Annotated in this window: 52 protein-coding genes and 1 tRNA gene (1 of these 53 running past the window's edge); 13 read left to right on the forward strand and 40 right to left on the reverse strand. The window is 72.0% G+C overall.

From position 1 onward, the window contains the following. Positions 1 to 639: 639 nt before the first annotated feature. A tRNA-Pro gene (locus ADK86_RS24675) sits at positions 640 to 713 on the reverse strand. A 178-nt stretch (positions 714 to 891) separates the two neighbouring features. Between ADK86_RS24675 and ADK86_RS41315 the strand changes: the two genes are divergently transcribed. Then, the gene (locus tag ADK86_RS41315; RefSeq protein WP_003986124.1) at positions 892 to 1185 is read left to right on the forward strand and encodes a YiaA/YiaB family inner membrane protein; all 294 of its coding nucleotides are present in this window, start codon (positions 892 to 894) and stop codon (positions 1183 to 1185) included. Here the strand turns inward: ADK86_RS41315 and soxR are convergent. Beyond that, positions 1166 to 1663: a redox-sensitive transcriptional activator SoxR gene (gene soxR / locus ADK86_RS24685; RefSeq protein WP_053698551.1), complete on the reverse strand. Its 498-nt coding sequence runs from the start codon at positions 1661 to 1663 to the stop codon at positions 1166 to 1168. The two genes, ADK86_RS41315 and soxR, sit on opposite strands and share 20 nt — an antisense overlap. 54 nt (positions 1664 to 1717) lie before the next feature. On the opposite strand from soxR, the gene ADK86_RS24690 reads away from it, so the two are divergent. Then, a complete protein-coding gene (locus tag ADK86_RS24690; protein WP_053698552.1) occupies positions 1718 to 2503 on the forward strand; it encodes a transketolase in 786 nt (261 codons plus the stop codon). Between the two features lie 65 nt (positions 2504 to 2568). Further along, positions 2569 to 3471, forward strand: coding sequence for a transketolase family protein (locus tag ADK86_RS24695; RefSeq protein ID WP_053698553.1), 903 nt, complete (start codon positions 2569 to 2571; stop codon positions 3469 to 3471). Between the two features lie 38 nt (positions 3472 to 3509). Here ADK86_RS24695 and ADK86_RS24700 read toward each other — a convergent pair whose 3' ends face one another. Then, positions 3510 to 4433, reverse strand: coding sequence for an alpha/beta fold hydrolase (locus ADK86_RS24700; RefSeq protein ID WP_053698554.1), 924 nt, complete (start codon positions 4431 to 4433; stop codon positions 3510 to 3512). A 259-nt stretch (positions 4434 to 4692) separates the two neighbouring features. On the opposite strand from ADK86_RS24700, the gene ADK86_RS24705 reads away from it, so the two are divergent. Next, positions 4693 to 7929 (forward strand): amidohydrolase family protein, encoded by a 3237-nt coding sequence (locus ADK86_RS24705; protein ID WP_053698555.1) that lies wholly within the window; start codon positions 4693 to 4695, stop codon positions 7927 to 7929. Positions 7930 to 7947: 18 nt separating this feature from the next. Here the strand turns inward: ADK86_RS24705 and ADK86_RS24710 are convergent, their stop codons facing one another. Continuing rightward, positions 7948 to 9147: a Gfo/Idh/MocA family protein gene (locus tag ADK86_RS24710; protein WP_053698556.1), complete on the reverse strand. Its 1200-nt coding sequence runs from the start codon at positions 9145 to 9147 to the stop codon at positions 7948 to 7950. A gap of 384 nt (positions 9148 to 9531) precedes the next feature. On the opposite strand from ADK86_RS24710, the gene ADK86_RS24715 reads away from it, so the two are divergent. Beyond that, positions 9532 to 10794 carry an acyl-CoA dehydrogenase family protein gene (locus tag ADK86_RS24715; RefSeq protein ID WP_053698557.1) on the forward strand — a complete coding sequence of 421 codons (1263 nt, stop codon included), beginning with the start codon at positions 9532 to 9534 and terminating at the stop codon, positions 10792 to 10794. 100 nt (positions 10795 to 10894) lie between these two features. Here the strand turns inward: ADK86_RS24715 and ADK86_RS24720 are convergent, their stop codons facing one another. The 6 genes from ADK86_RS24720 to ADK86_RS24745 form a co-directional block, all read right to left on the reverse strand. After that, entirely contained in the window at positions 10895 to 11509 is a 615-nt protein-coding gene (locus ADK86_RS24720; RefSeq protein WP_053698558.1) for a GAF domain-containing protein, read from the reverse strand. Continuing rightward, positions 11506 to 12162: a GTP-binding protein gene (locus ADK86_RS24725; protein WP_053698559.1), complete on the reverse strand. Its 657-nt coding sequence runs from the start codon at positions 12160 to 12162 to the stop codon at positions 11506 to 11508. The genes ADK86_RS24720 and ADK86_RS24725 overlap by 4 nt, the downstream gene beginning before the upstream one ends. Continuing rightward, entirely contained in the window at positions 12140 to 12550 is a 411-nt protein-coding gene (locus ADK86_RS24730) for a DUF742 domain-containing protein (protein ID WP_030646628.1), read from the reverse strand. Before ADK86_RS24730 ends, ADK86_RS24725 begins: the two co-directional genes overlap by 23 nt. Positions 12551 to 12552: 2 nt before the next feature. After that, a complete protein-coding gene (locus ADK86_RS24735; protein WP_030374731.1) occupies positions 12553 to 12999 on the reverse strand; it encodes a roadblock/LC7 domain-containing protein in 447 nt (148 codons plus the stop codon). Next, on the reverse strand, positions 12989 to 15007 hold the full coding sequence (locus ADK86_RS24740; RefSeq protein WP_053698560.1) for a sensor histidine kinase: 2019 nt from the start codon (positions 15005 to 15007) through the stop codon (positions 12989 to 12991). Before ADK86_RS24740 ends, ADK86_RS24735 begins: the two co-directional genes overlap by 11 nt. Positions 15008 to 15270: 263 nt before the next feature. Continuing rightward, positions 15271 to 16137, reverse strand: a complete 867-nt coding sequence (locus ADK86_RS24745) for a class I SAM-dependent methyltransferase (protein ID WP_053698561.1) — start codon at positions 16135 to 16137, stop codon at positions 15271 to 15273. Between the two features lie 149 nt (positions 16138 to 16286). On the opposite strand from ADK86_RS24745, the gene ADK86_RS24750 reads away from it, so the two are divergent. Together ADK86_RS24750 and ADK86_RS24755 are read left to right on the forward strand one after the other, a co-directional pair. Further along, the gene (locus ADK86_RS24750) at positions 16287 to 16871 is read left to right on the forward strand and encodes a TetR/AcrR family transcriptional regulator (RefSeq protein WP_053698562.1); all 585 of its coding nucleotides are present in this window, start codon (positions 16287 to 16289) and stop codon (positions 16869 to 16871) included. A gap of 43 nt (positions 16872 to 16914) precedes the next feature. Further along, complete coding sequence (locus tag ADK86_RS24755) at positions 16915 to 17340, forward strand: VOC family protein (protein ID WP_053698563.1); 426 nt, start codon at positions 16915 to 16917, stop codon at positions 17338 to 17340. Positions 17341 to 17442: 102 nt separating this feature from the next. Here ADK86_RS24755 and epsC read toward each other — a convergent pair whose 3' ends face one another. The 8 genes from epsC to ADK86_RS24795 form a co-directional block, all read right to left on the reverse strand. Beyond that, entirely contained in the window at positions 17443 to 17991 is a 549-nt protein-coding gene (gene epsC / locus ADK86_RS24760) for a serine O-acetyltransferase EpsC (protein WP_053698584.1), read from the reverse strand. Positions 17992 to 18186: 195 nt separating this feature from the next. Beyond that, positions 18187 to 19212, reverse strand: coding sequence for a PLP-dependent cysteine synthase family protein (locus ADK86_RS24765; protein WP_053698564.1), 1026 nt, complete (start codon positions 19210 to 19212; stop codon positions 18187 to 18189). Positions 19213 to 19546: 334 nt separating this feature from the next. Then, entirely contained in the window at positions 19547 to 20587 is a 1041-nt protein-coding gene (locus ADK86_RS24770; RefSeq protein WP_053698565.1) for a ParB N-terminal domain-containing protein, read from the reverse strand. A gap of 253 nt (positions 20588 to 20840) precedes the next feature. Further along, positions 20841 to 22667 (reverse strand): asparagine synthase (glutamine-hydrolyzing), encoded by a 1827-nt coding sequence (gene asnB / locus ADK86_RS24775; protein WP_053698566.1) that lies wholly within the window; start codon positions 22665 to 22667, stop codon positions 20841 to 20843. 61 nt (positions 22668 to 22728) lie between these two features. Then, positions 22729 to 23973 (reverse strand): cytochrome P450, encoded by a 1245-nt coding sequence (locus tag ADK86_RS24780; protein WP_234346011.1) that lies wholly within the window; start codon positions 23971 to 23973, stop codon positions 22729 to 22731. Positions 23974 to 24058: 85 nt separating this feature from the next. Next, positions 24059 to 25294, reverse strand: coding sequence for a multidrug effflux MFS transporter (locus tag ADK86_RS24785; protein ID WP_053698568.1), 1236 nt, complete (start codon positions 25292 to 25294; stop codon positions 24059 to 24061). 421 nt (positions 25295 to 25715) lie between these two features. Next, on the reverse strand, positions 25716 to 26732 hold the full coding sequence (locus ADK86_RS24790) for a helix-turn-helix domain-containing protein (RefSeq protein WP_053698569.1): 1017 nt from the start codon (positions 26730 to 26732) through the stop codon (positions 25716 to 25718). Between the two features lie 98 nt (positions 26733 to 26830). Beyond that, the gene (locus tag ADK86_RS24795) at positions 26831 to 27709 is read right to left on the reverse strand and encodes a tachylectin-related carbohydrate-binding protein (protein WP_159393945.1); all 879 of its coding nucleotides are present in this window, start codon (positions 27707 to 27709) and stop codon (positions 26831 to 26833) included. 212 nt (positions 27710 to 27921) lie between these two features. Here ADK86_RS24795 and ADK86_RS24800 point away from each other — a divergent pair, with 212 nt between their 5' ends. Then, on the forward strand, positions 27922 to 28182 hold the full coding sequence (locus ADK86_RS24800) for a GlsB/YeaQ/YmgE family stress response membrane protein (protein ID WP_030600057.1): 261 nt from the start codon (positions 27922 to 27924) through the stop codon (positions 28180 to 28182). Positions 28183 to 28287: 105 nt separating this feature from the next. Beyond that, positions 28288 to 28824: an alpha/beta hydrolase gene (locus tag ADK86_RS24805; RefSeq protein ID WP_053698571.1), complete on the forward strand. Its 537-nt coding sequence runs from the start codon at positions 28288 to 28290 to the stop codon at positions 28822 to 28824. 37 nt (positions 28825 to 28861) lie between these two features. On the opposite strand, the gene ADK86_RS24810 is transcribed toward ADK86_RS24805, so the two are convergent. Next, positions 28862 to 30061 (reverse strand): MBL fold metallo-hydrolase, encoded by a 1200-nt coding sequence (locus ADK86_RS24810; RefSeq protein WP_078952241.1) that lies wholly within the window; start codon positions 30059 to 30061, stop codon positions 28862 to 28864. A gap of 271 nt (positions 30062 to 30332) precedes the next feature. On the opposite strand from ADK86_RS24810, the gene ADK86_RS24815 reads away from it, so the two are divergent. Then, positions 30333 to 31433 (forward strand): hypothetical protein, encoded by a 1101-nt coding sequence (locus tag ADK86_RS24815; RefSeq protein WP_053698572.1) that lies wholly within the window; start codon positions 30333 to 30335, stop codon positions 31431 to 31433. On the opposite strand, the gene ADK86_RS24820 is transcribed toward ADK86_RS24815, so the two are convergent. From ADK86_RS24820 to ADK86_RS24835, 4 genes are all read right to left on the reverse strand, one after another. Further along, positions 31402 to 32904, reverse strand: coding sequence for an NAD(P)/FAD-dependent oxidoreductase (locus ADK86_RS24820; protein ID WP_324611415.1), 1503 nt, complete (start codon positions 32902 to 32904; stop codon positions 31402 to 31404). The genes ADK86_RS24815 and ADK86_RS24820 overlap by 32 nt on opposite strands. 161 nt (positions 32905 to 33065) lie before the next feature. Next, on the reverse strand, positions 33066 to 33938 hold the full coding sequence (locus ADK86_RS24825) for an SAM-dependent methyltransferase (RefSeq protein ID WP_053698586.1): 873 nt from the start codon (positions 33936 to 33938) through the stop codon (positions 33066 to 33068). 23 nt (positions 33939 to 33961) lie between these two features. Then, positions 33962 to 34249, reverse strand: a complete 288-nt coding sequence (locus ADK86_RS24830) for a DUF397 domain-containing protein (protein ID WP_003981506.1) — start codon at positions 34247 to 34249, stop codon at positions 33962 to 33964. A gap of 3 nt (positions 34250 to 34252) precedes the next feature. Beyond that, the gene (locus tag ADK86_RS24835) at positions 34253 to 35119 is read right to left on the reverse strand and encodes a helix-turn-helix domain-containing protein (RefSeq protein WP_030600045.1); all 867 of its coding nucleotides are present in this window, start codon (positions 35117 to 35119) and stop codon (positions 34253 to 34255) included. Positions 35120 to 35251: 132 nt separating this feature from the next. Between ADK86_RS24835 and ADK86_RS24840 the strand changes: the two genes are divergently transcribed. Further along, positions 35252 to 35713, forward strand: coding sequence for an ATP-binding protein (locus tag ADK86_RS24840; protein WP_234346013.1), 462 nt, complete (start codon positions 35252 to 35254; stop codon positions 35711 to 35713). Positions 35714 to 35766: 53 nt separating this feature from the next. Here the strand turns inward: ADK86_RS24840 and ADK86_RS24845 are convergent, their stop codons facing one another. Next, positions 35767 to 36567 carry an SGNH/GDSL hydrolase family protein gene (locus tag ADK86_RS24845; RefSeq protein ID WP_031186967.1) on the reverse strand — a complete coding sequence of 267 codons (801 nt, stop codon included), beginning with the start codon at positions 36565 to 36567 and terminating at the stop codon, positions 35767 to 35769. A 338-nt stretch (positions 36568 to 36905) separates the two neighbouring features. On the opposite strand from ADK86_RS24845, the gene ADK86_RS24850 reads away from it, so the two are divergent. Then, positions 36906 to 37715, forward strand: a complete 810-nt coding sequence (locus ADK86_RS24850) for a tyrosine-protein phosphatase (RefSeq protein ID WP_030600038.1) — start codon at positions 36906 to 36908, stop codon at positions 37713 to 37715. Between the two features lie 168 nt (positions 37716 to 37883). Beyond that, a complete protein-coding gene (locus ADK86_RS24855) occupies positions 37884 to 38342 on the forward strand; it encodes a hypothetical protein (protein ID WP_053698574.1) in 459 nt (152 codons plus the stop codon). 24 nt (positions 38343 to 38366) lie between these two features. On the opposite strand, the gene ADK86_RS24860 is transcribed toward ADK86_RS24855, so the two are convergent. The 16 genes from ADK86_RS24860 to ADK86_RS24935 all read right to left on the reverse strand — a co-directional run. Next, positions 38367 to 39749 carry an aspartate aminotransferase family protein gene (locus ADK86_RS24860; protein WP_053698575.1) on the reverse strand — a complete coding sequence of 461 codons (1383 nt, stop codon included), beginning with the start codon at positions 39747 to 39749 and terminating at the stop codon, positions 38367 to 38369. Between the two features lie 13 nt (positions 39750 to 39762). Then, on the reverse strand, positions 39763 to 41643 hold the full coding sequence (gene dxs / locus ADK86_RS24865) for a 1-deoxy-D-xylulose-5-phosphate synthase (RefSeq protein ID WP_053698576.1): 1881 nt from the start codon (positions 41641 to 41643) through the stop codon (positions 39763 to 39765). A 58-nt stretch (positions 41644 to 41701) separates the two neighbouring features. Further along, positions 41702 to 42838, reverse strand: coding sequence for a flavodoxin-dependent (E)-4-hydroxy-3-methylbut-2-enyl-diphosphate synthase (gene ispG, locus ADK86_RS24870; protein WP_234346014.1), 1137 nt, complete (start codon positions 42836 to 42838; stop codon positions 41702 to 41704). 61 nt (positions 42839 to 42899) lie between these two features. Beyond that, a complete protein-coding gene (gene hpnH, locus ADK86_RS24875) occupies positions 42900 to 43922 on the reverse strand; it encodes an adenosyl-hopene transferase HpnH (protein WP_003981497.1) in 1023 nt (340 codons plus the stop codon). Positions 43923 to 43927: 5 nt separating this feature from the next. Next, a complete protein-coding gene (locus ADK86_RS24880) occupies positions 43928 to 44617 on the reverse strand; it encodes a 1-hydroxy-2-methyl-2-butenyl 4-diphosphate reductase (RefSeq protein WP_053698577.1) in 690 nt (229 codons plus the stop codon). Continuing rightward, positions 44617 to 46635, reverse strand: coding sequence for a squalene--hopene cyclase (gene shc, locus ADK86_RS24885; protein WP_053698578.1), 2019 nt, complete (start codon positions 46633 to 46635; stop codon positions 44617 to 44619). Before shc ends, ADK86_RS24880 begins: the two co-directional genes overlap by 1 nt. Before the next feature lie 123 nt (positions 46636 to 46758). After that, a complete protein-coding gene (locus tag ADK86_RS24890; protein ID WP_030604505.1) occupies positions 46759 to 47823 on the reverse strand; it encodes a polyprenyl synthetase family protein in 1065 nt (354 codons plus the stop codon). A gap of 59 nt (positions 47824 to 47882) precedes the next feature. Continuing rightward, positions 47883 to 49364 carry a hydroxysqualene dehydroxylase HpnE gene (hpnE, locus tag ADK86_RS24895; protein WP_053698579.1) on the reverse strand — a complete coding sequence of 494 codons (1482 nt, stop codon included), beginning with the start codon at positions 49362 to 49364 and terminating at the stop codon, positions 47883 to 47885. A gap of 133 nt (positions 49365 to 49497) precedes the next feature. Next, the gene (gene hpnD, locus ADK86_RS24900; RefSeq protein ID WP_050507178.1) at positions 49498 to 50475 is read right to left on the reverse strand and encodes a presqualene diphosphate synthase HpnD; all 978 of its coding nucleotides are present in this window, start codon (positions 50473 to 50475) and stop codon (positions 49498 to 49500) included. Continuing rightward, positions 50472 to 51416: a squalene synthase HpnC gene (hpnC, locus tag ADK86_RS24905; protein WP_234346015.1), complete on the reverse strand. Its 945-nt coding sequence runs from the start codon at positions 51414 to 51416 to the stop codon at positions 50472 to 50474. The genes hpnD and hpnC overlap by 4 nt, the downstream gene beginning before the upstream one ends. A 425-nt stretch (positions 51417 to 51841) precedes the next feature. Further along, the gene (locus tag ADK86_RS24910) at positions 51842 to 52639 is read right to left on the reverse strand and encodes an ABC transporter ATP-binding protein (protein ID WP_003981490.1); all 798 of its coding nucleotides are present in this window, start codon (positions 52637 to 52639) and stop codon (positions 51842 to 51844) included. Beyond that, positions 52632 to 53561, reverse strand: a complete 930-nt coding sequence (locus ADK86_RS24915) for an ABC transporter permease (RefSeq protein ID WP_053698580.1) — start codon at positions 53559 to 53561, stop codon at positions 52632 to 52634. Before ADK86_RS24915 ends, ADK86_RS24910 begins: the two co-directional genes overlap by 8 nt. Positions 53562 to 53640: 79 nt before the next feature. Then, positions 53641 to 54513 (reverse strand): glycosyltransferase family 2 protein, encoded by an 873-nt coding sequence (locus ADK86_RS24920; protein ID WP_053698581.1) that lies wholly within the window; start codon positions 54511 to 54513, stop codon positions 53641 to 53643. 14 nt (positions 54514 to 54527) lie between these two features. Then, positions 54528 to 55307, reverse strand: a complete 780-nt coding sequence (locus tag ADK86_RS24925) for a CDP-alcohol phosphatidyltransferase family protein (protein WP_078952243.1) — start codon at positions 55305 to 55307, stop codon at positions 54528 to 54530. After that, positions 55285 to 56346, reverse strand: a complete 1062-nt coding sequence (locus ADK86_RS24930) for an iron-containing alcohol dehydrogenase family protein (protein ID WP_003981486.1) — start codon at positions 56344 to 56346, stop codon at positions 55285 to 55287. Before ADK86_RS24930 ends, ADK86_RS24925 begins: the two co-directional genes overlap by 23 nt. Further along, a protein-coding gene (locus ADK86_RS24935) for a sugar phosphate nucleotidyltransferase (protein ID WP_030604478.1) crosses the window boundary here: on the reverse strand, positions 56334 to 56717 show its 3' portion. The gene runs 354 nt beyond the window's last position; the window shows 384 of its 738 coding nt (coding positions 355-738); its start codon lies off the right edge, out of view; the stop codon is at positions 56334 to 56336. Before ADK86_RS24935 ends, ADK86_RS24930 begins: the two co-directional genes overlap by 13 nt.

Consider the following 56717-nt stretch of genomic DNA (forward strand, 5'->3'; position numbering starts at 1 on the left):
CCCCGCACGCCCCCCATGGCATCCGCCCCCCGGCTTCGCTCCCCCGATCCCGGCCGCCCGCGCCCCGCACGCAGTTAGCACCGCCGAAACCGCAGCCCGCATCCTGTCACGCGAGGAATAACGCGCACCAGTCCACTTATGGACAGTGAAAACGGTGGAAACGGGGGGCTGTTCCCGAGGAATCGAAGAGGGGGCCGCGGGGCGTCGGCAACGCTCGAACGGCCGGTCGCCGACCCGGAAGTGATGCCCCATCACCTGGGAGAGCTGATAAATACGGCGAAAGGCTCAGCCATCGCAACGCCCAGGAAACGGCAAAGGCGCCCCCACCCCGGCACGCGGCCGGAGCGGGGCGCTGTGGTGTCAGCGACAGACCACCGTGCGTACCCTCTTAGGCACTGACCGTGGTTGCGCCGTGCGTGGATGCCTCACAAGGGCGGGTGCGCAGTGCGCGGGCGCGACGGCACACGTAGCGCGTCAGCGGCGCTTACGCGTGTCAGCTCGGGCGCGGAGGCGGCGGGCGGCAGCGGGAAGAAGCCGGGCAGGAACGCGGATGAGTACCTGCGCCGCCATGCTCCACGGCACACCGAAAACGCCCGCTGACCTGGACTTCCATCCAAGCCAACGGGCGCTTTCGCACCGTCGGGACGACAGGATTTGAACCTGCGACCCCTTGACCCCCAGTCAAGTGCGCTACCAAGCTGCGCCACGTCCCGGTGCCCGTCCGGTCCGGGTTTTGTCCCGGGCGGCCGTGCACGAGAACAATACCGCATGTCAGGGGGTGTCCACTGCCGGGTTCCGGCGGGGCGGCCGGCCGGGGGCCGTGGGCGGGGGCGGGCGGGGCTGAGTATGCGTACTCATGCGTCCCCGGGCGGGCGGCGGCACGCTACGCGCATGACCACTCCATCGATACAGCGGCCGACGACCACCGCCTTCTTCGTGCAGTCCGCGATCTCGTTCGGGCTCTCCCTGGTCGCCCTGATGGTGGGCATCGTCAAGCTGCCCGTGGGCGCCTGGGAGCGGGGCTTCCTCGGGCTGGGGCTGATCTTCGTGGTCTCGTCGGCGTTCACGCTGGCCAAGTGCGTACGGGACCGGCAGGAGGCCGAGGAGGTCACCAACCGGGTGGACAAGGCCCGGATCGACAAGCTGCTCGTCGAGCAGGACGTCTTCAAGCCCGGCCAGGTGTGACGCCGGGCGCGTCGACGCCGACCGTGTCGGGGCGCTCGCCCAGCAGGTAGCGGGCGCCCGCCCCGCTCTCCGCCGCCGCGTCGCCGGGGTTGTAGAGGCCGCATTTGCGCAGGCTCAGGCAGCCGCAGCCGATGCAGCCCGCCAACTTGCGCTTGAGCTCCTCAAGTTCGGCGATCTGCTGGTCGATGCGGCGGGTCCAGGTGCGGGCGACGCTGTTCCACTGGGCCGCGTTCGGGGCGCGGCCCTGCGGCAGCTTGGCCAGGGCGACGCCGGTCTCCTCCAGGGAGAGGCCGACCACCTGGGCCGCCCGGATGAAGGCGACGCGCCGCAGGGTGGCGCGGGTGAAGCGGCGCTGGCCGCCGCTGGTGCGTTCGGAGTGGATCAGGCCCAGTTCCTCGTAGTAGCGCAGCGCGGAGGCGGCCAGTCCGCTGCGGCCGGCGAGTTCCCCGATCGGGAGGCGGTCGTGGGGTGAAGTCATGCCGGCAGGTTAGCGCTTGACTTCAAGTGCGCTTTAAGTTGCAAGCTTCCTGCCATGACGAACACGACCACGGGCGCGACCGGGGCCGCCACCGCTTCGCCGGTCGCCGACTTCGCCGCGCTCCCCCGCCTGATGAGCCTGATGACCGGGGACGAGAAGCACGGCCCGGCCGCCACCTCCACCCTCGATGCCCTGTGGGTGCTCTACGACCGGGTGCTGCGGGTCTCCCCCGCCACCGCCGAGGACCCGGACCGGGACCGCTTCCTGCTCTCCAAGGGGCACGGCCCGATGGCCTACTACGCGGTGCTCGCCGCGAAGGGCTTCTTCCCCACCGCGTGGCTGCCGGGCTTCGGCTCGTACGACTCGCCGCTCGGCCACCACCCGGACCGGCTGCTGGTGCCGGGCGCGGAGATCGGCAGCGGTTCCCTGGGGCACGGGCTGCCGCTGGCCGTGGGCACGGCGCTGGGCCTGGCCGCCCAGGGGCGTACCGGCCCGGCGGTCTGGGTGCTGATCGGCGACGCCGAGCTGGACGAGGGCAGCAACCACGAGGCCATCGCGTACGCGGGCGCCGCCGGCCTGTCCCGGCTGCACACGCTGGTCATCGACAACTCCTCGGCGACGCACGGCTGGCGCGGCGGGATCGCCTCGCGGTTCGAGGCGGCCGGCTGGTCCGTGACGACCGTGGACGGCCGCGACCACGAGGCGCTGTACACGGCCTTCACCCGGCCGCACCCGGACCGGCCGCACGCGGTGGTCGCCCGGGTGGAGGCCAAGGAGTACGCGGGCGAGCCGAAGCCGAAGGCGGCGCCCGAGCCGGAGCCGGGCGCAGCGGCCGCCTGAGCCGCGTCCGTACCGCAGCACAAGCAGCACCGCACCCCATGACAACTTTGAAAGGTCGCCATCCGATGGACACCATGCGCGAACGTTTCGCCTCGGTCACCACCCAGCTGCTCGACGAAGACCCACGGCTGGCGGTCGTACTCGCCGACATCGGCGTGGACGGCTTCCGCACGGCCGCCGAGCGCCACCCCCGGCGGGTGGTCAACGTCGGCATCAGGGAGCAGCTGCTCATCGGCGTGGGCGGCGGTCTGGCCCTGGCCGGGCTGCGGCCCGTCGTGCACACCTTCGCCAGCTTCCTGGTGGAGCGGCCCTTCGAGCAGGTGAAGCTGGACTTCGGGCACCAGGGCGTGGGCGGGGTGCTGGTGAGCGCCGCCGGGTCCTACGACTGGCCGGCCGGCGGCTTCACCCACATGGCGCCGGGCGACATCGCCCTGCTGGACAGCCTGGACGGCTGGACCGTGCACGTCCCCGGGCACCCGGACGAGGCGGAGACGCTGCTGCGGCACGCCGCCGCTGCCGGTGACGACAAGGTCTACGTACGGCTGTCCGTACAGAGCAACGAGGCGGCGCGGCCGGTCGACGGGGCGCGGTTCCTGCCGGTGCGCGAAGGGCGGGACGGTGTCGTTCTGGCGGTCGGGCCGATGCTGGACAACGTCCTCGCCGCCACCGAGGGGCTGGACGTGACCGTGCTGTACGCCTCGACCGTGCGACCCTTCGACGACGCGGCACTGCGCACGGCGGTGGCCGGGGCCACGGCGGCGGACGTGGTGATCGTGGAGCCGTACCACGAGGGCACCTCGACGCGGCACGCGAACGACGCGCTGGCGCATGTGCCGCACCGTGTCCTCGGCCTTGGCGTCGGGCGCCGGGAGCTGCGCCGCTACGGGCAGATCGACGAGCATCTGGCGGGGCAGGGCCTGGACGTACGGTCGCTGCGCGAGCGGATCACCGGCTTTCTCGGCCGGTGAGGTGGGTGGTGGCCGGTCCTCCTCCGGACGCCCGCCGCCTACACCCGCTCGTCCAGCCACGCCAGCAGATCCCGCTGCACCTCGTCGCGGTTGGTCTCGTTGAGGATCTCGTGGCGGGCCCCGGGGTAGGCCCGCCAGGTCACATCGCGCAGGCCCGGATAGCGGAAGTCCTCCAGGAGTTCGGCGACATGTGTCAGCCGCTGGTTGCAGGGGTCCTGGTCGCCGACCGCGATGTGGACGGGCAGGCCGAGCGGCATCCGCGCCAGGTTGCGCGGGTCGTTGACCTTGCGGACCGCCCGTACCCAGTCCAGCGCCAGCCCGGCGCTGAAGGGGAAGCCGCAGTGCTCGTCGGCCACGTAGCGGTCCACCTCGGCGGTGTCGCGGGAGAGCCATTCGAAGCCGGTACGGGGCTCGTACGGGTCGTTGAAGGAGCTGAAGAGGTGCGGGACGAAGCCGGAGCGGGCGGCGCGTCCGCCCTCGGCGATCTCCGCCTCCAGGGCGGCGGCGCTGGTCTCGATCTCGGCGCCGGGCAGACTGCGGAAGGTGCCGGTGAGGATCAGCCCGGCCAGGTCGGCGCCGTACTCCTGGGCGTAGTCGCGGGCCAGCATCGAGCCCATGCTGTGGCCCAGGAGGACCAGCGGCAGGCCGGGATGGGCGGCGCCGGCCCGGTCGCCGACGTGCTTGAGGTCGGTGACGATGGCGCGCCACCCGTCGTCACCGGCGACGCCGGGACCGCCGGTGGAGGCGGCGGTGGCACCGTGGCCCCGGTGATCGGAGGCGATCACCACGTAGCCGTGTCCGGTCAGGAAGCGCGCGAACCGGTCGTATCTCATGGCGTGTTCGGCCGCTCCGTGAGCGATCTGTACCAGGGCGCGCGGCCGGGCCGACTCCGGCACCCAGGTGTACGTGGCGACGCGGACGCCGTCCGCGGCCTCGTGGAAGTCCTGCTGTACGGGCTGCATGACGCACTCTCCTGACTGCCGGGCGACGTACGCATCGCAGAGTGGGGCGGCGGCGGCCCCGCCGGTACTCACCGCCTTGTACCTCCGGCGTCATTCTCGCCGCCCGGCCCCTCCCCGTACCCCCGACGCCCCGGCCACCTCTGGGACACACCTCAGACACTCCCCTGTAAGTGTTGACCTCCGGCCGACCACGCGTGACACGATCAGTCGTCCCTTTGCCGGCGACCGGCCCGCGCAATCCCCCACAGCTGGAGGACCGTTGGACACCACGGACAGATCCGAGGAAGTTTCCCCGGCCGCGCTCCCGCCGCGGCCCTTCTCGCGGCGCAGATTCCTCCAGGGAACGGCCTCGGCGGCGGCGGTCACCGGCCTGGCCGGGCTGCCGGGCCCGCTCGCCGGTGCGGCCCACGCGGCCGATGCCGCCGGCCTGCCCACCCTCTCCTTCACCGCCGCCACGAACGGCTCCGCCACCCTCTCCCCCGCCGGCGACCGGCTGATCGCCGAGATCCAGAACGTCCTGTGGTCCGTGCCGCGCGGGGGCGGCGAGGCCCGCGCGCTGACCCCGCCGGACCTGGAGCCGACCCGGCCCGTCTTCTCCCCCGACGGCAGCCGGGTCGCCGTCTGCGCCTACCGCGGCGGCGGCTTCCACATCTGGACGCTGCGCCCGGACGGCACGGACCTGCGGCAGCTGACCGACGGGCCGTGGGACGACCGCGGCCCGGCCTGGTCGCCGGACGGCACCCGGCTCGCCTTCGCCTCCGAGCGGGGCGGTAATCCGGTGGCGGGCAGTCCGTACCGGATCTGGGTCCTGGACGTACGGACACGGAAACTGACCCAGGTCACGGGGCGGGCCGGGCAGCGAGGCCCCCTCCAGGACGGCGCGTGGGAGGACTTCGACCCCACCTGGTCGCCGGACGGCGCGCGGCTGTGGTTCGTGCGCGGCACGGTCTCGGGGACCGCCCTCGACAGCCGTACGATCGTGTCCGTACGGGCCGACGGCGGGGGCGAGGTCACGGTCGAGCACACCGACACCTCCGGCGGCCAGGTCATGGTCCCGGCGGTGGCGCCCGCCGCGAAGAGCGGCGCGGCCCGGCTCGCCTATCTGCGCACCACCGAGCGCCCCGGCGCCACCTGCGCCCTCGTCGTGGACGGCGCGCAGGTCCCGGTGGACGGTGACGTGGAGCCCGTACCGCCGCGCTGGATCTCGCGTGACGAACTGCTGCTGACCGTCGGCGGCCGGTTCACCGTGCTGCGGCCCGGCGCGCCGGACGACGCGGAGACCATCGACTTCGAGGCCGAACTGCCGGTGCGCCGCCCCCGCTACGAGGTCAAGGACTACGGCTTCGAGCGCACGGGCGTCCGGCCGGTGCGCGGAGTGCATCTGCCCGCGCTCTCCCCCGACGGGCGGCAGGTGGCCTTCGCCGCGCTCAACTCGCTGTGGGTGGCGTCCACTTCGGGCGGACGGCCGCGGCGTGTCGTACGGGCCGACCCCACCCGGTACGTCCTCGGGCCGAGCTGGGCCAGGGACGGCCGGTCCCTGCTGTACGCCGACGACCGCGACGGGCTGTTCGCGGTCCGCCGGCACGACCTGGCGACCGGTACGGAGACGGTACTGGCCGAAGGCGGCCGGGTACAGCCCGCGCTGTCCCCGGACGGCGGGCGGCTGGCCGCGATCGACATGTCGGGCAACCTCGTCGTACGGGACCTGGCGGCCGGTACGGAGCGGGTGGCCGCCGAGCCGCTGGGCGGTGGCGGCGTGCCGGGCCGGCCGAGCTGGTCGCCGGACGGCCGCTACCTGGCGTTCTGCGACCGCAACCGCCTCAACCGCCGTTTCCGCGAGGGCTACAACCTCATCCGGATCGTCGACACCCGCACTGGTAAGGACCGGCTGCACACCCCGGGCCCCGGCACCACACTGCTGTCCATCGCCGACCGCTACGACTCCGGTCCGGTCTGGTCCCCGGACGGCCGGTGGCTGGCGCTGATCGCCGAATCCGCGCTGTGGGTGCTGCCCGTACGGCCGGACGGCACGCCCGACGGCGCCCCGCGCCGGCTGACCGACGAGAGCGCCGACCACCCTTCCTGGTCCGGCGACTCCCGCACCCTCCTCTACCTTTCGGCCGGCCGGCTGCGGCTGACCGGGGTGCACGGCGGCCCGGCCCGTACGGTCAAGGTGGCCCTGGACCACCGCGGCACGCGCGCCCGGGACACGGTCGTGCACGCGGGCCGGTTCTGGGACGGCACCGGCGAGGAGGTGCGCGAGGACGTCGACCTGGTGGTACGGGACGGCCGGATCACCGCCGTGGAGCCGCACGCCCGGGCGGGACGGCGCGCCGCGCGCCGCGTCGACGCCTCCGCGCGGACGGTGATCCCCGGGCTGTGGGATTCGCACACCCACCCGTGGCAGACGACGTACGGCGGCCGGCAGACCGCGCTCCAGCTCGCCTACGGCATCACCACGGCCGTCTCGTTCGGCGGCTTCTCCTACGAACAGGCCCGCATCCGCGAGGCGGTCACCGCCGGTACGCTCGCCGGGCCGCGGCTGCTGGCCTGCGGCGAGCTGCTGGACGGCAGCCGCGTCGCCTACAGCATGGGCCGCGCGCACAGCACGCGCGAGGGCCTGCGCCGGTCGCTGGAGCGAGGCGCCGCGCTCGACTGGGACTTCGTCAAGACCTACGTACGGGCCCCCGGCTGGATCATGGCGGAGGCCGCGCGCTTCGCGCACCAGCGGCTGGGGGTGCGCTCCGGCGGGCACCTCCTGACGCCCGGCGTACAGCTCGGCCAGGACCTGACGACCCACCTCCAGGCCACTCAGCGCCTGGAGTTCGGGCACGCGGTCACCGCCACCGGGCACGCGTACGAGGACGTGGAGGAGGTCTACACCGCAACGGACTTCCACCTCATCGCCACCCCGTTCACCGCTTCCGTGCTGCTGGGCGCCGACCCCGGGCTCGCCGACGACGCCCGGGTCAAGACGCTCATGCCGCCGTGGGACGTCGCGCTGGTGCGGGAGAACGCCGGCAAGCGGCCCACCCCGAAGGAGCTGGGCGACATCGAGACCGAAGTCGGCGTCTACCGGCGGGTGCTGCGCGGCGGCGGGCTCGTCGCGCTGGGCACCGATCAGCCGCTGACGCCGGTCGGCCTGCACCTGCACCTGGCGCTGCGCGCGCTGCACCGCTACGGGCTCACCCCCGCGCAGGCCCTGCGCACCGCCACCGCGCTCCCGGCCCGTGTCTTCGGCGCGGACCAGGACCTCGGCACGCTGGAGGAAGGCAAGCTGGCCGACCTGGTGATCGTGGACGGCGATCCGTTCACCGACTTCGCCTCGCTGGTCCGTACGGCCGCGGTGCTGCGCGGCGGGCGGCTGTACGAGCAGCGGGACCTGGTGGCGGCCTTCCCCGCGCCCACCGCCCGCGCGGCCCGGGCCGCGGCGCGGGAGACGGACTGGCTGGCGGTGGGGCGGCGGCACCGGCGCGATTCCTGCTGCGGGGGCTGAGGTGCCCGGGAGGCGTCCTCACTCCTCCTTGGTCTGGCCCCGCTCGAAGTAGTCCACCAGCACCGGGTCCAGCGGCGGCACCTCGCGCGGGGTGCCGCCGCCCCGGAGCGAGGCGGTGGCCAGGGCGCCCGCCGCCACCGCCATCCGGGCCGCGACCGGCGAGGTGTCGGTGCGTCCGCCGTGCCGGACGAACCGCAGGAACTCGTCGACCAGCAGCGGATCGGCGCCACCGTGCCCCGCCTCGTCGTCCGTCTCGTTGGCCGGCAGCTGGTACACCGCGTCGGCGTCGGCGCGGAAGCCGGACTGGCGGGAGTTCCACACCCGTACCGAACCGCCCGGCCCGTCCCCGAAGTTCTCCAGACGGCCCGCGTCCCCGATGACGGTGTAGTTGCGCCAGTAGTCGGGGCTGAAGTGACATTGCTGGTAGGCGGCCAGCACCCCGTTGTCCAGGCGCATGTTGACCAGGGAGACGTCCTCGACGTCGATCCGCGGGTTCAGGCCGCGCTGGTCTCCGGGGGGCCAGTGCGCGTCGTGCGCCAGCCAGTCCTCCGGGCGGGGCTCGTCCGGTGCCCGGCGCATGCCCGGATCGTCGTACACCATCAGGTCGCCCAGCGCCTGCACCTGGCGCGCGTAGCCGCCCGCGAGCCAGTGCAGCGCGTCGAGGTCGTGCGCGCCCTTCTGGAGCAGCAGTCCGTTGGTGTGGCGCCGCTCGGCGTGCCAGTCCTTGAAGTAGTAGTCGCCGCCGTGCCCGACGAAGTGGCGCACCCATACGGTCCGCACGCGGCCGATGTCGCCGCGGGTGATCAGCTCGCGCATCAGCCGGATGACCGGCATGTGGCGCATGTTGTGGCCCACGTACAGGCGCGTGCCGGTGTCGTGGGCGGTCCGCAGGATCGTGTCACAGTCCTCGACGGAGATGGCCAGGGGCTTCTCCACGAAGACCGGGCGGCCCGCGCGCAGGGCCTGGCACGCCAGGTCCGCGTGGGTGTGGTCGGGGGTGAGGACGAGCAGCGCGTCGAGGTCCGGGTGGTCCAGGAGCGCGCGGTGGTCGGTGAACGCCTCGGCGCCGGGGAGGCGTCTGGTGGCGTACGCCAGCGCTTTTGGGTCGGTGTCGGCCACCGCGGCGACCCGGGCGCCGTATCCCGGCCGGTGGGCGGTGAGCGCGAGGTCGCCGCGCAGGCCGAAGCCGATGACGCCCAGCCGCAGATCGTCGGTCATGAGGTGCCTCCTCGGTCGGACGGACTCCATGGTCGGCGGAGCGGGGAACCGAGGGCCGGCGAAGCGTGCGGGGCCGCGGGCCCCGCCTTCGCGCCGACCTGCGCCACCCCGGGGAAACACCGCCGGACGTGCTCCCCGCACCGTAGACCACAGGGGTGGTGAATGGGTTCTGCGCGCTCCTATTGGTCGCATAAATGCGCGGAGTTGATGTTTTATGCGCCGTGCAGCAGGTATGCCAACGTGTATTGCACAAGGTAAACAACCGATGACGGTCCGGAGCGGCACCGCAGGGGCCGGGGCGACCGGCGGCGCACACCCGGAGCGCGCCGTCCGGCGAAGCGAGCAGCAGCACAGCGCGGGGGCGTTCAGCCAAGGAGGCTCGTCTTGCATCGCTACTTCACCAACCAACGGCACGAAGCACTCCGGCGCCGGGTGCGGGACTTCGCCGAGAGCGAGGTCCGGCCCCGGATAGCCGAGATGGAGGCGGCCCGTACGGTCTGTCATGATCTGTCGCGCCTGATCGCCCGCCAGGGGTGGATCGGCGCGACCGTGCACCGCGCCTACGGCGGTATGGGCGCCGGACACCTGGCCAAGACCGTCATCATCGAGGAGCTGTCGCGGGTCAGCGGCGCCATGGGCGCCATGGTGCAGGCATCCCAGCTCGGCGCCGCGAAGATCATCCACTTCGGCAGCGAGGAGCAGAAGAAGACCTGGCTGCCGGCCATCGCCGCGGGCGCGTGCCTGCCGACCATCGCGGTCACCGAGCCGCAGTCCGGCGGCCAGGTGCTCGGCATGACCGGCACGGCGGTCCGCGACGGCGGCGACTACGTCCTCAACGGCCGCAAGATCCACGTCGGCAACAGCCACGTCGGCGATCTGCACGGCGTCGTCATGCGCACCGGCGAGGGCTCCTCGGGCCTGTCGGCGTTCCTGGTGGAGGCGGACCGGCCGGGCGTACGGGCCGGTGCGCAGCGGCCCGCGATGGGGCTGCACGGCTTCGGCTTCGGCGAGCTGTTCTTCGACAACTGCCGGGTGCCGGCGGCGAACCTCCTCGGCCGCGAGGGCGACGGGCTGGCCGTCGCGTACTCCTCCAGCGTGCTGTACGGCCGGCCGAACCTGACCGCGGTGTCGCTCGGCATCCACCAGGCGGTGCTGGACGAGACCTCGCGGTTCTGCGCGGAGCGGGAACGATACGGCAAGCCGCTGGCGAACCTCGGCAACATCAAGATCAAGCTCGGCCGGATCCAGTCCCGGCTGCTGCTCGCCCGGCTGGCCGCCTACCACGCCGTCCACCTCCTCGACCGGGGACTGCCGTGCGACGCCGAGCTGATGAACGCCAAGCTGGTCAACGCCGAGACCGCGCTGGAATCGGCGCGCGACGCGATGGACATCCACGCCGCCTGCGGGCTGTTCACGGACCGGCCCGTGGAGCGCTACCTGCGCGACGCGCACCACATCTTCGCCCCGGCCGGCACCTCCGACATCCAGCTGCTGCGCCTGGGCGAGCTGGCGCTCGGCGCCCCCAAGGGCGAGTGGTCCAGCCGCCTGTCGGACGTGGTGCGCACGGAGGCGGCGGAGGACACGGACGAGGGGGCGGCGCCCGCCCGTCTCCCGCGGGGGCGGACGGAGTTGCAGCCGACCGGTTAGCGCACCGCGGGACCACACCGCGCGCCGGAGCCCGCGCCACTCCTCCCGGCGGCTGTGTCCGGGAGAAGCGGTACGAACTCCGGTCGCGCGGCGCGCGGTCTCAGCCTTCCCCGGCTTCGGCCTGCCGCCGCTCCATGCGGTGGATCTGCTCGACGAGTTCGGCCGCCATCGACTTGATGGTCTCCAGGCCCTCGCGCCCCCACGGCCGGCGTTCGAGGTCCACCACGCAGACCGTACCGAGCGCCATGCCCGTACGGTCGATGAGCGGGGCGCCCAGGTAGGAGCGGATGCCGATCTCGTCCACGACCGGGTTGCCCGCGAAGCGCGGGTAGTCGCAGACGTCCTCCAGCACCAGCGCCTTGCGGCGGACGATGACGTGCGGGCAGTAGCCGTGGTCGCGGGCCATCACACGGCCGGGCCGGGCGCTCGGCGGGGCGGGGCCCAGCTCGACGGGCGCCTGGTCGCTGCCGGGCGTGTACAGCCCGGCGAAGTACTGCCGGTGCTCGTCGATGAAGTTGACCATGGCGTACGGTGCCCGGGTCGTCCGGGCCAGCTTGCGCGCGAACGCGTCGAAGGCGGGCAGCGGCGCGTCGCCGATGCCCAGTTCGCGCAGCCGGGCGACGCGGGCCGGCGCCTCGTGGTCCTCCGGGGTCAGCAGCAGATGGCGCGTGGGGTCGTAGGAGGCGTACGACGCGCGCGGGACGGGACGGGTCACGGGAGCTCCGGGGTGGCGGCGAGGGCGGGGGACAGCAGGTGCCGGACGAGCGCGACCAGGACATGGGTGGACGAACTGCACTGGCGCGCGTCGCAGAGCACGACCGGGGTGCCGGGGCCGAGGGCCATCGCGGTGCGCACCTCGTCCGGCTCGTAGTGGTACGCGCCGTCGAACTCGTTGACGGCGACGACGAAGGAGATGCCGCGCCGCTCGAAGAAGTCGACGGCGGCGAAGCACTGGTCCAGGCGGCGGGTGTCGGCGAGGATGACGGCGCCGAGCGCCCCGTTGGACAGCTCGTCCCACAGGAACCAGAAGCGGTCCTGGCCCGGGGTGCCGAAGAGGTAGACGACATGCTCCCGGCCGAGGGTGATCCGGCCGAAGTCCATGGCGACCGTGGTGGTGTTCTTGTCCTCGACGCCCGCCAGGTCGTCGGTGCCCACGCTGACCTGGGTGAGCAGCTCCTCCGTACTGAGCGGTTCGATCTCGCTGACCGCCCCGACGAACGTCGTCTTGCCCACCCCGAAGCCTCCGGCGACGAGGATCTTCAGCGCCAGCGGGAAGGGGTCGGAGTCCGGCCACGCGGGGGACGGATGGCCGGCGGACGCGGGCCGGGCACCGGCGGACAGGGCGTCAGAGCCGTTTGCGTAGTCCATGCAGCACCGCCTCCAGCAGGGCTCGGTCGGTACGGTTCGGGGAGTCCGGCCCGCCGGCGCCCACCGGGACGGGCGCGCGGGCGGCGAGCGCCCCGCAGTCGACGAGATCGGCCAGCAGGACCTTGGTGACCACGGCGGGCAGGCGTATGTGCGCGGCGATCTCGGCAACCGACACCGGGCCGCCGCACAGCCCGAGCACCTGCGCGTAGTCGGGTCCCTGGCAGGTGGCGGGCCGCTTGCCGGTGGCTATGACCATGGTCAGCAGGTCGAAGTGCGCGGTCGGCCTGGTCCGGCCGTTGCTGACGGTGTACGGGCGGACCAGGCGGCCGGCCTCGTCGTCCAGCCACGGGATGTCGCGGCCCGCTCTGCGGCGGCGCCGTACGCCCATCCTCAGCGACCGCCCGCGCGGGCCTGCTGTCGCACGGGCGTCGCGAGATAGGGCCGTACGCTCTTGACCAGCATCCCCATCTCGTAGCCGAGGACCGCGACATCGGCGTCCCGGCCGGCCAGCACGGCCAGGCACGCGCCGGACCCGGCCGTGGAGACGAACAGGAACGTGGTCTCCAGCTCGACGACGACCTGGAGCACGTCGTCGCCGTTGCCGAAGCGCACGCCCGCGCTGCGGGCGAGGGAGTACAGGCCGGAGGAGAGGGCGGCCAGGTGGTCGGCGCTGTCCGGGTCGAAGCCGTGGGCCGCCTTGACCAGGCCGTCCGAGGACAGCAGAAGCGCGCTGGTCGCATGCGGTACGCGGTTGACGAGTCCGGTCAGCAGCCAGGACAGGTCGGTGTGCTGGCTTCCCTGCAGGGCAGGGGCCTGCGTGTGCACGTCACTCACCATGGTCGCGGTCGTCTCCTCGGCGGGGGTCGGTCCTGTCGTGGCCGGCTTCGGTACCGGCCCGGTAACTGTCGTAACCGTCGTGGTCGGCGGGACTGCCGTAGCTCTCGTCGGCGAGGCTGATGCCGCGGCGGAAGGCGGCCATCAGACCGGGGTCGTGCTCGGGTTCGGGCCTGCCGTCGCGGCGTCCGGCGGACGGCAGGATCGGGTCGCCGCGCAGCTGGGGCACCAGGTGCTCCTGCTTGCGGCGGCGCGGCAGGCTGGGGCGGGTGCCGTCGTCCGCCTCGGGCGGGGCGGGCGGCATGAGGACCGGGCCCGGGTCGGCCGTGGTGTGCGGGTCCGGGTGGTGCGGGTCGGGGTGGTGCGGGTCGGGGTGCCGGTCCGCGTCAATGAAGGGGTCGGGGGCGCGGTGTGCGCCGGTCGGGCGCGGAGCGTCGGCCGGTACCGCGGTGGCGTGCACGGCGTGCGTACCGGCGTGCGGGGTGTCGGGGGCGCTGGGCCATACGCCGTCGCCGTACACGATGTCCGGGTACGCGCCTTCGGCGGCCCCGGCCACGGGCGCACCGTGCGCGGCCTGGACGAGCCGCCGGCGCGGGCCGCGCGGGGCCGCGCCGTCATCGTCGTACGCGCTCCGGTACCCGGACGCGGCATCGGTCAGGGTGCGCGGCTCCGGGACCGTCAGGTCGATGTCCCCGGCGTCCGCGAACGATTCGTCACCGTGCCCCTGCTCGATCTGCGGGCCGAGCAGGCCCTTCGGCACGACGATGACGGCCTGCACACCGCCGTAGATGTTGCTCTGCAGGCGCACCACGATGCCGTGCCGCCGTGCGAGCGAGGAGACCACGAAGAGCCCGATGCGCCCGTCGCTCAGCAGCTCGGCCACGTCGATGTGGTCGGGGTCGGCGAGTAGGCCGTTCATCCGGGACTGCTCGTCCAGGGACATGCCCAGGCCGCGGTCCTCGACCTCGACGGCGAGGCCGGCCGTGACCAGCTGGGCGCGCAGCAGGACGCTCGTCTGCGGGGAGGAGTAGACGGTGGCGTTCTCGACGAGTTCGGCGAGCAGGTGGATGACGTCGGCGACGGCGTGGCCGCGCAGCGTGCCCTCGATCGGCGGCACCAGCTTGATGCGCGGGTACTGCTCGACCTCGGCGATGGAGGAGCGCAGCACCTCGGTCATGGTGACCGGACGGCTCCACTGGCGGCGGGAGATGGCGCCGCCGAGGACGGCGAGGTTCTCGGCGTGCCGGCGGATGCGGGTGGCGAGGTGGTCGACGTGGAAGATCCCCTTGAGCAGGTCGGGGTCCTCGATCTGGTTCTCCAGCTCGTCCAGCAGCTCGATCTCGCGGTGCACCAGGGACTGCAGGCGCCGGGCGAGGTTCACGAAGACCTCGACCTTCTGCTCGTTGCCGCTGGCGTTGCCGCGGGCGATGGCCACGCCCTCCAGGACCGCCGCCTCGGCTGCCCGGCCCGCCTCGGCCACCTCGTGGGCGAGCAGGTCGAGGGCATCACCGTCGGGCGGCGCGGCGGCCGGTGCACGCTCGCGCAGTTGCAGCCATTCGCCCTCGCGCACCCGTTCCAGCAGGTCGTAGAGGTCGTGCTGGCCGCGGGCGCAGACCTCGCGCAGGCGCGCGTAGCGGGCCACGGCGGCGCGTGCCTCGTTGGCGGCCGCGGTGCCGGCGGCCGTCACGATGGCGCAGACCACGGCGCAGGCGCCGAGCAGCACGACCCAGTCGCGGCCGGCCGGCTCGGCGCCGCCGACCCGTACGACGAAGGCGGTGGCGGCCGAGCAGGTGGCGGCGACCAGGAGGCAGGGCACGGCGGCGAGCCGCACCAGGCGGGTCCGTATCGCCGAGTCGGCGGCCGTCTCCGGGAACGCGGCCCGGCCGTGCCGCCCGCCCTCCCGCTCCCGGCGCCGGGAGCCCGCCGACGCGGACTCCGCCCCCTGGGGGCAGCCCGGGGAGCCCTGGGTCTCCTGGATGGCAGGAGTTCCCTGGGGGAATGCAGCAGGCATCGGCGCCCTCCGGATCGGCCGTCGGCAGTTCGCGGAGCACGCACGCTAGTTGTTACGGGGGTGGCACTTGGGCGCACTTCGGCGTTTCGCTACCCCACGCCACCTCCCCCCGAGGGGCGCCCCCGCACGCCAGTGCGTATCCACCCGAACTACCGTTTGACGCACTGGCGTTGGCGGCGACGTGGCGACGCCCGACCGACGGAGCGCGCACCGGCCGTACACGCTCCGGCCGAGTGTGCCCCCGGCGCCACGACATCACGGGATCAGTCGTCCCCGCCAGGTGGCATCGGCCGGTCGGCCGTGACCAGCCACGACGTGCTGAGCAGGCGTACGGTGCCGTCCGCGGCCTCGTGGGCCCGCAGGTGTTCCGTCAAGGTGCGCCGGACCTGGGTACGCGTGGGCTCGGCGGCCTGCTCCATGAGGTGACGGCCGGGGCCGGTGCCCAGCACGAATTCCGCCGCGTCCGCAGCCCCGTGGCCCCACTCCCCGTACGCCTCCGCCTGCCTGACGGCGACGCCGGTGAATCCGGCCGCTGTGAGGACTTCGCGGATGCGGTCCGGGGCGGCGAGGGAGAACATGCCGGGCAGCCCCGGCCGTCCGAAGTCACCGACCGGCACGAGGTCGCGCAGCGACGCCATGGCCGCCACCCACTCGTTGAGCGCGGCATCGGCCGGGCAGACGAACGCCAGCCGGCCGCCGGGCCGCAGCGCCCGGCCGATGTTGCCGAAGGCCGCTACGGGATCGGCGTAGAACATCACCCCGTAGCGGCTGATCGCGGCGTCGAACGCGCCGGTCCCGAAGCCGTATACCTGCGCATCGCCCTGTAGGAACGAAACGTTGGCGATGCCTTCCCGCGCCGCGCGGGCCCGCGCTTCGGCCAGCATCGGGCCGGACAGGTCGAGACCCGACGCGTGCCCTCGTGGCGCCCTGAGCGCGGCGAGGCGCGTGGTCTGGCCCGACCCGCAGCCGAGGTCCAGGACCCGGCTGTCCCCGGCGATCCGCGCGGCGTCGAGGAGCGGGACGTTGAAGCCCCCGTTCACGGCGTTCCAGCGGTCCTGATGACGGGCCCAGTGGGTGCCTTCGGGGCCGTTCCATGCCTGGGCCTGCTCGGTGTTGACGACGTCCGGCACGCGTGCCTCCTGTGAGGGATGACGGGAATGGGCGCTTGCCCAAACAGTATGGGCACGTGCCCAAACCCGCAATCTCCCGTACCATCGACGCAGTTGACCGCCTCGGAGGCGGGCGAAGGCCGGACCACGGAAAGCGAGGACCGAGGACCATGTCACCGCGCGGAGTGGCGACGCCGGACGTGAGCGAGCGGCTGTTCGCGGCCGCCGAACGCATCGTGGAACGGGACGGTCCCGGCGCGCTCACCAGCCGGGCCGTCACCACGGAGGCGGGCTGCGCCAAGGGGCTGCTGCACGCGCACTTCGCGGGGTTCGACGAGTTCGTGGCCGAGCTGTGCCTCAACCGGTTCGCGCGTGCGGCGGCGAAGGCACGGGCCCTGTCCGGCCTCGTCGGCCAGGACACCGTGGCCCGCAACCTCGAAGCCGTCACGCTCGCGCTGTTCGAGTCCGGCGGCCCGTCCCTGTCCGGCCTGGCCATGGCCCGCCCCACCGCCACGCTGCGCATACGCGAGGCCCTGGAGGGCGGAGCCCCCGGCTTCCACGCGATCCAGGAAGCCGTCACCGGCTACCTCAAGGCCGAACAGGAACTCGGCCGAGTGGCGGAATCCGTCGATCCGGACGCCGTGGCACTGGCCGTCGTCGGCGCGGCCCACCACCTCCTGATGACCAGTTGGCCGGGCGCGCCCGACCCATGGCCCTCGATGGCACGGCTCGTGAAGGCGTTGGTCGAGGGGTAGAACGTTTCTGTCGAGCTGTCCGCGTACTCCGTACACTGACGGCATGGCATGCCGCATCAGCGAGCTGGTCATCGAATGCGCCGGCCCCGAACGGCTCGCCGCGTTCTGGAGCGAGGTCCTCGGCTACGTCGAACTCGGCCGGGAGGACGACGGAAGCATCGAGATCGGCCCGCCCGGCACCGGCTTCGGCGGCCCGCAGCCCGCCCTCGTCCTCAGCCCCGGCAGCGACCCGCGGCCCACGCAGCTCCGCCTGCGCATCGACGTCCACGCCACCGACCGCCCCCCGGACGCCGAGCTGAAGCGGCTGCTCGCGCTCGGCGCCAGGCCCGTCGCCGCAGGCCCGACCGGAGACGGGCGCCGACACGTTCTGGCTGATCCGGAGGGCAATGAATTCTGCCTTTCGGGGAGAGGTTCGCGGGTCGACTGTGTGAACAAGGGTGACTCGTTCTACGAGATCTGGGTGCGATAGTGCGCCGACGCGGGCGCCCGGACCGGCCCGCGCGTACGCGAAGACGCCTGCGGCGTACGGCACCGGGCCCACCGCCCGGCGCCACCACCGCGGGGGACCGGCTCAGGCGCTGTCGGTCCGGAGGTCCGCTTTCTTGCGGGGGCGGGTGACGGTGGGCTCGCCCATGATGCGGCTCCCCGCGGCCACGTCGCCGAGCACCAGCGCGTGGGCGCCGATGAGGGCGTCGTCGCCGATGGTCAGCGGGCCGAGGACGGTCGCGTTCACACCGAGCGTGACCCGGTCGCCGACCTCGGGGTGGCGCCGGTCGCCGCTCGGCCGCAACGTGTCCCGCCACCACCCCACCGCGCCGAGGGTCACCTGCTGGTAAATGGTGACATCGTCCCCCAGGACCGCGGTCTCCCCGATCACCACGCCGGTGCCGTGGTCGATGAACAGCCGGCGACCGATCCGGGCGCCCGGGTGGATCTCGATGCCGGTCAGCACCCGCGCGCAGCTGGTCAGTACGCGGGCGGCGATCCGGTGCCGCCGGCCGTACAGGCGGTGCGCGACACGGTGGATCCACAGCGCGGGCAGCGTGGAGTGGAACACCGCTTCCGCGCGGGAGGTGATCGAGGGGTCGCGGGCCAGCGTCGTCTCGATGTCCTCCAGCATCCGGGACAGCGGACCGCCGCCGGTGTGCCGGCCGCCGAACGGTACGGCGGCCGCTTTCGCCTTCCGGTCGGGTGGGGTTCGGTCGACGGGCCGGGTCCGGTCGACGGGCTGTGTGCGGTCGACGGGCTGTGTGCGGTCGACGGGCTGTGTGCGGTCGACGGGCCGGGGCCGGTCGGGCTGCGACGAATGCATGGCTCAGTTCCCCATGCTTTCTGCCTTCTCCCAGTCCTCCTTCGACCCGGCGTCCGCGAAAACCGTGACCACGGTTTCGTCGGGGCCGAGGTTCTTCGCCTTCTCGCGCGCGATCAGCCAGCTAGCGCCCGCCGACGAACCGATCCTGGTGCCGGTCTCCTTCCAGAAGTCGTACATCGCCGTGAGCGCTTCGGGATGCGAGACCTGGGCACTTTCGAATTCCGGGATCAGTTTCTCCACGAACGGCTGGCGCATGCCGTACGTCAGTCCGCCGGCCCCGGCGAACTTCGGCTCGGCGTTGGGCGGTTCGGGCGTCCCGTAGGGCAGCTCGGCCGGGGTCACGCCGATGACACAAAGCCCGGGGGAAATACCCCGCAACGCCCGCGCCACACCGGCGATCATGCCTCCGCTCCCCACCGCCCCGACCACGGCGACGGGGCGCACACCGTCGAGCTGGCCCACGATCTCGCGGCCGGTGAAGAACTGGTGCGCGGCGACGTTGGCCATGTTCCGGTGCTGGGCCAGCAGCGTCCAGCTGGGGTCCTCCGCCGCGATTTCCGAGGCCCGCTGCATGATGGCGAGCGGGAATTCGGACGCCGGTACCAGGTCGACGGCGGTTCCCCGCTCGGTCAGGTGGGTCAGCAGGCTCTGCGGTACGGAATCGGGCATCACGGCCCGTACGGGAATTCCGGTGACCGCGTTGAGCCCGGTCAGCGCGCGGGCCATGTTGCCGCCCGAGCAGTCCACGACCTTCAGCGGGTCGTCCTGGCCCACGTGCGCGTTGATGGCGCGGCAGAGCATCGAATACGCGGGGCGGTCCTTGGCGGAGCCGGACGGGTTACGGAATTCGTACTTGGCCATGATCTTCGCCCCGCCGGGCGGCCCGGGCACCTCGACGAGCGGGGTGCCGCCCAGCGTCGCCCGGAATTCCCGCAGCCCCGGGTACAGGGCCAGCGCGGTGGTCTCGTCGACTGCCGCCTCCAGCGGCTCGGTTACGGAGAGGTCGATCTGAGGCGGTTGTGTCGCCATCGGGCTCACGATCCCTTCGCCAATTCGCGGTCTGCGCGGCCGGTTCCGCGCTGCCGTAGCACCGTGCGAGCGAACGCCCGGCCGGGTAGATGCTCAGGGAGGCCGGGAGGGGTGTCAACGAAATGGGGGTGTTCAAGGCCGTGGCGTGTGTAACGGGCCTATGAGGGCGCGGGTTTGGTGTCCGCTTTCCCTGCCTTGAGCGCGAATGGCGGTGATGAGGCGGCACTTGGTGGCGGCGTCCGGATCGGTTCGCGGCAGCACTCGGCAGGAGATACGGCAGCTCAGCCCAACGGTAACGGCGGCCGACGCGGGCCCCGTACGACAGCCTTTCCGGTCAGCCTTCCGACGCCCGTCCGGCCATTTCGCGGGCGAACTCCTGCCATATCCGCGCACACTGGTCCGCTATGTCGGCCACCGCCCCGGCACGGTGCGCCGGAACCCCGTCGATGAGGGCTTGCCAATGCGCGACCGGAATTTCGTGTGAGCTGAGCAGCCGCAGCAGTGCGCGCCCCATATCGGTGGAGCGCAATGCGGGGTCCTGCTTCAGGGGGCGTAACCGCTCGGGCAATGACGGATGCGGTACGTCCGGCACGGTACGGCGATGTCCGTTGGCGACCAAGGCGCCATCATTACAGGGCTCTTCGCCACCGGGGCCCACCGCCCGCCGCACCCCGCCATGGGCCCCCGGCACCGGGTCCTGCCCGTTCTCCAGGCGTTTGCGTACGTCCTGGGCCGTGCCCAGGGATATCCCGGCGCGGCTGGCGATCTCCCGCAGCGAGGCGTGCGGCCGCTCGCCGATCAGCTTGCTGGCGTAGAGCCGCCCTTCGGCGACGCTGGCGGGGTACGTACGGCCGTCCCGGCCCAGCCGTCCCCCACCGTTCAGGCGGGGATTTTCCTCGGCTGAACGGCGCCGGATGGCGCCCACCGTTTTCGGGGACAGGCCCGACACCTCGCCGATCGACCGGTCCGACCACTGCGGATAGGCGCGCAGGATGCGGGCGGCCGCCGCCTTGCGGTCGGCCAGCGGCAGCGGGAGGCCGTGTCCGACGTTCGAGCGGACCGCCAGGACGAAGCACTCCTCTTCCGTGCCTTCGAAGAATTCCACGCGGATGTGCGTACCGCCGCGCAGCAGCTCGGCCTGTACCCGGTGTGCCCCGTCGAGCACGCGCATCGTCGGGTGGTGCACCAGGATGGGCGGCAGCAGCGAGGCGTCCAGCGTGGCCAGCGTCCTGACGTGGTCCGGGTTCGGTCCGCCGCTGCGCAGCGGGCGGGAGACGTCCAGTGCGCTGATCGGCACGGTGACCGCCCGGCCCGGTCGTACGGCGCCGGGCCCGGGGGCGGTCCGTGATGCCCGTAAGGCTGACTCGACGGTCATCCCACCGCTCACCTTCCCCCCTGGCGCAGTCCCGTGCACCCCATCAAAGCCGGGCGCCCATGGCACCAGAAGGACGGGCGGCGGTCAGCTGGGTCAGGTCACGGTCAGAATGGTCAAAGTCGATGCTGACCAGGGGCGGAGCGGTCGGTCGTCGCGAAGGGCCGGTGCGCTGCGTGGCTGTCCATGGACGACACGGGCCGGTGCGGCCCCCGCTGAGGGTCCGCACCGGCCCGGTACTCGGCCTCACTCCGCGTCAGAGCTTCAATTCGTGATTCTCCAGCCAGCTGTTGAGCTGCACCATGAATTCCAGCCCGATGCGGTACGGCCAGCCGTCCCCCGTCCGCTGCCGGACGCCGCCGTGGTCGATGAGGGAATGCACCGGCGCGTTGGAGTCGGCGGCCAGCTTCTCGAACTCGGCGCGCAGCGCGGCATCGTAGCGCGGGTCGTGGCTGACCGGATACGCGCTCTTCTTGCGCTCCACGATGCTCCGCGGCAGGAGATCGCGGGTGGCGGCGCGCAGCAGGCTCTTCTCCTTTCCGTCGAAGAACTTCATCGACCACGGCACATTGAAGGTGTATTCGACGAGCCGGTGGTCGCAGAACGGCACCCGCACTTCGAGGCCCACGGCCATGCTCATCCGGTCCTTGCGGTCGAGCAGCAGGGGCACGAAGCGGGTGATGCTGAGATAGCTCACCTCCCGGATCCGCCGCTCGTCCGCGCTTTCGTCGGGCAGGACCGGAACCTCGGCCAGCGCCTCGGAACAGCGCTGGGCGCGGTACCCTTCGATGTCCAGATCGGCGATCAGCCCCGGGTCGATCAGCCCGGACAGCATGGGGATCAGGTCGTATCCCGCGGCCACCCAGGGAAAGGTCTTCGCGTCGCGCAGCTCGGGTGCGTGGAACCACCCGTAGCCCCCGAACAGTTCGTCGGCCGCCTCGCCGGACAAGGCCACCGTCGAGCGTTCGCGTATGGCCCGGAACAGCAGGTACAGCGAGGCGTATCCGTCACCGAGCATCGCGGCGGGCGCATCGTATGCCTTCGGCACCAGGGCCCGGATACGCGGGTCGGTGAGTTCCTCCAGGGAAATGACCAGATTGGTGTGGTCGGCGGCCACATGATCGGCCATTTCCGCGGCGTAGGGAGCGTCCGGGGAACTGTGGACCACGTTGGCGGTGAAGTCCCGTTCGTTGCCGGCGAAGTCGACGGAGAACGAACGCACCGGACCGGCGCCGCGTCCGGCGAGCGAACGGGCGGCGAGCGCGGTCACCGCGCTGGAATCCAGCCCGCCGGAGAGCAGGGTGCACAGCGGGACATCGGCGATGAGCTGGCGCTCGACGATGTCTTCGAGCAGTTCGCGCACCGTCCGTACGGTGGTGTCCAGGTCGTCGGTGTGTTCGCGCGCCTCCAGCGCCCAGTACCGCTGGATACGCGATCCCGTGCGGCCGAAGCGGAGCAGGTGGCCGGGGCGCAGCTCGTACATGCCGTGGAAGACCGCGTGTTCCGGAGTTTTGACGCAGGCCAGCAGCTCGCGCAGCCCGTCCTGGTCCACGACCGGGCGTACTTCGGGGTGGGCGAGTATCGCCTTGGCCTCCGAGCCGAACAGCAGCCCGCGCTCCGTCGGGAAGTAATACAGCGGCTTGATGCCGATCCGGTCGCGGACGAGGACCAGTTCCTCGCTGCGCGCGTCCCAGAGGCCGAAGGCGAACATTCCGTTCAGCTTGTCGACCATGCCCGCGCCCCATTGCAGATAGGCGTGCAGGACGACTTCGGTATCGCTTTCAGTGCGGAAACGGTGCCCGAGCGCGCGCAGTTCGGCCCGCAGCTCGCGGTAGTTGTACACCTCTCCGCTGTACGTGACGGCCGCCAGCGTACGGCCGTCGTGCTCGACGGTCATCGGCTGGACCCCGCCTTCGAGGTCGATCACCGCGAGGCGCCGGTGGCCGAGGCCGATGTGGGTGTCCGTCCAGTATCCCTGCGCGTCAGGACCCCGACAGGCCATCGTGTCGGCCATGCCCCGCAGCACGTCCCGCGCGCTGTGCATATCACGCTCGAAATCCACCCAGCCCGTTATGCCGCACATGACATCCTCACTCTCTCTTCGGTTCGAGTCGGGTCGGCCGGCGCGCCAGGTTCAGCGCGGGTCACCAGGTGACCGGGAATGCGTGGATACCGTAGATGTCCGCGTCGTGCTTGAACGGCAGTTCACCGGTCGGTATCGCGGAGCGCAGCGTCGGTATCCGCCGGAGCAGCGTCGCATAGACGATCTCCAGCTCCATGCGGGCGAGATTCTGTCCCAGGCACTGGTGGGCCCCGAAGCCGAAAGCCAGTTGGTGACGGGCTCCGCGTTGCAGGTCCAGTGCGTCGCCGTCGGGAAACACCGCGGGGTCGCGGTTGGCCACGTTGCACAGTGCCACGAGGACATCGCCCGCTTTGATCAGGCTGCCGCCCAGTTCCACGTCCTCGGTGGCGACGCGGGTGGGAATGAACTCGGCGATGGTGAAGTACCGCAGGAGTTCTTCCACCGCGACCGGGAGTTTGCTCGGGTCCGCGCGCAGGGCGTCCGCGTCCGCGGGGCGGTCGAGCAGGGCCATGGTGCCGAGCGAAATCATGTTCGCGGTGGTCTCGTGTCCGGCGACCAGCAGCAGAAAGGCCATGCGCGCCAGATCCTGGTGGCGGTACGTCCCCGCCTCGCGCAGTTTCACGATCTGGCGTCCGAGGAGGTCGTCGGTCGGCGCGGCCTCCTTCTCGGTGATGAGGTCGCCGAGGAATTCGATGAGTTCGTCCAGCGCGCGCAGCCGCTCTTCCGCCGAGGCGCCGCGCAGCAACAGCATGTGGGACCGGGACTGGAAGAAGTCGTGGCCTTCGTAGGGCACGCCGAGCTGCTCGCAGATCACCAGCGAGGGAACGGGGAGCGCGAGCGCGCTGACCAGGTCCGCGGGTTTCGGTCCTGCCAGCATGGTGTCGATGCAGTCGTCCACGATCTGCTGAATTCGCGGCTGCAGGGCCTTCATGCGCTTGAGGGTGAATTCGCCGGTCACGGAGCGGCGGACTTCCCGGTGTTCCGTACCGTCCATGGAAATCATCGTCCGGCGGAAGTTGCCCGGCTGCCCGTCGACCTGGAAGGGAAAGCCCTGCCGCTGCCGGTCGGCGCTGAAACGCGCGTCGTTGAGCATGGTGCGGATATCGGCGTGATTGCTCACCGCCCAGACCGGCGCACCCGGCGCCAAGGTCGCCAGGGTGACCTTGACGGGGCGGCCCTGCCGCTGGAATGCGATGTGCTGCGCATTCGGGGAGTAGGGGCAGGCACGGGCGATTTCCAGTTCCTGCGCGGCCGCGGTCACGGTCGCTGTCGCTATCGCTGTCGAGGCACGTTCCGTACTGGTCACGGTCTTCCCTTCTCCGGTACGCCGAGGGACACGGTGCCGGCGGGCGGGTGCGGTGGACGCGGTGCTGGGGCGCGGTGCTGGGGGCTCAGGACTGACCGGCCGGTTCGCCATGGCCCTGCCACGGCCGGGCGAGGGCGACCAGGGCCACCGCGGCGATGAGGGAACAGCCCAGGACCACGACGGCCGTCGACATCGCGGTGGTGTTGCCCAGCACACCGGGGAGCGGTGCGGCCGCCGCGCCCAGCACGAACTGGGCGCCGCCGAGCAGACCGGAAGCGGCGCCGGGGGCGTCGCCGCCGACCGCGAGGATGATGGTGGTCGAGGCGGGCAGCAGCAGCCCGAACCCGGTGGTCAGACCGAACAGGCAGGCCCAGGTGGTGGGGAAGGTGCTGATGCCGAGGGAGAGCAAACCCACCAGCGCGGCCAGGGAGACGACGGTGATGGCCACGCCGACGGCGAGCAGGCTGTTCAGGCGTACACGCCCGGCCAGCCGCCCGAAGACCGTACCGGCCGCCACGGTGCCGACGGCGTTCGCGGCGAAGACGAGGCTGTAGCCGGTGGGCGACAGGCCGTAGATGTTCTGGAAGACGAAGGGCGAGCCGCTGATGTACGCGAAGAGGGCGCCCAGTCCGCACCCCATGACGAGCAGGTAGCCGACCAGTTCGCGGCGCCGGAGCAGGCCGCCCATCGCGGCGAACACGGCCCGCAGCCCGCCGGTCCTGCGCCGCTCGGCGGGCAGCGATTCGGGCACCCAGGCCCGGACCGCCAGCAACAGCAGCAGCCCCGTCAGGGCCAGCGCCACGAACACCAGGCGCCATGAGCCGATGTCGAGGATCAGCCCGCCGGCCACCGGCGCGAGCACCGGCGCGGTCGAGCCGATCACGCTCAGCGTGGTGAGCCGGCGCGCCGCGTGGGTGCCGGTGAACCGGTCGCTGACGACGGCCCGTCCGATGACGATCCCCGCGCCGCCCGCGACGCCTTGCAGCAGCCGGGCCAGGTCGAAGACGGTGATGGTCGGGGCGACCGCGCAGACCAGCGAGAACACGGTGAACATGCCGGAACCGGCGAGGAGCAGGCGCCGGCGCCCCATCGCGTCGCTGAGCGGGCCGATGACGATCTGGCCGATGGCGAGCCCGATGAGGCAGGCCGTCAGGGAGAGCTGGACGGCCGTCTTCGAGGTGCCGTACGAGCCGACGATCTCGGGGAAGCCGGGCGCGTACATATCGATGGCGAACGGCGAAACCGCCGAGAGCCCGCCGAGGACGATGATGAGTCGCCCCGTTCCGGTCCGGGCGGGCGCGGAATCGATGCTGACAGTCATCGGTCTCCATCCGAAGGTGCCTGAGGGATACCTGAACAGTAAGGTAAGCCTAACCTTACTTCCACCCCGACTGTCGACCCGGCCCCGACGCGGAACCGGCTCATCGCCGCCCATCAGTTCCGGTCAAGTGCGCACGCCCCTCGGGAAGTTGGGCAGCATGAAGGCAGCGGCCCGCGCGGTACCGCCGGCGGCGCCGAGACCGCCGCCGGTCACCGCGTACGGCATGGGCCGCTCCACGCCATATCTTCCGCACCGGGACATCGCCATGGTGTGGAGCGCGGAGCCCGGGGATGTGGAGCGCGGTTCCCAACCGCCGCGGGCTCTCCGGCGCCCGCTCTCAGGGAGTCAGAAGTTCGCCCGCACTACGGGCGTCAGAGTGTGCCGCTCTCAGGGCGTCACGAGCGTGCCCGCCCTCAGAGCGTCACGAGTGCGCCCGCCGGAACCGGGCGGGAGTGGTGCCCCGGTCGCGCCGGAAGGCGTAGCCGAAATTGCTGGGCGAGGCGTAGCCGACCTCGTGCCCGATCCGGGCCACCGGCCAGTCGGTCTCCACGAGCAGTGCCGCGGCCCGGTCGAGGCAGCGACGCCGGTGGTAGTCCATCACCGATGTCCCGTACAGCGCGCGGAACCCGGTGGCCAGGCGCCGGACCGACATCGACGACGCGCGAGCCAGCTCGGCCAGCGTCGGCGGCGCGTGGCGTGCCCGCCACAGCAGGTCGGGGACGCGGCGCAGCGCGGCCACCTCGTGGTCGTCCAGGACCAGGGACTCCTGGGCGTCCGCGGGCGGCGCGGTGACGGTGAGCCCGTCGATCAGTGCGGCCATCGCCGCCACCAGCCGCGACTCCATGAACAGCAGGCGCCCGGGGGACGAGCGCCGGTGCAGGAAGATCTCCTCCAGCGGCCCGGCCACCGGGCGCAGCGCGGCGGAGCGGCCCAGGTACCGTTCGCGCGCGACGTGGTCCGGCCCGATGGCCGGCAGGGCGCCCGTACCGAGTCCGCCGAGGTAGGACTCCAGCCCGGTCCAGGTCCCGGTGATCGACACCGCGCGGTACCGCTCGCCGTCGCCGTGCGCGATGACGCCGTCGGTGGCGCACCGGGGGCTCAGCGACACCGAACTGGCCCGCAGGTCGCCGGCGCCGGTGCTGGTCTCCCTGATGTGCATGCGCCCGTCGACGCAGTGCTCCAGCTCGAAGTGGTCGCCGGGGAAGGCGAACCCGACCTGGTGCCCGCCGGCGAACGCCACGTCGTACCGGAGGATGTGGAACCCGCTGCGCAGCGACGTCACCTCGATCGTGCCGTCGCCGACCTCGGGGCGCAGCCGGTGCCGCACGGTGCCGTCGCGGCACGTGTCGGCCTGGGCGATCGACGCGAAGTAGGCCGCGTACGTCGCGTCCAGGTCGGTGGAACCGGCCGCGCCGGCGAGCTGGTGAACCGGGGTCACAAGATCAAGGTTAGCCTCCCCTTAGTGATTTGCCCATGTTCAGGCGGCCGGGGCTTCCCGAGCGTGCGGTGGTCCGCGCTCCGGTCAGCCGGAGCGGGTCAGAACAGGACATCGTAGGCTTGCCAGCCGCCACCGATCGGGATGGCCTTGTTGGGAACGACCCTGCCCTGGTAGCGCATTCCCTCGTAGACCGACAGGTTGCCGTCGAGGTCGCGGACGGCCAGGTCGGGCAGCTGGTCGCCGTCCAGGTCCCGGATGCCGACGAAGTCGGCGTAGATGTTCCAGCCGCCGCCCACGCGGACCCGGGTCTCGAAGGGCCGGGAAGGGTCGCCGGAGCCGGTGGCCTGGTACTTCCAGAGCACGCCGTCCGTGTCGCGGGCCAGGAGGCCGTTGCCGAAGGTGGTCAGGCGGTCGTACACCAGCCAGCCGCCGCCCACCCGCACCGGCGGCGCGAACGGGGCGGAGGGCTTGCCCGTACCGGCGTAGAAGTAGAGGCCGCCGTCGGTGTCGCGGGCCACCAGGTCGTTCTTGCCGTCGTTGTTGGCGTCGCCCGCACCCGTGATGCTGATGTACCGGTCCCAGCCGTATCCGATGGCCTGCCGAGCCTTGAACGGCGCGGACGGGTCGCCGCTGCCCTCGTAGAAGTACAGCTTCCCGCTCCGGTCGACGGCCGCGACGTCCCCCGTACCGCCGGCCGACGTCCCCCCGAGCGAGGTGATCTGCACATACTGGTCCCAGCCCGCGCCGATTCTCGCCCGCGGCCGGAACGGCGGAACGGTCCATCCCGTGCCCTCGTACTGCCACAGCACACCGTCGTGATCCCGGGCGTACATCGCCGTACGCTCCGAGGCGGGCCGGGGCTGCGCCGACGCGGCGGCCGGACCGGCGGCGGCGAGCGGCAGGGCGAGTGAGGCCGCGACGGCGGCGGCGATCAGGGCCGGACGGAAACGACGGCGGATGCGCTGCATGCGTAACATCAAGTCCCCTTAGCGTATGTGCCGTTACGTCCTCCCATGTCCGGAAGACGGGCGGCATCGACCGTTTTCCAGGACCATACTGACAAGTGACCGTTATCCGAGCAGGACGTGAAGATCGGTGACCGAATGGTCATATTGCGGGGCGTAGGACGGCCTGGGAGGGGCACGCGCACGGGTGTCCGAGGGTGCACCACCAACCGGAAGGAGTCGTCGTGTCGTTCCTGTGGGCCGTCATCGCGGGGCTCGTCATCGGGCTGCTGGCCAAGCTGGTCGTGCCCGGTCGGCAGCCCGTCCCCCTGTGGCTGACAGTCATCCTGGGCATGGTCGGCGCCGTCGCCGGCAACGCGCTCGCCACCGCCTTCGGCGTGCGCGACACCGGCGGTATCGACTGGATCCGCCATATCTTCCAGATCGGCATCGCAGCCGTCCTGCTCGCCGTGATCACTCCCCTGTGGGTCCGCCGGCGTGCCTGACCACGCCGTACGGACCGGCTGTGCCGGGCACCGCGCCGGCGGAGCCGGTCCGTGCGGCCGGGGCGGGCCGGACCCCGCTCTCCTGAGGTCCACGCCATGCGTGGGATGTTCACGACCGACGGCCGGAAGCTGTCGTACCTGGATCACGGAGGTCCGGGGCGGCCGCTGCTCGCCCCGCACGGGCACTACAACGAAGCGTCGGTGTTCGCGCCACTGGCCGCGGCCCTGGCGCCGCGGTGGCGGGTGATCGCGCTCGACCAGCGCGGACACGGCGAGTCCGACCGTGCCCGCGGCTACGAGCGGGACGGTCACGTGGCCGATGTCGCCGCCTTCCAGCGGCACTTGGGGGGTCGGCCCCGTACCGTTCCTGGGCCCCAGAAGGCGCTCGGCGCCGACCACTGGGCGGACTGGGCCTCGGTGTCCTGCCCCACCCTGCTGGTCCGTGGGACGCGCAGCGACGAACTGTCCGCAGAACACGCCCGGGACATGGTCGCCCGCCGCGCCGGCGGGGCCCGCCTCGTGGAACTGCCGGCCGGCCACTGCGTCCGTCTCGACGCCCCGTCCCGGCTCGCTGCCGAGGTCACGGCCTTCCTGTCCGGGGACGGGAGCGAAAGCCGGAACGGGAACGGAACGCGGAGCTAGACCGGGGCCGGCGCCAGGACCGGGCCGCCTCCCCGCCTCATCCCGCCACCTCGAACGCCTCGGTGGCCGGTGTCCGGGCGGGCCAGGACGGCCAGCCGTGGACCGGCGGGAGGGCCACGGTCCGCCACCACGGCTCCACCACGGGCTCGTCGGCGGGCTCGAAGGGGCGGCCGGGGTGCGGGACGGCGCAGGGGAATCCGGCGGTGCGGGCGGCGTACATGGTGCGTTCGGCGGGTTCGGCCCAGGGGTGGGGCGCGAGGTTGAAGGTGCCCCAGTGGATCGGCAGCATCAGACCGGTCGGCCGGCCGCCCTGGAGGTCCAGATGGGCCCGCGCCCCTTCTTCGGGCGTCATGTGCACGTCCGGCCAGAACTCGCTGTACGCACCGATCTGGATCATCGTGGCGTCGAACGGGCCGTGTTCGGCGCCGATTTCGGCGAAGCCGGGGAAGTAGCCGGTGTCGCCGCTGTGGAAGATCCGGTTCTCGGGGCCGGCCACCACCCAGGACGCCCACAGGGTGTGTTGCGGACCGCGCAGCCCGCGTCCGCAGAAGTGCTGCGCCGGCGTCGCGGTGAGGGTCAGGCCGCCGACCTCGGTGGACTCGTGCCAGTCCAGTTCGGTGATGCGCTCCTCGGGGACGCCCCACAGTTCGAGGTCGGCGCCGATGCCCAGCGGTACGACGAAGCGGGTGCCCGTACGGATCAGTGCCTTGACCGTCGGCATGTCGAGGTGGTCATAGTGGTCGTGCGAGATCACCACCGCGTCGACCGGGTCCAGTTCGCCGAGCGGGACCGGCACCGGGTGCAGCCGCCGCGGCCCGGCCCAGGTGAACGGTGAGCAGCGCTCGCCCCAGACCGGGTCGAACAGCACCCGGTGCCCGTCGATCTCGGCGAGCACGCTCGAATGCCCCATCCACGTCAGCCGCAGCCCGGAGGCGGGCGGCTCGCCCCAGTCCGCCGCGGTGGGCCGGTGCACCGGGATGCGGCCGACCGGCATCCGGCGCAGCCGGCCCTCGCGGGCGAACTGCGTACGGGCCATGGGCAGCGCGGAGCCCGGGAGCAGCTGCCGGGTCGGTACGGGGTTGCGGAACTGGCCGTCCACGAACTGCGGGGACCGGTGTATCCGCGCCAGCCGCTCCCCGGTGGGCCAGGCACCGAAGACGGCGGGGCGGCGCAGTGCGTACCGCCCGGCGGCAGGCGGGTCGGACGGGGTCTGGCGGCGGGGTCGGAAGCCGGGCACGGCACCTCCATGGTTCGGGCGGTAGCGCTGTCAACGGGTCGCCGCGCAGTGAACGGACCGCCGCGGCGACGGGTTCCGGCACGCCGGCGTCCGGGCGCGTGGCACCGGCAGCGGATCACGACGCCCGGACACGACACGTGTTCCCCCACCGTCCCGAACCACTCGGCCGGCCTGCGCATTCCGGGGCGGGCGGCGTGCGCTCCCGGCCGGGTCCGGGGCTCCGCGTACCTCTCCCCTGTGCGGCCGGACCGTACGGCCCTACCTTCATGTCATGGCCCAGACCTGTCCGCCGGACCACGACGATTCCTCGGACGGCGGGAAGCCGCTCCCGGCCGAACCGGCCCGACCGTCCCAACCGGCCGAACCGGACCGGCCGACCCGACCGGCCGAACTCCCCCCGCCCGTCGCCCGCGCCGCCCCGCACCTGTTCCGGCCGGGGGTGCGGCTGGTGGCCCTGCCGCTGGTGGTCACGCTCGGACTGCTGGCCGTCGCCGGGCTCGGCACCGGTTTCGTGGGGCGGTTCCGGGCCGCCGAGTCGCCCGAGGCGCGCGCCTTCACCAAGCTGCTGGAGTTCGACCTGTGGAGCGCGCTGGTCGGCGCCTCGATCGCGCTGTATGTGGCGGTGGCGTACGCGATGGCGTACGGGGTGCACCGGCGCTGGCGGCACCCGGTCGACCGGCCCGCCCCCTGGGCCGTGGCCGTACTGGCGGTGGGGGCCGTCCTGCTGATGGGCGCGGTCTTCGGTGTGCTGCGCTTCTTCACGCCGCCCGGCACCCTGCCCGTACCGCTCGACGGGCTGTCATGGCGCGTGCCGGTGCTGCTCGTCCTGGGGATGCTGGCGGCGGCGCCGGGCGCGGTGGGCCTGTGGGACGTACAGGCGGGGCTGTTACGGCTGAGCCGTCGGCTGCCCGCCGAGCCGGGCGTCCTGGCGCCCGCGGGCGCGTTGCGGGAACTGCACCTCGCGTGGCGGGACGCGGTGCGCTTCCTGACCGGCGGCAGCCTGATCATCTCGACCGCGGTCATCGACGCGGGCGCGCTGCGCAACGCGCTGCTCGCCCACGGCGCACCGGAGAAAACTTTCCCGGCGTCCTCCGTGCTGCTCTACGGGGCTTTCTTCAGCGTGATGTTCGCGCTGGTCTTCCTGCCGGTCGTGGTGCTGTGGCGGTCGGTCGCGGGCCGCCTGGTGGAGGTGACGGTCCGTATCCCCGAGGCGGACGAGCTGACCGAGGACTGGATCGAGCGCCGGGCCCGGCTGGTGGCGTTCCTGCGCCTGGACCTCTCCCTGCCCAAAGTACTGGCCCCGGCGCTGGGAATCCTGGCGCCGCTGGCCACCGGCGCGGTCAGTCTGTTCCTGCCGAGCGGGGGGCAGTGACGCGCAGGACAGGGGGCGCGCCGGATACGGTCAGGCCGCCCGGTCCAGCGGTACCACGGCGGTCGGCGGGGCACTGAGACCGGGCCGGAGCGGCAGCAGCAGGGTGCGCAGGACCGTGCGCGGGGCCATCAGGCGGGACGGCGGCGCGGTCAGGCACAGGACGTCGCGGAAGGCGGCGCCGAGGACGGGATCGACGACGGCGCGCAGCACGAGCCGCTGTACGTACCAGGAGGTCAGCCGCTCGCCGAGGCCCGCACGGGCGTCCGGGCCGTCGGCATACGGCCGGTCGGCGCCGACCGCGGTGCTCCAGGCGGCGTCGGAGGCGCGCGCCACCGCGCGCTGTGCCTCCTGCGCTCAGCCCCGGCCGCAGACCACCGCCGGAGTCCAGGGTGCGGCGCAGCGCCAGGGCGCCGAGCGCGGCGACCGACATGCCCTGCCCGTAGACCGGATTGAAGGTGCAGTTGGCGTCGCCGAGGACGACGAAGCCCTCGGGGACGGCGCCGGGCCGCTCGAAGTGCCGACGGCGGTTGGCGGTGTCGCGGAAGCCGTAGACGGGCGAGACCGGGTCGACGTGCGACAGCAGGCCGTGGATGTACGGGTCGCCGATCGTGGCGGTGAAGTCGGCGAAGCCCTGGTCGTCGGTGGGCGGGTGGTGGCCGCGTACGCCCGCGGCGGTGAGCAGCCAGGTGCCGTCCTCGACGGGTACGTACACGGCGCCGCGCGGACAGCCCGGCCAGCCGGGGACGTTGACGCCCATGTCCGGGGCGCCGGCCGGTCCGGTGGGGCGGAGCATCCGGGTCGCGTAGGCGATCCCGGCGTCCACGGTCTCCTGGCGCGGGGCGGGGCGGCCCAGTTCGGTGTACCACTGCGGGGCCTTGGACGTGCGCCCGGAGGCGTCCACGACGAGCGCCGCGTGGAGGGTCCGCTCGGCCGGGGCCGCTCCGCCGGTCCGGCCGCCGCCGCCCTTCCGTGCCCGTACCCGTACGCCCGTCACCCGTCCCGCGTCGCCGGTCAGACCGACCGCCTCGGTCGCCTCCAGCACCTCCAGGCGGGTCGCCGACCCGGCGGCCGTCCGCAGTACGCGGTCCCGTACGACGCCGTCGATCACCGGGCGGGTGACCGACAGGCATCCGTGGCGGCGCTCGTCGAAGCGGTGCTGCCAGCCCAGGACCGTACGGGTGACCAGGTCGCGCGGCGGATAGAGGGTGCGCGCCCCGGCGTCGGTGAAGGCGCGGCCCGTGCCGGGCAGCAGTTCCTCCAGCGCGCGCAGGCCGCCGCTGAGGAAGACGTGCAGGTGGCGGGCCTGTGGGACGCCCTTGCGGAAGGCGTGGCCGGTCGGATAGCGGTCGCGTTCGACGACGGTGACCGCGTCCACGTGCCCGAGCAGGGCGGTGGCCGCGAGCATCCCGGCGAGTCCGCCGCCGATGACGACCGCGTGCCGCTCCCCCGCCGCTTCGGCAGTCTCTTCCACCGCTGCCCCCGTTCCGCCCTCGGGCGCCCCTCACGTCCGGCCGGCGGCCGTCGCACCACCGGTCCGGTACGGAACTTTCACCCTCGGTCTGCCGGGCGGCGCTGTCAACCACCACGCCACCCGCGCACTTGGACGTACCGCACGCCCGGCGGAGGCAGGCGCTACCCCTTCCGCCCCACCCCGCCGTAGAAGATGATGTTGTTCAGCTCCTCCGGGCCGGGCGGCGGCCCGTCCGGCCGCCACAGCGGCACCCGCACGACCCCCGGCTCCAGCAGGCCGAACGGGCCGAAGAGCGGCTCGACCTCGGCCTTGGTGCGCAGGTTCAGGGTGGCCGTGGCGTTCTTGTAGACGTCCAGGACGCCGTCCCGCGCCTGCTCGTCCGTACGGCCCTGCTCGTACGCCTCGTACGGCTCGCCCGTGGCGTGCGACAGCACCAGGACGCTGCCCGCGGGCAGTTCGCGCGCCAGTGCGGCGACGATTCCCGCCGGGTCCTCGTCGTCCCGCACGAAGTGCAGGACGGCCACCAGCAGCAGTGCCACCGGCCGATCGAAGTCGATCAGTTCGCGCACGGTCGGGTGGTCCAGGATCGCCCGCGGATCGCGTACGTCGGCCAGGACGAACCCGGTGTCCTCGGTGTTGGTCAGCCGCGCCCCCGCGTGGGTGGCGACGATGGGGTCGTTGTCCACGTAGACGACCCGGACGTCCGGCGCCGTCTCGCGAGCGACCTCGTGGGTGTTGGGCGAGGTCGGGATGCCCGTGCCGATGTCGATGATCTGCCGGATGCCGCCGGCGACCACCTCGCGCACCGCGCGGTGCAGGAAGGCCCGGTTGGCGCGGGCGCTCAGCCGCACCTGCGGGTGCGCCTCGATGACGCGCCGCGCGGCCTGGCGGTCGACCTCGTAGTTGTCCCGGCCGTCCAGGTAGTAGTCGTACATCCGGGCCGGGTGCGGCCTGCTGGTGTCGATCTCCTCGGGCGCGAAGGCCGCCGCGTCCTGGAGCCCCCGCGAGCCGTCCTCGTCCCACGAGCCGACCACGGCCCGGGAGAATTCCGCTTCCTTCACGCCGTCCTCCGATCGGTGCCGCAGCCGCACCCGCAGGGCGCCGCGGTGAGCAGGAAGTCGGCCGCGCCCGCCTTCGCGCCCTCGATGAAACTCTTGATCTCGCGGTGGGTGTAGATCAGGGCCGGGCCGCCCGGGTCGGTGGACTGGCGCAGCGCCACCCGGCCGTCCCCGAGCCGCAGCGCCTCCACGCACTCGCCGCCGTTGCCGCCGCTCCACGGCTTGTGCCAGCCGTCGCTGCCCAGGTCGGTGGCGGGCATGCCGTTGTAGATGCGTATGCGATCCATGGTTCAGATCTCCTTGCGAAAGCCGCCCAGAAGGGCCTCGGTGGTCTGTGCCGGCGCGGCTTGCGCGCACATCCGGTCCAGTGCCTCCAGAAAGGTCGAGACGTCGTCGCGCTGGTCGAAGTACACGGCTCCCACCAGGTTCTCGGCGTACGCGATGTCGGGCAGTTCCGGGATCGGGAACCGGAAGATGCTGAACGGCCCGTACATCGAGGGGTGCGGTCCGGCCGCGAACGGGATGATCTGCAGCCGGATGTTGGGCAGGGCCGCGGCCTCGGCCAGCCGGGCGATCTGGTCGCGCATCACCCGCGGCCCGCCGATCGGGCGCCGGAAGACGGTCTCGTCCATGACCACCCAGAGCATGGGGGCGTCCTGGCGGGTGAGCAGCGACTGCCGCTCCATGCGCAGCGCGACCGAGCGGTCGATCTCCTCGCGCGGCGCGTGCGGCTGGCCCGCGCGCAGCACGGCGCGGGCGTACTCCTCGGTCTGCAACAGGCCCGGTACGTAGTGGGGCTGGTAGCCGCGGATGAGGTTGGCCTCGCTCTCCAGGCTCACGTACGCGCTGAACCACTCGGGCAGCACGTCCCGGAAGTTGTGCCACCAGCCCGGCCGGTTGGCCTCGCGCGCCAGCTTCAGGAAGCCGTCGATCTCGTCCTGGTCGGTGACGCCGTAGGTCGCGAGCAGCTTCTCCACGTACGGGATCTTCAGGCCGACCTCGGCCTTCTCCATGCGCCGTACGGTGGCGTGGGTCACATCGAGGGCGGCGGCCGCCTGCTCGTAGGACAGCCCCGCCTTCTCACGCAGGTCCTGCAGTCGCTTGCCGAGCACCACCCGCAGGACGGTCGGAGCGCCACCCGACCGTGCATCCGCCACTTCTGATCCCCTCCAACCAACATGAGTGATCAGCAGTGTGTCATGTCGTCAGCAGACCCGAACAGACTGTGCTTGCGATTTATTACACATTGATCCTTGCCATCGGTGAGCAACATCGCACATAGTTGCGGAGTGGCTTCCTCCAACAACGCTCCTTCGTTAGGGCGCTGTGGCGGCTTCGTCGCCGAGCGTCTCCGGGACGCGTTCCACTTGCCGGCGCGCCGCACCTCCGTACCGGAGGCGCGCAGACGTGTTCTCGCGGTGCTGCACGAGTGGGGCGCGGCAGAACAGGTCTGTGATGACGCCGAGTTGGTGGTCTCGGAGCTGTTCACGAACGCCGTACGGCACACCGACAGCGAAAAGGTCGACTGCGAACTGACCGTGCTCGGCGCGTTCCTGCGCGTGGAGGTCACCGACCAGGGCCGCGGCGGCTCCACGCCGCACGTGCAGCCCGGCAGCGTGGACAAGGAGTGCGGCCGGGGCCTGTTCCTCGTCGGCGCCCTGTCCGAGAGCTGGGGTGTACGCCCCGACCCCACCGGCCGCGGCCGCACCGTCTGGGCCGACCTGTCGTACGACTCCCCCACCGCACACTGAAACCGCCGCCCGCGCCGTGGAACGGCGGCGGGCGGCGGTGCGGCATCGCCGCTCTACAGGGGCAGCAGATCGGGCCGCTTCGGCTCGACATGGTCGCCCGAGGACTCGCCGCGCAGACGGCGGCCGATCCACGGGACCAGGTGTTCACGCGCCCAGTGGATGTTGTCCCGTCGCGCCTCGGCGGCGGTGCGCTCCGCCTCCGGCGGCCACGCCTGGTCCGGGTCGGCCGGCACGTCGAGCCCCAGCACCTGCGCGGCGCGCAGCGCGACCCGCGTGTGCCCGTCGGCCGACAGGTGCAGCCGGTCGTCGCTCCAGGCCCGCCGGTCCTGTACGGACTTCAGCGACCACAGGTCCAGGACCGGGCAGTCGTGCCGGTCGGCGATCGCCCGTACGTGGGCGGTGTATGTCGCGATCTTGCCGCGCAGGTGCCGCAGCACCGGCACGCCGCGGGTGTCGAACCCCGTGCACAGCAGCACGGTGCCGACCGTCTCCCGCAGGTCGGCGACGGCCGCCTCGTACCGCTCGGCGACGGCGTCCGGGTCCGACCCCGGGCGCAGGATGTCGTTACCGCCGGCACAGAACGTCACCAGGTCGGGCGCGAGCTCCCTGGCACGCGGCACCTGCTCGGCGATGATCTGGTCCAGCAGCCGCCCGCGGACCGCGAGATTGGCGTACCGGAAATCCCCCTCCGCACGCCGGTCCGACAGGAGAACCGCCAGCCGGTCCGCCCAGCCGATGTACGCCCCGTCACGGCCGGGATCCCCGACCCCCTCGGTGAAGCTGTCCCCGACGGCTGCGTACGACCCGATGGCGCCGTCTGCGCCACTGCTCATCTTCTTCGAATCGTCTGCCACGTCAGGACATACTTCACCCCCGGAAGTGACTTACGCCACCGTAACCAGGGGTTGACGTGGGGTGATTAATGCCACCTGGTCAAATTCTGCTCAAGTCGGAATAAGAAATGGCCGGGGTAAACGGTGTTTTTCGGCCGATCGGGGGGGCGGGGATGATGGCCGGGACGATACCCGGACCGGATGCGGATACGGGCAGGGCGGGACCGGCGGTACATGGCCACCCCCGGCGCCCCGGACACCCCGCGACCGGCCCGGATACCGACTGCACCCATGTCGTATCGTCAAAGTGGCCCGCCTCGTCGACGAGCAGCGTCGGCGACCGATCCCGAGGAGCGCCCGTGACGCAGCAGACCCCGGAGGTCCCGTCGACCGACTCCGAGCTCGCGGAGGTACGCAACTTCCGTGACGTGGGCGGCCTGCCGACCGCGGACGGGCGCCGGGTGCGCAGGGGCCGGCTGTTCCGCAGCGGCCACCTGGCGTCGGCCACCGAGGCGGACGCCGCCTTCCTCGCCGGGCTCGGGCTGCACACCGTCTTCGACTTCCGCAACGCCGCCGACATCAAGCTGGAGGGCCCGGACGTCGCGCTGCCCGGCGTACGGAACGTGAACATTCCGCTCACCGACCCCGCCGACGGGGCCGAGTTCTGGGCCATGGTGCGCGACGGCGAGCTGGGCCACCTGCGGACGGCGCTGGGCGACGGCAAGGCGGCCGGCCGGATGGCCGAGACGTACCGCCACATCATCACCACCCGGACCGCCGACCACAGCCGTGTCCTGCACGCGCTCGCCGAGGACAGCGTCCCTGCCCTCATGCACTGCGCGGCCGGCAAGGACCGCGCGGGCCTGTCCATCGCCGTCACCCTCCTCGCCGTCGGCGTCGAGCGGGAAGCCATCGAGGCCGACTACCTGGAGTCCAACGCCGCCCACCGCCGCTACAAGGTGCGCCGCTCCGACAACTCGGCAGCCGGCATGTCCTCCGAGGTCATGGAACTCCTCGCCCCCCTCTTCGACGCCCGCGCCGAGTACCTGTCCGCGGCCTTCGACGCCATAGAGACGACGTGGGGCTCGACGGAGACCTACCTGAGCGAGGGCCTGAAGCTGTCGCCCGCGACACGCGAGCGGCTGCGGTTCCAGTTGCTGGAGGACTGAGCGGCGCCGGCGGCCGGGGCGGCGGAAGCGCGCCGCCTCCTGCAATGCGCTGCCTGCCGCCTCCCTGCCGCTCTTCACCTCGGGCAAAAAATACGATAAATGCCCCTATCGTCTGGATCCTCCTTTCCGTGCGGCGCATGATGAAAGCAGCGGCAAGGAGGCACAGCCATGACCAATCATCGCCGCTTCATCACGGCACCACTCGTCGCGGCGACGGCAGCCGTCGCCCTCGCCCTGACGGCCGCGTGCGGCACCGACAACAGCACCACACCCGCACCGGCGGACAAATCCGCTCCCGAAAAGGCACAGCAGGACAAGAAAGCGGATTCCTCCCCGGAGAACGAACGCGCGGATCTCACTCGCTTCCGGCTCGATGACCGCTCACAGGCCGGATTCACCAATATCTGGGTCGTGTGGACGGTCAAGAACACCAGCGGAAAGAAGTCCAATTACCACTTCGACTGGGAGGCGGTCGACTCCAACGGCACCCGCGTGGCCAACAGCACGGAATTCGTGACCGATGTACAGCCCGGCCAGACGACGACCGGCGAAAGCCCCACCACGCTCCACAGCGCGCAGGGCGTCAAGCTCAACATCACCAACTTCGACCGCACTGCGACGTATTGATCGGGAGAACGATCGTTCCCCGGGTCACCCCCCTTGCAAAGCCTGCTTCACCAACGTCCTCCCGAAATCCCACATCAGTCCCCCGCCCCGGTGCGCGTCATCCATCACCTCCGTGAACGCGTTCACGAAGCGGTCCACCTCCTGCTCCCCGATCGTCAGGGGCGGAATCAGCTTGATGACCTCCAGATGGTCACCGGATACCTGGGTGAGGATACGGTGGCGCTGGAGGAGGGGGACCACGACCATTTGGGCGAAGAGGCCCTTGCGGGCCGCTTGGAGCATGGTCCAGTGGCCACGGAGTTTCAGGGAGCGGGGGCGGCCGAATTCGATGCCGATCATCAGGCCACGGCCGCGGACGTCGTGGAGGAGTTCGTAGCGGTCGGTGAGAGCGGCCAGGCGGGTGCGGAGCAGGTCGCCGGTGTGGCGGGCGTTGGCGACGATCTCCTCGTCCTCCATGACCGCGAGGACCGCCAGGCCCGCGGCCATCGCCTGGGCGTTGGAGCCGAAGCTGGCGGAGTGGACCAGGACGCGGTCCATGGAGGAGTAGACCTTTTTGAAGATCCAGTCCTTGCCCAGGGTGGCGCCGACCGGGACGTAGCCGCCGGAGAGGGCCTTGGCCACGCACACCAGGTCCGGCTCGACGCCGTCCTCGTGCTGGTAGGCGAAGAAGTCGCCGGTGCGGCCGAGGCCGGTCTGCACCTCGTCGGCGATGAGCAGTGCCTTGTGGCGGTGCAGCAGTTCCTGGGCGGCGCGCAGGTAGCCGGGCGGTGTGGGATGGACACCCTTGCCCTGGATGGGCTCGACGATGAGCGCCGCCACGTCGCCGCGGCGCAGCTCGCGTTCCAGGGCCGCCAGGTCGCCCAGTTCGACGGCGGTGTCCGGCAGGAGCGGCGCGAAGCCGTCCCGGAAGCCGTTCTCACCGTTGACCGAGAGGGACCCGGTGGTCAGGCCGTGGAAGGAGTGGGCGCAGTACAGGACGCGGGGTCTGCCGGTGGCGTAGCGGGCGAACTTCAGGGCGGTCTCGACGGCTTCCGTACCGCTGTTGCCGAAGAAGACGCGGTCCAGGTGCGGGGTGTGGGTGAGCAGTTTCTCGGCCAGCAGGCCGGGCAGGGGCTGGCAGTCGAAGCGGGTGAGGTCGGCGAGCCGGGCGTCCAGGACGTCGTGCAGGGCCTGGCGTACGACCGGGTGGTGGCGGCCGAGGCCCATGACGCCGAAGCCGGCGAGCATGTCGAGGTAGTCCTGGCCGTCGGCGTCCCAGAAGTACGCGCCCTCGGCCCGCTCGTAGACCTTGTCGAAGCCGATCGTGTGCAGCATCCGCGGCAGCTGGTGGTTGAGGTACTTGGCGTGCAGGTCGTAGCGCTCGGCGCCGCGTTCGGCGAGCAGCTTGGTCAGGTCGAATCCGGTCACGGGCCGTTCTCCGTCACGAGTCGTTCTGTTTACGGGCCAGGAAGGCGCCGATCCGCCCGGCGATCTCGGCGGGGGTGAGTCCGATGTCGGCCAGCACCTCGCCGCGCTTGGCGTGCGCCAGGAACTGTTCGGGGATGCCGAAGGTGCGCAGCGGTACGTCCACGCCCGCGTCGCGCAGCGCCTGGCCGACCGCGGCGCCCACTCCCCCGCTGCGGCTGTTGTCCTCCACGACCGCCACCGAGGTGTGGCCGGCGGCCAGCCGGACGAGCGCGGGATCGACGGGCTTGACCCAGCGCGGGTCGACGACCGTGACGCCGATGCCGCGCTCGGCGAGCAGTTCCGCGGCCCCCAGGCAGACCGGGGCCATCACGCCCACAGAGACCAGCAGGACGTCCGCCCGCTCGCCCCGGGCCAGGATGTCCACGCCGCCGGTCCGCTCCAGCGCCGGGACCGGCTCGCCCACCGACTCCTTGGGGAAGCGCAGGACGGTGGGCGCGTCGTCCACGTCGACGGCCTCGCGCAGTTCGGCGCGCAGCTGGTCGGCGTCGCGGGGCGCGGCGATCCTCAGGCCCGGGACGACGCCGAGGACGGACAGGTCCCACATGCCGTTGTGGCTCGGGCCGTCGGTGCCGGTCACGCCCGCCCGGTCGAGGACGAAGGTGACGCCGCACCTGTGCAGTGCCACGTCCATCAGGACCTGGTCGAAGGCCCGGTTGAGGAAGGTGGCGTACACGGCCACGACCGGGTGGAGGCCGCCGGTGGCCAGGCCGGCCGCGGAGACCGCCGCGTGCTGCTCGGCGATGCCCACGTCCCACGTACGGTCGGGGTAGGCCGCGGCGAACTTGGCGAGGCCCACGGGCTGGAGCATCGCCGCGGTGATCGCGACCACGTCGGGGCGCTCCGCGCCGATCTTCACCATCTCGTCGCCGAAGACGGAGGTCCACGACGGCGGGCCGGGCGGCGCGACGGGTGCGCAGGTCAGCGGGTCCATGGCGCCGACCGTGTGGAACCGGTCGGCCTCGTCCTCCAGCGCGGGGCGGTAGCCTCGGCCCTTCTCGGTGAGGCAGTGGACCAGTACGGGCCCGCTGAAGCGGGCGGCGCGGCGCAGCGCGGACTCGACGGCGGCGATGTCGTGGCCGTCGATGGGGCCGACGTACTTCAGGCCCAGGTCCTCGAACATGCCCTGCGGGGCGAAGGCGTCCTTGAACCCCTTCTTGGCGCCGTGCAGCGACTCGTACAGCGGGCGGCCCACGACGGGGGTGCGCTGCACGACCTCCTTGCCCCAGGCGAGGAAGCGTTCGTAGCCGTCGGTGGTGCGCAGGGTGGCGAGGTGGTTGGCGAGGCCGCCGATGGTGGGGGCGTAGGAGCGCTCGTTGTCGTTGACGACGATGATGAGGGGGCGGTCCCTGGCGGCGGCGATGTTGTTGAGCGCTTCCCACGCCATGCCGCCGGTCAGCGCGCCGTCGCCGATGACGGCGACGACGTGGTCGGTGCGGCCCCGTACCTGGTTGGCCTTGGCGAGGCCGTCGGCCCAGCCGAGCACGGTCGAGGCGTGGGAGTTCTCGATGACGTCGTGCTCGGATTCCTCGCGGGAGGGGTAGCCGGACAGTCCGCCCTTGCCGCGCAGCTTGGAGAAGTCCTGACGCCCCGTCAGCAGTTTGTGTACGTACGACTGGTGGCCGGTGTCCCACAGGATGCGGTCGGCCGGCGAGTCGAAGACCCGGTGCAGGGCTATGGTCAGTTCCACCACGCCCAGGTTGGGTCCCAGGTGGCCGCCGGTCCGTGCCACCGCGTGCACGAGGAACTGCCTGATCTCCTCGGCGAGTGCGCCGAGGACGTCCCCGGGAAGCGCCTTGAGGTCGCGCGGCTCGCGGATCTGTTCCAGCATCGACATGCTTCGTCCCCCTCTACGGGTACAGCCAGTACGGCTCTACGGGTTCAGCCAGTACGGTTCAGCCGACGACGACGTCAGGGGTGCCGGGCACCACTCCTTCGGACTCCATGCCCGCCGCGATCTTCATGGCCTCGTCGATGAGCGTCTCCACGATCTTCGACTCCGGCACGGTCTTGATGACCTCGCCCTTCACGAAGATCTGCCCCTTGCCGTTGCCGGACGCGACACCGAGGTCGGCCTCACGGGCCTCGCCGGGCCCGTTGACGACGCAGCCCATGACCGCGACGCGCAGCGGCACCTCCATGCCCTCCAGGCCCGCGGTGACCTCGTCGGCGAGCTTGTACACATCCACCTGGGCACGCCCGCAGGACGGGCAGGAGACGATCTCCAGACGGCGCTGCCGCAGGTTCAGCGACTCCAGGATGGAGATACCGACCTTGATCTCCTCCACCGGCGGGGCGGAGAGCGAGACGCGGATGGTGTCGCCGATGCCCTCGCTGAGCAGGGCGCCGAAGGCCACGGCCGACTTGATCGTGCCCTGGAAGGCCGGACCGGCCTCGGTCACGCCCAGGTGCAGCGGGTAGTCGCACCGCGCGGCCAGTTGCCGGTACGCGTTGACCATCACGACCGGGTCGTTGTGCTTGACCGAGATCTTGATGTCCCGGAAACCGTGCTCCTCGAACAGCGAGCACTCCCACAAAGCCGACTCCACCAGCGCCTCCGGCGTGGCCTTGCCGTACTTCCGCAGCAGCCGCTTGTCCAGCGAGCCCGCGTTGACGCCGATGCGGATCGGCACCCCGGCGTCGGAGGCCGCCTTGGCGATCTCCTTCACCCGGTCGTCGAACTGCCGGATGTTGCCGGGGTTGACCCGGACGGCCGCGCACCCCGCGTCGATCGCGGCGAACACGTACTTCGGCTGGAAGTGGATGTCCGCGATCACCGGGATCTGCGACTTCTTCGCAATGACCGGCAGCGCGTCCGCGTCGTCCTGCGAGGGGCAGGCGACGCGGACGATCTGGCAGCCGGAGGCCGTCAGCTCGGCGATCTGCTGGAGCGTCGCGCCGATGTCGGCCGTGTTGGTCGTGGTCATCGACTGCACCGATATGGGCGCGCCGCCGCCCACCGGTACCGGCCCGACCTGGATGCGGCGCGAGACGCGCCGCTCGGCCAGCGGCCGGGCCGGTATCTCCGGCATGCCCAGTGCGACACCGGCGGCGGAAGGACCGCCCCCGGGAGGTTCACCGGTACCCATCACGTCACCCGCGGTTCGCCGCGACGGTTTCACGGGCGGCGCGCAGGGACTCCTTCAGGGAGCCCATGGTGGCGAGGACGGCGGTGGGCTCGTAGCCGCAGTGCGCCATGCAGTTGGCGCAGCGCGGGTCCTTGCCGCGGCCGTACTTGTCCCAGTCGGTCTCCTCGATCAGCTGCCGGTACGTCGGGACGTAGCCGTCGCTCATCAGGTAGCAGGGGCGCTGCCAGCCGAAGAGCGAGTAGTTGGGGATCGCCCAGGCCGTGCAGGGGAAGTCCGCCTTGCCCTCCAGGAAGTCCAGGAACAGCGGGCTGTGGTTGAGCCGCCAGCGGCGCCGGTTGCCGCCGGCGAACGCCTTCTTGAACAGTTCCCTGGTCTGCTCGACGCCGAGGAAGTGCTCCTGGTCGGGGGCCTTCTCGTAGGCGTAGGCGGGCGAGAGCATCATCTCGTCGACCTTGAGGTCGTCGTTGAGGAAGTTGAGCACCTCGATGATGGTCTGCGGGGTGTCGGTGTTGAAGAAGGTGGAGTTGGTGGTGACCCGGAAGCCGCGCCGCTTGGCCTCCTTGATCGCCTCGACCGCCTCGTCGAAGACGCCTTCCTTGGCCACGGACTCGTCGTGCCGCTCGCGCATGCCGTCGATGTGCACCGCGAAGGCGAAGTACGGCGAGGGGGTGAACTTGTCCATCTTCTTGCGCAGCAGCACGGCGTTGGTGCACAGGAAGACGTACTTCCGCTTGGCCACCAACTGCCGCACGATCTCGTCGATCTGCGGGTGCATCAGGGGCTCGCCGCCCGCGATGGAGACCATCGGGGCGCCGGACTCCAGGACCGCGCCGACCGCCTGGGCGACCGGCATGCGCTGTTTGAGCACACCGGCCGGATGCTGGATCTTTCCGCAGCCCTCGCACTTGAGGTTGCACGCGAAGAGCGGCTCCAGCTCCACGATGAGCGGGAACTTCTCCCGCTTGCGCAGTTTCTGTTCAAAGAGATACGTACCGACCCGGATGGACTGACGGAGCGGCATGGCCATCTGGCTCACCTCCTGGGGAGCAGCAAAGAACGGTGCCATTCGAAGAAGACAGGAAGGATGGAGCGCAGCACACGGAAGGCTGACATTCCACCGCGCAAAGTGCCGATTCGGACAAGTTCATGTTCTGGAGCGTCCACGATCACCCGTACGGCCGCAACCGGACGTCCGCCGTCCCGCGTCGCGGCCGCCAGCGTCGCGGCGGACTCCATGTCCACCGCGACGGCGCCCGCGGCGCGCAGCCCGGCCCGCTCCGCGCTGTGTACGACGTGGTCGGAGCCGCGCAGCAGGCCGGTGTGCACGGTCATACCGCGCTCCTCCAGGGCGCGCAGCAGCGGACCGTTGCCGGAACAGGGCACATCCGCCTCATCGGGCAGATGGCCCCGTGCCGCGTCGGCGACGACCACGTCCCCCGGCCGCATGCCGGGGACCAGACCGGCGCAGAAGCCGGTGGCGACGACCGGGACCCGCGCGGTCGCCGGGCCGTCGCCCAGCACGTGCCGGACGGCGTCCGTCGCCGCGCGCGGCCCCATGCCCGTACGGAGCGTGACCACGGGCGCGGGCGCGCCGCTGTGGTCGCCGCCGCGCAGCGCGAACCGCTCGATGCCGAGCGCGCAGGCGAGCAGCAGCGGCGGCGGCCCGTCGGGCACGGCCCGCAGGCCCTCCCGGGCGGCCTTCGCGCTGCGCGACACGGGCATCAGGCCCCCTGGGACGCGCCGGCCGGTCCGCCGTTGACGTAACGGCCGAGGGCCGTCAGCGGGAAGACCTGCCGGTACAGGTGGTAGTTGATCGAGAAGTCCCAGGGGAAGCCCGTGCCGGTGAAGTACGGCTCGTCCCAGGACCCGTCGTCGCGCTGCGTCCCGGCCAGCCAGCGCACCCCGCGCGTGACCGCCGCGCTCTCCCGCTCGCCCGCCGCGAGCAGCGCCATCAGCGCCCACGCGGTCTGCGAGGCGGTCGACTCGCCGCGGCCCGCCCACGCCTTGTCGTGGTACGAGCGCTGGTCCTCGCCCCAGCCGCCGTCCTCGTTCTGTACGCGCTCCAGCCAGCGCACGGCGCGGCGCACCGCCGGGTGCGAGGCCGGGATGCCCGCGGCGGCCAGGGCCGGGAGGACGGAGCCGGTGCCGTAGATGTAGTTGGTGCCCCAGCGCCCGAACCACGAGCCGTCCGGCTCCTGTTCGGCGAGCAGCCAGCGGATGCCGCGGCGGACCCGCGCGTCGTGCGTCATGCCGAGGTCGGCGGCCATCTCCACCACATGGGCGGTCACATCGGCCGACGGCGGGTCGATGACCTCGCCGAAGTCGCAGAACGGCAGCCGGTTGGGGAACGGGCTGGTGTTGTCGGCGTCGAAGGCGCCCCAGGCGCCGTTCTTGGACTGCATGCCGAGGTTCCAGCGCACGGCGCGCTGCACGGCGGCGTCGACACGCTCCGGGTCCGGGTGCTGGATGCGGCGCAGTGCGAGGACGACCTCGGCGGTGTCGTCGATGTCCGGGTAGTTGTCGTTCTCGAACTCGAACGCCCAGCCCCCGGAGGGCAGTCGCGGCCTGCGTACGCTCCAGTCGCCGGGCCGGCGGATCTGCTCGGCGAGCATCCAGTCGGCCGCCTTGACCAGTTGCGGGTGGTCGGCGGGCAGTCCGGCGTCGGCGAGCGCGATGGCGGCCAGGCAGGTGTCCCACACCGGGGACTGGCATGCCTCGATCATGCGGACGGGGGCGCCGTCCGCGTCCTCGCGCCATACGGCGAAACGGTCCAGCGACTCCAGGCCCTGCCGCAGCACAGGGTGCCCCAGGTCGTACCCCAGCAGATGCAGTGCCATGATCGAGTAGACGGCCGGCGGCTGGATGCCGCCCCAGCAGCCGTCGTTCTCCTGGCGCTCGACGATCCAGCTCGCCGCGGCCCGCAGGGCGGAGCGGCGCAGCTTGCGGACGGCCACCTTCCGGTACAGGTGCAGGCCCTTGTCCAGCCGCTGGAAGACGCCGTCCCAGGTGGTCGGCGGGGCGAGCGGCCGCGGCGGGTTCGGGCGGGCCGGGTCGGCGTGCAGCTCGTCCAGGGCGAACGGCGCGGGGCGCACCGGGCGCACGGAGCCGACGATCGTCAGTGCCACGATCGTCTGCCGCGCCCAGCACGCGAAGTCGTAGATGTTGAGCGGGAACCACTTCGGGAACCAGATCAGCTCGGGCGGCAGTTCGGGCAGGTCCTCCCACTTCCACCAGCCGAACAGGGCCAGCCAGATACGGGTGAAGACCCGGGCGGCGGCGACGCCGCCGTGCTCGCGGATCCAGGCGGCGGCCCTGGCCATGTGGGCGGCGTCCGGCTCGTCGCCGGCCAGCCGCAGGGCGACGTACGCCTCGATGGTGGCGGACAGCTCGCCCGGCCCGCCGTAGAAGGTGGCCCAGGTGCCGTCGTCGCGCTGCTCGCCGCGGATGTGCCGGGCGGCGGCCTCGGTGATGCGCGGGTCGCCGATTCCCAGGAACTGTCTGAGCAGCAGGTCCTCGGCGTCCATGGTGACGTTGGTTTCCAGATCGCCCTTCCACCAGCCCGCCGCGTCCTGGACGGACAGCAGGTACTCGGTGGCGCGGGCCGTGGCGCGGCGGGCGGCGGCCGCCGTGCTCGTGGGGGCGGCCGGGTCGTTCTCGGTGTTCTCGGCGCCGGCATCGCCGGCCGAGGAGGCGGCACGGGGCGGCAGGGCCCCGGTGCTTCCGTCGGTCGTCGCTGTCATGGCTTCCCCTTCTGCAGTGAACTCTGTGAAGCGTGCTCAGGGATTCCGTCGGCCGGCGCCCGCCCCCCTGCCGCGGGGAGCAGCGCCGCCCGGCGACTGCGATCTAGATCGGCTCGATAGGGATCATCTCTCTCGTACGACGACGAAGTCCGCGAGCGCGACGAGCTGCGCGCGGACCGGTGCGGGCATGTCCACCTCGTCCAGTGCGGCGATGGCGGTGGCGTGCTGGCGGCGGGCCTCCTGGGAGGTCCACTCGCGGCCGCCGGCCTCCTCGATGAGGGCCGCGCGTGAGGCGAACTCCTCCTCGGTGAAGTCGGCGATCTCGTCCTCGCTCTTCTTCGCGTCCGCCGCGAGGATGCCGGCGAGGCGTTCGGCGGCCGGGTTGTCGGCGGCCAGGGCGGCGACGACGGGCAGCGACTTCTTGCGCTGCCGCAGGTCGCTCCAGGTCTGCTTGCCGGTGGCCTCCGGGTCGCCCCAGATGCCGAGCAGGTCGTCGACGGCCTGGAAGGCGAGGCCGAGGTGGTAGCCGTAGCGCTCCAGGATGTCGGCGGTGCGGTCGTCGGCGCCGCCGAGGACGGCGCCGATGGAGACGGCGCAGGCGAGCAGCGCGCCGGTCTTGTTGCCCTCCATCTCCAGGCACTCCTCGACGGTGACCCGCTCGCGGTGCTCGTAGGAGATGTCCTGGGCCTGGCCGTCGATGAGCTTGCGGGTGGCGACGGTCAGGCGGCGGGTGGCGCGGCCGGCCTCGACCGTGCCGAGCTCCAGCAGGATCTCGTTGGCGAGGGCGAACAGCGCGTCGCCGACGAGGATGGCCTGGGCCGGGCCGTGCACCTTCCACACCGTGTCGCGGTGGCGGCGCTGCTCGTCGCCGTCCATCAGGTCGTCGTGCAGCAGCGAGAAGTTGTGGACCAGTTCCACGGCGACGGCGCCGGGCACGCCGACCTCCGGCGGCTGTCCGGCGGCCTGCGCGGACAGCAGCGCGAGCGCGGGGCGCACGGCCTTGCCGCCGTCGCCGTCCGCGGGCCGTCCGGCCGCGTCGATCCAGCCGAAGTGGTACGCGGCGACGGTGTCCATGGGAGGCGCGAGCCGGTCCACGGCGGCACGCAGCACGGGAGTGGCGAGCCGCCGCCCGCGCTCCAGCAGCGCGGTGACGCTCTCGGTGTCGATAGCTGGGGAAGCCGGATGCACGGTTTCTCCTCTGTTTCCGGTGCTCGTGCTCGTGCGAGCGCTCGTGCTCGTGCTCGTGGTCATGCCACCTCCTGGGGCAACTGGCCCTGGGGGAAGCCGAGTTCGGTGAGTGCCTCGCGAACGGCGCCGAGGCCGCTGCGAACAGCGCTTTCCATGGTCGCGGGCCACCCGGTGGCGGTCCACGCGCCGGCCAGGTACAGGCCGGGGTTCTGTGTGCGGGCGGCGGGGCGCAGCCGGCCGACGCCCGGGGTGGGAGCGAACGTCGCGGTGCGTTCGCGGGTGACGAAGAAGTCGCGGACGGTGGCGCCGCGCGCTGCGGGCAACAGGCGTGCCAGCTCCGGCAGATAGCGCTCGCGCAGCTCGGCCACCGGCCGGTCGATGTCGTCCTGTGCGGCGGACTGCGAGACGGCCAGGTACTGGCTGCCGGCGCCGCCGGGCAGGGCGGCGAGCCCGGAGGCTTCCGTACGGTCGAAGACCCACTGCACGGGCGAGCCCAGCGCCGCGAAGAACGTCCCCCTCGACGGACCTGACGGTCCGGGGGACGCCCCCAGCTTGAGCACCGGCCGGTCGTACACGACATGCAGATTCAGGATCGGCGCCGTGCCGATGTCCAGCAGCCGGTCCTGCCCGTCGAGGCTGCCGGCGGGCAGCAGGGCGTGCGTCTCGCGCTGCGGCAGGGCCAGGACGACCGTGCCGGCGGCCAGCTGCTCGCGGCCGTGCGGGCCGTTGTCGACCGCCACCCGCCAGGCCCCGTCCTCGCTACGGTCCAGGCCGCTCGCGCGGGTGCGCAGCTCGACGCGGACGCCCGCCTTCTCCAGGGCCTCGCGGGCGAGCACGTCGTGCACCTCGCCGAGCGGCACCCGGGCCCAGCCGATGTCGGCGGCGCCGTTGTCGGAGAGCAGGCCGGTCTTGAAGACCTTGGCGGCCAGGCCGAGCGAGGCGTCGCCGGCCCGTGCGTTCAGCGTCGCGACGCCGACCAGGTCCCACAGCGCCTCGACGGCGCGCGGCGACTGGCCGTGCCGGCGCAGCCAGGAGGCGAAGTCCACGCCGTCCAGCCGCGGGTCCTCGGGGTCGAGCTTCTTCAGGGCCAGCGCAGCGCGGCCGACGTTCGCCCGCTCGGCGAGCGAGAGGTGCGGGTACGTCGCCAGGCTTCTGGCCAGGTGCAGCGGTACGGGCAGGGCGGTACGCCGCAGCCGCCCCAGCCGCAGGCCGTCGGCGTCCAGCACCGGGACGTCCATCCGGTCCTGGAGGGGTACCAGGCTCCGGGCGCCGACCCGGTCGAGGAACCAGCCGTACGCCGTGCAGCAGCGCAGGTAGACGTGCTGGCCGTTGTCGACGGTCAGCTCGCCCACCGCGGACTCGCGGCGGAAGGAGAAGACCAGGCCGCCGAGCCGGGGCCGGCCCTCGACGAGGGTGACGCGCAGCCCCGCGTCGGCCAGCGCCAGCGCTGCCGTGATACCGGCGAGACCGCCCCCAATGACCACCGCAGCCGCCCCATCGGGACGGCCTGCCTCATGTGCATCGTGCCGGTCGGGCCGCATCGGTTGCGATGTCATTCGCCCTCCCTGATTACTGTCGTCAGGGACGCAGCGGCCCGGCGGAGGGTTGCCCGCCGTTTGGACCGCCGCCGCGGCCCTGAGCTGGGCTCGTCGGCCCCGTCCGGCTCCCGCCCCGTCATCCGCGCCTCCTCGCGGGCGGCCGGCCCGCCGCCCGCGCCGCCTGCCGGCGGCCGATCGCCCGTGCGTCGAAACCCGAGAGCCCGCGCACGGCCACGAACGCCTTCTCCCGGCCGGGCAGCGAGACCCGGCCGCGCAGCACCGCCTCCGGGTCGGCGGCGATCCGCGCGAGCAGCCGGTGGTAGATCCCCGCCATGGCTGCCACACAGGCCCCGCTGCGCCGGTCGAGCATGGGCAGCAGCCTGAATCCCTGGTCGAACAGGGCGCGGGCGCGCCGTACTTCGAAGTGGACCAGTCCGGTGAAGTCGGCGCCGGGCGGCGGGACCGGACTGTGGAAGCCCACCGAGCAACCGAACTTGGCGAGGTCGTCGGAAGGGAGGTACGTACGGCCGTTTCCCGCGTCCTCGCGAACGTCTCTCAGAATATTGGTCAGTTGGAGGGCCAGCCCGAGCGTATCGGCGTATTCGGCGGCGCGTGCGGTGTCCGGCGCGCCGGGGACCGTGCCGAACACCCCCAGCGAGAGGCGACCGATCGCGCCCGCCACACAGCGGCAGTAGACCTTCAGGTCGTCCCAGGTCTCGTAGGTCTCGCCGCGTACGTCCATCAGGACGCCGTCGATCAGCTCGTCCAGCCCGCCGAGCGGGATGGGGAAGCGCCGGGACGCGTCGGCCAGCGCCACCGCCACCGGGTCGGTGTCGTCCTCGTCGACCGCGCCGTCCTGGATACGGGCGAGCAGGGCGCGGGTGTCCTCCAGCCGCCGCTCCTTGGCGTCGTCCGCCAGCGGGCCGTCGCCGATGTCGTCGACCCGGCGCGAGAAGGCGTAGAGCGCCGACATGGCCTGCCGCTTGTCGGTCGGCAACAGCCGGATGCCGTAGGCGAAGTTACGTGCCTGCTGCCCGGTCACGGCCTCGCAGTAACGGTACGCAGCGAGCACCGGCGCGGACGCGTGTGCGATGTCCTCCACGGTCCGACTCACCCCTTTCTTCGCAATGTCGCCCGCACCTCGCGCAGCAGGCTGAGCTTGGTCGGCTTGGGCGGTCCAGGGAGCACGTCGTGGTCGGCGGCCGCGACCGCCCGGAGTGCGGCGCGTCCGCCGCCGACGAAGCCGGCGAGCAGCAGCTTGAGCCTGCCGTGGACGCTACCCACCAGCGGGGTGCCTTCATTCAGCAGCGCGCGGGCGCGTTCCGCCTCGTACGCGATGAGCGCGCGCACCGGTGCGCCCCCTGTCGGTGCGGCGAGATCCCGCTCGGTGACACCGAAGCGTTTCATGTCCTCGCCCGGCAGGTAGACGCGGTCCCGGCGCAGGTCCTCGGCGACGTCCTGGAGGTGCTCGACGATCTGCAGGCCGGTACAGACGGCGTCCGAGGCCCGGATGCGCTCGGGGCTGGCGGTGCCGGTGATGCCCAGGACGAGCCGGCCGACGGGGTTGGCGGACAGCTCGCAGTAGGCGAGCAGGTCGCCGTACGCCGGATAGCGGCCGACCCGCTGGTCCTGCCGGTTGGCCTCGATCAGGCCGAGGAAGGGCTCGGGGGTCAGGCCGCAGCGGCGCACGGTGGGGCCCAGGCGGCGCATCAGGGGGTGCAGCGGGCCGGGGGCCCGGTCGCTGAAGACGCGGTGGAGGTCCGCTTCGAGCGCGTCGAGCAGCGCCAGGGTGTCTCCGCTCTGCGCCGGGTCCAGCCCCAGGCGCAGGGCGTCGCCGCCGCCGGGTGCCAGGTCGCCGTCGCCGATGTCGTCCACGAGGCGGGCGAAGCCGTAGACGGCCATCAGGTCCCGCCGCCAGGCGCGGGGCAGGAAGAACGGCGCCACCGGGAAGTTCTCGTGCGCGGCCTGGTCCAGGACGGTGCGCGACTGCGCGTCGTCGTCGCGGGCGCCGTCCGGCACCCGCTGCCGGACGAGGACATCGCGTGCCCGTGCCATCCCTCGGCTCACCGGAGGCTGCCCGGCGCGCTTCGGGGCCGGAGAGTTCCAGTAGCCATTGCCGTCACGCCTCCCGTTCTACACCGCCAAGCCAAAGCATCCCATTTCGGACACGCCGCATGCCGCGACCCGCCCGATCGAACCCCCGGCCGCCAGGGCGGGTACACATTGCCCGACTTGTGCCACTTGTGCTGTTCAGTACCCGTACAGCTTACGCCGTACATCTCTCCGGCGTCCGAGGGGGTACCGAACCGCGAAGCAACGATCCGGTCAACATCCAACCGGCCTGAACTGTTCCCGTTTTCGGCCCAGTTGACCAGCTGTTAACGATCTCCAGACCTGCGGACAACCTTCCGCCGCCGGCCCGGCAACGATCAACGGCCCCCGCGAGCCGGACTCGCGGGGGCCGTACGGCGCGCTGCGGGCTACTTGCCCGTCTCCTTCTCGTACGCCTTGATCACCTCGTCGGTCGGGCCGTCCATCATCAGCTCGCCCTTCTCCAGCCACAGCACCCGGTCGCAGGTGTCCCTGATCGACTTGTTGTTGTGGCTGACCAGGAAGACCGTGCCGGCCTCCTTGCGCAGCTCGCGGATGCGGGCCTCGGAGCGCTTCTGGAACGCCCGGTCACCCGTCGCCAGCGCCTCGTCGATCATCAGCACGTCATGGTCCTTGGCCGCCGCGATGGAGAAGCGCAGCCGCGCCCCCATGCCGGAGGAGTACGTGCGCATCGGCAGCGAGATGAAGTCGCCCTTCTCGTTGATGCCGGAGAAGTCGACGATGCTCTGGTAGCGCTCGTGCACCTGCTCGCGGGACATGCCCATCGCCAGGCCGCCGAGGATGACGTTCTTCTCGCCGGTCAGGTCGTTCATCAGGGCCGCGTTCACACCCAGCAGCGACGGCTGGCCGTGCGAGTAGACCTTGCCGCGCTCCGCGGGCAGCAGTCCGGCGACGGCCTTGAGCAGCGTCGACTTGCCCGAGCCGTTCGAGCCGATCAGTCCGATCGACTCGCCGCGGTACGCGGTGAAGCTGACGCCCTTGACCGCGTGCACCTCGCGCACCCCGCTGGACGGCTTGCGGCGGATGATGCGGTTCAGGGCCGCGGTGGCGCTGCCCTTGCCCGCTCCGGTGCCGTACACCCGGTACACGATGTGCAGGTCGTCCGCGATCACGGTGGGGACGCGGGTGGTGTCCGCCGTCTGCGCGGCGCCCTCTTGCTCAGCCACGGCCGTAGCGCTCCTCAGCCTTCCAGAAGTACACGAAGCCGGCGACGCCCATCACCAGCGCCCAGCCGACGGCCAGCGGCCACACGTGCGGCGGCAGCTTGTCGGCGGTGAAGCTGTCGATCAGCGCGAACCGCATCAGGTCGATGAAGATCACGGCCGGGTTGCAGTCCAGCAGGACGTGCACGAAGGCCGGGACCGCCTTCTCCTTGAGGATCTGGTCGATGCTGAACATCACGCCGGACGCGTACATCCACGTCCGCATGATGAAGGGCATCAGCTGCGCCAGGTCGGGGGTCTTGCTGCCCAGGCGGGCCATGACCATCGCGAGCCCGGTGTTGAAGACGAACTGCAGCACCAGTGCCGGGATCGCCAGCAGCCAGGACCAGGTGGGCACCTGCCCGTAGCCCAGCAGGATGAGGACCAGCACGCCCATCGAGAACAGCAGCTGCTGGAGCTGCATCAGGCAGAACGAGATGGGCAGGCAGGCGCGCGGGAAGTGCAGGGCGCGCACCAGGCCCAGGTTCCCGGAGATCGCGCGGGTGCCGGCCATCACCGAGCTCTGCGTGAAGGTGAAGATGAAGACGCCGGTGACCAGGAAGGGCACATAGTCCGCGACCCCGCGGCTGGTGCCGATCAGCAGGCCGAAGATGAGGTAGTAGACGAGCGCGTTCAGCAGGGGCGTCACCACCTGCCACACCTGGCCCAGCTTCGCCTGGCTGTACTGCGCGGTCAGCTTCGCGCTGGCGAAGGCGGAGATGAAGTGCCGCCGGTCCCACAGCTGCCGTACGTACTCCGGCAGGCTGGGCCGGGCCCCGCTCTGCGTCAGCCCGTACTTGCGGGCCAGCTCGGCACGGGACAGCCCGTCGTCGGATGTTGGCGGGGCACTCATGGCGACCGCACTGTCGTGCGTAGTCTCGCTCACTGTTGACACTTTCGTCCTCAAGGTGCGCTGCCGGGGCCGTGCCCCGGGTTCGCGCCTGATGCTCTCAGATACGAGCTTGTCAGATGACGGGAGGGCGGCCCAGCCGGGTCAGGCGCCACACGGTACGCCACTTCATGGGACGCCTGGGACCACAGGACGTGGCCCAGCCCTCCTTGAAGCCGCCCAGCCAGGCACGCAGGGCGGGCCGCGAGGGCCGCCGGGCCAGGGTGAGCAGGAACCAGACACCGAGATAGACCGGAACCAGCGGGGCCGGGAGGTTGCGGCGGGCCAGCCAGACCCGGTTGCGGGCCACCATGCGGTGGTAGACCGCGTGCCGGCTGGGGGCGTGGGTGGGGTGCAGCAGCACCATGTCCGACCGGTAGTCGATCATCCAGCCCGCGTCCAGGGCCCGCCACGCCAGGTCGGTCTCCTCATGGGCGTAGAAGAAGTCGTCGGGCAGCCCGCCGACCTCCTCGAAGACCTTCGTGCGGACCGCGTTCGCGCCGCCGAGGAAGGTGGTGACGCGGGAGGAGCGCATCGGGTCGGAGGCCCGCAGCCGCGGCACGTGGCGGCGCTGGGTCTCCCCCGTGTCCGGGTCCGCGATACGGAAGCTGATGATCCCGAGCTTCTTGTCGCGGGCGAACGCCTCACGGCACAGCTCGGCCGTGTCCGCCCGCTCCAGCAGCCCGTCGTCGTCCAGGAACAGCAGCACGTCCACCTCGCCGCCGCCCGGTCCGAACGCCTCGATGCCGACATTGCGCCCGGCCGGGATGCCGACGTTCTCCGGCAGCTCCACGGTCCGTACGCCGTCGGGCAGCGGCGGCAGCGGCGAGCCGTTGCCGACGACCACGACCTCGATGTGCTCGCCCTGCTGCTTGGCGACCGAGTCGAGCAGCGCGCGCAGCTCGTCGGGGCGGTTGCCCATGGTCAGGACGACAGCGCCGACCTTCATCTCTCGCGCCCCCGTCACTTGAGCCTGCTGGAGGCGAGGATGGACACCAGGTGCAGCACGGTCTGGAGCAGCGCGATACCGGCCATCACCGCGACGCCGAGCCGCGAGAAGAACAGGTCGCCCCGTACCGCGTCCACGACCGCCAGGAGCAGGATCACCAGCGACGCCTCGATGCCGAGGATCAGCCGGTGGAACTTCAGCGCCGCGGCCGCCCTGCGGGCCAGCGCCATGCCGGACGAGCGCGGCTCGGACGCGGCCTCCTTGACCGGCGGCAGTCCGCCCTGGTGGCGGGCCACGCCGACCAGGTCCGTCTCCGCCTTGATCAGGATCGCGCCGAGGGCGGCGAGGGTGCCGAGGAAGGCCCACAGCCAGTCGATCCGCCCGGAGCCCCACAGGTCGGCGGCGCGCAGGCCGAAGCCGACCAGCACGGCGGCGTCGGTGAGGTAGGCGCCGACCCGGTCCAGGTAGACCCCGCCGAGCGAGAACTGCTTCTTCCAGCGGGCCACCTCGCCGTCGACGCAGTCGAGCAGCAGGTAGAGCTGGACCATCACCACCCCGAGCACGGCCCCCCAGACACCCGGCACCAGCAGGGCCGGGGCGGCGAGGACGCCGCAGAGGGTCATCACATAGGTCAGCTGGTTCGGCGTGACCCTGGTGTTCACCAGGTACCGGTCGCAGCGCAGCGAGATCTCCCGCATGTACAGGCGACCGGCCCAGTGCTCACCGCTGCGCCGGTCCTTGACACCCGCGGGGTGCACGACCGGGCGGAGTTCAGCTACTGACGGCTTGTGCATAGTCGGCGTAGGCGTCCCTGATCTGGTCGGTGGACAGGTCGAGGTGTTCGAGGATCGTGTAGCGGCCCGGACGGGTCTGCGGCGCGTACTCGACGGCCCGGACGAACTCCTCGTCGCTGAAGCCGATCTCGCCGGGCGTCACCGGCAGGCCGTGCCGCCTGAGCACCTCGATCATCAGCCCGCAGGTCTCCTTGTCCCCGCGCAGGTGCGTGGCGAAGGCGGCGCCGAGGCCGCACTGCTCGCCGTGGCTCGCCGCCCGCTTCGGGTACAGGAGGTCGAAGGCGTGGTTGATCTCGTGGCAGGCGCCGGAGGCCGGGCGGCTGTCGCCGGCCACCGACATGGAGATGCCGGTCAGGACCAGGCCCTCGGCCAGCACCTGGAGGAAGCCGTCGTCGCCGACGCCGCCGGGGTGGCGCAGCACGGCCTCGCCGGCCTGGCGTGCCATGGCGGCGGCCAGCCCGTCGATGTCCTCGCCGGTCTCGCGGTGCGACAGTTCCCAGTCGGCGACCGCGGAGATGTTGGAGATGGCGTCGCCGATCCCGGACCGTACGAAGCGGACCGGGGCCTCCCGGATGACGTCGAGGTCGATCACCACGGCGATCGGGTTGGGCACGCCGTACGAGCCGCGGCCCGCGTCGTTGTCGAGCGTGGCCACCGGCGAGCACAGGCCGTCGTGCGACAGGTTCGTCGCGACGGCGACCAGCGGCAGGCCGATACGGGCCGCCGCGTACTTCGCGCAGTCGATGATCTTGCCGCCGCCCAGGCCCACGACCGCGTCGTAGCGGCCCTTCTTCATGGCGTCGCCGAGCTTGATCGCCTCGTCCAGCGTGCCGCCGCCGACCTCGTACCAGTCGGCGCCGGGCAGCATCGGGCACAGCCGCTCCCGCAGCCGGGCGCCGGAGCCGCCGCTGATGGCGACGGCGAGCTTCCCGGACGCGGAGATCCGCTGGTCGGCCAGCAGGCCCGCCAGGTCGTCCAGTGCGCCGGCGCTGATGTCGACGACGACCGGGGACGGAATCAGGCGGGTCAGTACCGGCATGCGATCTCACGGCCCTTCGCGAGGTCGTCGTGGTTGTCGATCTCGACCCACGCGACCTCGCCGATCGGCGCCACGTCCACCTTGAAGCCGCGGTTGACCAGCTCCTGGTAGCCGTCCTCGTAGTACAGGTCGGGGTCGCGCTCGAAGGTGGTCTTCAGCGCGTCCGCCAGTTCCTCGGCGGCCGAGCCCTCGATGAGGGTGACGCCGATGTACTCTCCGGTGGCCTCGGCCGGGTCCATCAGCTTGGTGATCTTCTGGACGCCCTTGTCGGGGTCCACGACGACCTTCATCTCCTCGTCGGCCAGGTTCTTGACCGTGTCCAGCGCGAGGATGATCTTCTGGCCGTTGCCGCGGGCGGCGAGCAGGGTCTT

This window comes from Streptomyces sp. NRRL F-5755 (assembly GCF_001279365.1).
In the GTDB taxonomy this organism is placed as follows: Bacteria; Actinomycetota; Actinomycetes; order Streptomycetales; family Streptomycetaceae; genus Streptomyces; species Streptomyces rimosus.

Coding starts and splice junctions, on each gene's coding strand:
- ADK86_RS41315 (WP_003986124.1), top strand. CDS start 892: ATGACCACTCCATCGATACAGCGGCCGACGACCACCGCCTTCTTCGTG.
- soxR (WP_053698551.1), bottom strand. CDS start 1,663: ATGACTTCACCCCACGACCGCCTCCCGATCGGGGAACTCGCCGGCCGC.
- ADK86_RS24690 (WP_053698552.1), top strand. CDS start 1,718: ATGACGAACACGACCACGGGCGCGACCGGGGCCGCCACCGCTTCGCCG.
- ADK86_RS24695 (WP_053698553.1), top strand. CDS start 2,569: ATGGACACCATGCGCGAACGTTTCGCCTCGGTCACCACCCAGCTGCTC.
- ADK86_RS24700 (WP_053698554.1), bottom strand. CDS start 4,433: ATGCAGCCCGTACAGCAGGACTTCCACGAGGCCGCGGACGGCGTCCGC.
- ADK86_RS24710 (WP_053698556.1), bottom strand. CDS start 9,147: ATGACCGACGATCTGCGGCTGGGCGTCATCGGCTTCGGCCTGCGCGGC.
- ADK86_RS24725 (WP_053698559.1), bottom strand. CDS start 12,162: ATGGACTACGCAAACGGCTCTGACGCCCTGTCCGCCGGTGCCCGGCCC.
- ADK86_RS24730 (WP_030646628.1), bottom strand. CDS start 12,550: ATGGGCGTACGGCGCCGCCGCAGAGCGGGCCGCGACATCCCGTGGCTG.
- ADK86_RS24735 (WP_030374731.1), bottom strand. CDS start 12,999: ATGGTGAGTGACGTGCACACGCAGGCCCCTGCCCTGCAGGGAAGCCAG.
- ADK86_RS24740 (WP_053698560.1), bottom strand. CDS start 15,007: ATGCCTGCTGCATTCCCCCAGGGAACTCCTGCCATCCAGGAGACCCAG.
- ADK86_RS24750 (WP_053698562.1), top strand. CDS start 16,287: ATGTCACCGCGCGGAGTGGCGACGCCGGACGTGAGCGAGCGGCTGTTC.
- ADK86_RS24755 (WP_053698563.1), top strand. CDS start 16,915: ATGGCATGCCGCATCAGCGAGCTGGTCATCGAATGCGCCGGCCCCGAA.
- epsC (WP_053698584.1), bottom strand. CDS start 17,991: ATGCTGGAGGACATCGAGACGACGCTGGCCCGCGACCCCTCGATCACC.
- ADK86_RS24765 (WP_053698564.1), bottom strand. CDS start 19,212: ATGGCGACACAACCGCCTCAGATCGACCTCTCCGTAACCGAGCCGCTG.
- ADK86_RS24770 (WP_053698565.1), bottom strand. CDS start 20,587: ATGACCGTCGAGTCAGCCTTACGGGCATCACGGACCGCCCCCGGGCCC.
- asnB (WP_053698566.1), bottom strand. CDS start 22,667: ATGTGCGGCATAACGGGCTGGGTGGATTTCGAGCGTGATATGCACAGC.
- ADK86_RS24785 (WP_053698568.1), bottom strand. CDS start 25,294: ATGACTGTCAGCATCGATTCCGCGCCCGCCCGGACCGGAACGGGGCGA.
- ADK86_RS24795 (WP_159393945.1), bottom strand. CDS start 27,709: ATGTTACGCATGCAGCGCATCCGCCGTCGTTTCCGTCCGGCCCTGATC.
- ADK86_RS24805 (WP_053698571.1), top strand. CDS start 28,288: ATGTTCACGACCGACGGCCGGAAGCTGTCGTACCTGGATCACGGAGGT.
- ADK86_RS24815 (WP_053698572.1), top strand. CDS start 30,333: ATGGCCCAGACCTGTCCGCCGGACCACGACGATTCCTCGGACGGCGGG.
- ADK86_RS24830 (WP_003981506.1), bottom strand. CDS start 34,249: ATGGATCGCATACGCATCTACAACGGCATGCCCGCCACCGACCTGGGC.
- ADK86_RS24855 (WP_053698574.1), top strand. CDS start 37,884: ATGACCAATCATCGCCGCTTCATCACGGCACCACTCGTCGCGGCGACG.
- dxs (WP_053698576.1), bottom strand. CDS start 41,643: ATGTCGATGCTGGAACAGATCCGCGAGCCGCGCGACCTCAAGGCGCTT.
- ispG (WP_234346014.1), bottom strand. CDS start 42,838: ATGCCGGAGATACCGGCCCGGCCGCTGGCCGAGCGGCGCGTCTCGCGC.
- hpnH (WP_003981497.1), bottom strand. CDS start 43,922: ATGGCCATGCCGCTCCGTCAGTCCATCCGGGTCGGTACGTATCTCTTT.
- ADK86_RS24880 (WP_053698577.1), bottom strand. CDS start 44,617: ATGCCCGTGTCGCGCAGCGCGAAGGCCGCCCGGGAGGGCCTGCGGGCC.
- shc (WP_053698578.1), bottom strand. CDS start 46,635: ATGACAGCGACGACCGACGGAAGCACCGGGGCCCTGCCGCCCCGTGCC.
- hpnE (WP_053698579.1), bottom strand. CDS start 49,364: ATGCGGCCCGACCGGCACGATGCACATGAGGCAGGCCGTCCCGATGGG.
- hpnC (WP_234346015.1), bottom strand. CDS start 51,416: ATGGCACGGGCACGCGATGTCCTCGTCCGGCAGCGGGTGCCGGACGGC.
- ADK86_RS24920 (WP_053698581.1), bottom strand. CDS start 54,513: ATGAAGGTCGGCGCTGTCGTCCTGACCATGGGCAACCGCCCCGACGAG.
- ADK86_RS24925 (WP_078952243.1), bottom strand. CDS start 55,307: ATGCACAAGCCGTCAGTAGCTGAACTCCGCCCGGTCGTGCACCCCGCG.
- ADK86_RS24930 (WP_003981486.1), bottom strand. CDS start 56,346: ATGCCGGTACTGACCCGCCTGATTCCGTCCCCGGTCGTCGTCGACATC.